Consider the following 57671-nt stretch of genomic DNA (forward strand, 5'->3'; position numbering starts at 1 on the left):
CGTGTTCCCAGCTTATCAGAGGTTTTCCGCTCCGTTTTCCGGAGTTTCATTTGATCCGATTCGCTTTCGCCTTTCGGCGCTCCCGAACTCTATCAGAGTTTCTCGACCCGTTTTCCCCGCCCCGATTCGAACGAATTCGAATCCGGAGCGAAGCCGCACGGCCGTGGGGCAACCCGGAGAACATTACGCACCGGGCTGCCCCAGGTCAAATCAGGTCGTGGCTCAGACCTCGACGACGACCGGGAGGATCATCGGGCGGCGGCGGTAGTTGTCCGCGACCCACTTGCCGACGGTCCGGCGGACCAGCTGCTGGATCTGGCGGACCTCCAGGACGCCCTCGCCGGCGGAGCGGGTCAGGGCCTCCTCCAGCTTGGAGGCGATCGAGGTGAACGCGTTGTCCTCGATGCCGGAGCCGCGGGCCTGGATGGTCGGGCCGCTGACGATCTTGCCGTTGGTGGAGTCGACCACCACGAAGACCGAGATGAAGCCCTCCTCGCCGAGGATGCGGCGGTCCTTGAGCGAGGCTTCGGTGATGTCGCCGACCGAGGAGCCGTCCACGTAGACGTAGCCGGCCCGGACCTTGCCGACGATCCGGGCGACGCCCTTCTCCAGGTCGACGCAGACGCCGTCCTCGGCGATGACCACGCGGTTGCGCGGGATGCCGGTGGCGATGCCCAGGTCGGCGGCGGCGCGCAGGTGGCGCCATTCGCCGTGGACGGGCATCAGGTTCTTGGGCTTGCAGATGTTGAAGAAGTACAGGAGCTCGCCGGCCGAGGCGTGGCCGGAGACGTGCACCTTGGCGTTGCCCTTGTGGACGACCTTGGCGCCCCAGCGGGTGAGGCCGTTGATGACGCGGTAGACGGCGTTCTCGTTGCCGGGGATCAGCGAGGAGGCGAGGACGACGGTGTCGCCCTCGACGATGCGGATCTGGTGGTCGCGGTTGGCCATCCGGGAGAGTGCGGCCATCGGCTCGCCCTGGGAGCCGGTGCAGATCAGCACCACCTCCTTGTCGGGGAGGTCGTCGAGTGTCTTGACGTCGACGAGCAGGTTGCCGGGGACCTTCAGGTAGCCGAGCTCGCGGGCGATGCCCATGTTGCGGACCATCGAGCGGCCGACGAAGGCGACCTTGCGCTTGTACTCGTGCGCGGCGTCCAGCACCTGCTGGATGCGGTGCACGTGGCTGGCGAAGGAGGCGACGATGATGCGCTTGTCCGCGTTGGCGAAGACGTTGCGCAGGGCCGCGGAGATGTCGCGCTCGTGCGGGATGAAGCCGGGGACCTCGGCGTTGGTGGAGTCCACCAGCAGCAGGTCCATGCCCTCCTCGGCCAGCTTGGCGAAGGCCGGGAGGTCGGTCAGCCGGCCGTCCAGCGGGAGCTGGTCCATCTTGAAGTCGCCGGTGGCGACCACCATGCCCGCGGGGGTGCGGACGGCGACGGCGAGGGCGTCCGGGATGGAGTGGTTGACCGCGATGAACTGGCAGTCGAAGGGGCCGATCCGCTCGCGGTCGCCCTCCACGACCTCCAGGACGTAGGGGTGGATGCGGTGTTCGGCGAGCTTGGCCTCGATCAGGGCGAGGGTGAGCTTCGAGCCGATCAGCGGGATGTCCGGGTTCTCCCGGAGCAGGTAGGGCACGGCGCCGATGTGGTCCTCGTGGCCGTGGGTCAGGATGATGCCGTCGACCTTGTCGAGGCGGTCCCGGATGTAGCTGAAGTCGGGGAGGATCAGGTCGACGCCGGGCTGCTCGTCCTCGGGGAAGAGGACGCCGCAGTCGACGATCAGGATGCGGTCGCCGTACTCCAGCACGGTCATGTTGCGGCCGATCTCGCCGAGACCGCCGAGCGGGGTGATGCGGAGGGCGCCTTCCTTGAGGGCGGGCGGCGCGCCGAGTTCGGGGTGCGGGTGGCTCAAAAGACTCTCCTCACGACGCACGCCACATGCCCGGGGGGTTCCTCCCCCGGTGGCATATGGCGTGCGTCCATCGTGGTTACCTGACTGCCGAGTGCCGCGCGCCTTCGGTCCCGGTCCAGCGGCGGACCCGGGTGGGTCCGGCGAGCCGGGGGCGCGCACGTCTGTTGTTGGTTACAGGTGTACCCCGCCGGCGGCGAGATCCTCCTTCAACCGGGCGGTCTCCGCGTCCGTGGCGGGGACCAGGGGCAGCCGGAGCGGGCCGGCCGGGTGTCCCTGCAGGTTCAACGCCGCCTTGGCGAGGATCACTCCCTGGGTGCGGAACATTCCGCTGAAGACCGGGAGCAGGGACTGGTGGACGGCGAGCGCCTTGGCGGTGTCGCCGGCCGTGAACGCCTCGATCATGGCACGCATCTCGGCGGCGACGACGTGGCCGACCACGCTGACCACGCCGACGGCTCCGACCGAGAGCAGCGGCAGGGTCAGGTTGTCGTCGCCGGAGTACCAGGCGAGGTCGGCGCGGGCGACGGCCCAGGAGGCCGCGGCGACGTCGCCCTTGGCGTCCTTGTTGGCGACGATCCGGGGGTGCTCGCCGAGCCGAACCAGGGTGTCGAGGTCGAGCGGGACGCCGGAGCGGCCGGGGATGTCGTACAGCATGACCGGCAGGTCGGTGGCGTCGGCGACGGCGACGGTGTGCCGGTACAGGCCCTCCTGCGGGGGCTTGCTGTAGTACGGGGTGACGGCGAGCAGGCCGTGCGCGCCGGCCTCCAGGGCCTGGCGGGCGAGCTCCACGCTGTGCCGGGTGTCGTTGGTGCCGACGCCGGTGATGACGTGGGCGCGGTCCCCGACCGCCTCGACCACGGCCCGCACCAGGCGGGACTTCTCCGCGTCGGTCGTGGTGGGCGACTCGCCGGTGGTGCCGTTGAGGACCAGGCCGTCGTTCCCGGAGTCCACCAGGTGGGCGGCGAGGCGCTGGGCGCCGTCGAGGTCGAGGTCCCCTTCGGGGGTGAACGGGGTGACCATCGCGGTCAGGACCCGGCCGAAGGGCGTCTGCGGTGTGGAGGTCGGAGCCATGGGTCCAAAGCTACTCGTAGGGCGGTGGTCGGTAGCCACGCAGGTCCAGGGTTCGGACAGTGCGGGGCGGTGGTCGGGGCGGTGGTCGGGGCGGCGGGACCCGGGCCGGACATGGGATTCCGGTGCTGCGCGCTCGGGGGTTCACGCAGCACCGGAATCCGTGTCCTGAGCGTATGGAGCGGCCGAGAAAGCCGCAATCCAGACATGCCGGACAGTCCGCCCATCTGCCCGTCGGCGCAGGTCAGCGGGCGGGGGGCCGCCGCCGGCCGCAGGCCGCACGGGTGAGGGCGGCCGGGCCGGTGCGCCGACGGCCCGTCAGACCTTGCGCCAGCCCGGCACCCAGGCGCCGTCCTCGACGGTGTAGTCGCCGAACAGCGACGGGGCCTCCTTGACCATCAGCTCGCCGATCTTGCCGAACAGCAGCCGGATCTCCTCCTCGGCGCCCGGCGCGGTGCGGTTCTCGATCACGTGCCGCAGGGTGCGGACGTTGGCCGTCCAGACCAGGCCGGTGGCCAGGCCCTCGGGGGCGAAGCGGCGCATGAAGGAGGTCTTCTCCTTCTTCTCGTGGAAGGGGACGCCCTCCTCGTCCAGCCCGAAGTGGTCGGCCATCCAGTGCTGGAACTCCTCGATCTGCTGCATCAGGCCGGTGGCCCGGTCCATCAGCTCCTGGTCCTTCTGCGCCCACTCGGGGAACCAGAACGGGATGTCGTCGAGGCGGACGAAGCGCAGCGACTCCTGGGAGACCGCGACGCCGGCCCGGTGGCGGACCAGTTCGTGGGTGACCACCCGGCTGACGTTGTGCAGGACGAAGGTGAAGGAGACGTGCTCCAGCACCGAGCCGTGCGCGCTGGCCAGGATGTTCTTGAGGTAGACGTCCTGGTCGGTGCGGACCTTGGTGACGTTCGGGTTGAGGCCCGGCTTCCACGAGCGGTAGCAGATCCGGCCGGCGAACTCGGCCAGGTTCTGGGCGTCGTCCAGGTCGCCGCGGTCGACCCGCTCCAGCCAGCTCTCGCCGCCGACGTCCTGGAGGTAGGCGGCGACCTCGTCGTAGTCGAGTTCGGGGCGGGCGATGAGGTGGACCTGGGGTTCGACTGCGCGCATGGGAGAACGTCCTGAGGGGTCTGGGGTGGCGTCCGGGTCAGTCTACGGCGGCGGGCGAGGCGTCCCGGTCGTACAGCTTGATGGCGTGCTGCATCGCCTTGCGGGCGCGCGGCACGTCGCCCGCGTCCGCGTAGGCGACGGCGAGGCGGAAGAAGTTGCGCCAGTCCGCCGGGTCGGCCTCGGCCTCGGCCTTGCGGCGGGTGAACACCGCGTCGGCGGAGGCCCGGTCGATCCGGCCGCCGCCGGTGCGCCGGAGTTCGTCGACCGGCAGGCCGCCCTCGGCCTCCAGCGCGCGGGCGAGCCGCTCGCTGGCCCGGCCGAAGCGGACGGTCTGGGCGAGGAACCAGATGCCGATCACCGGGATGACGAAGGCGCAGAGGCCGATGCCGATGCCCAGCGGCTTTCCGGTGGCGACCAGTTGGACGCCCTCGCCGATGCAGACCAGGCTGACCAGCAGCAGGACGCCGGAGAGGACGAAGAAGCCGGTGCGGGAGGTCATGTCACAGGTCCAGGAAGTGTTCCAGGCCGAAGGTGAGGCCCGGGTGGTCGGCGATCTTCCGGGCACCGAGCAGGATGCCGGGCATGAAGCTGCTGTGGTGCGTCGAGTCGTGCCGGACGGTCAGGGTCTCGCCCTCGCCGCCGAGCATCACCTGCTGGTGGGCCAGCAGGCCGCGCAGCCGCACCGCGTGCACCGGGACGCCGTCCACGTCGGCGCCGCGGGCGCCGGGCAGGCCGTGGGTGGTGGGGTCGTGCTGCGGGGGCAGGCCGGCCTCGGCGCGGGCGGCGGCGATCAGCTGAGCGGTGCGGGTGGCGGTGCCGGAGGGGGCGTCGGCCTTGTGGTCGTGGTGCAGTTCGAGCACCTCGACGGAGTCGAAGTACCGGGCGGCGGTCTGCGCGAACTTCATCCCGAGGATCGCGCCGATGGAGAAGTTGGGGGCGATCAGCAGGCCGACGGCCGGGTTCGCGGCGAGCCAGCCCTCGACCTCGGCGAGCCTGGCGTCGTTCCAGCCGGTGGTGCCGGTGACCACGTGGATGCCGTGGTGCAGGCAGTAGTCGAGGTTGCCCATCACCGCGTCGGGGTGGGTGAGTTCGACGGCGACGTCGGCCCGGGCCCCGGTGAGTTCGGTCAGGTCGGAGCCGCGGCCCAGCGCGGCCACCAGCTCCATGTCCTCGGCGGCCTCGACGGCCTTGACGGCCTCGGAGCCGATCCGGCCCCCGGCGCCGATCACGGCGACGCGCAGCGTCATGTCAGTCATCCTCTCAGGCCGGTCGGTCAGACCAGCAGGTCGGCGAGCTTGGCCGCCCGCCGGTCGTTGATCGGGCCGATCAGGGCGAGCGAGGGGCGGTGCGCCCCCAGCACATCACGGGCGGCGGCGTGCACGTCGTCCAGGGTCACCGCGGCGATCTTCGCCAGCATCTCGTCCACCGACAGGTGGTGGCCGTAGGAGAGTTCGGCCTTGCCGATCCGGTTCATCAGCGAGCCGGTGTCCTCCATGCCGAGCACGGTGGAGCCGGAGATCTGGCCGACGGCGCGGCGCAGCTCCTCCTCGGTGATGCCCTCGTCGACCACCCGGGCGAGTTCGGCGCGGCAGATCCTCAGCACCTCCTCGACCCGCTTGGGCTGGCAGCCGGCGTAGATGCCGAACAGGCCGGTGTCGGCGTACGAGGAGGAGTAGGAGTAGACGGAGTAGGCCAGGCCGCGCTTCTCCCGGACCTCCTGGAACAGCCGGGAGCTCATGCCGCCGCCGAGGGCCGCGTTGAGCACGCCGATCGCCCAGCGGCGCTCGTCGTGGCGCGGCACGCCGGGGACGCCGAGGACCAGGTGGGCCTGCTCGGTGGGGCGGTTGAGGACGGCGGCCCGGCCCGCGGTGCGGACGGCCTTGATGCCGCGGCGGACCTCGGCGGGGTGGCCCTTGGACTTGGCCAGGACGGGCGCGAAGGCCCGCTCGACCAGCTTGACCACCTCGGCGTGGTCGAGGTGGCCGGCCGCGGCGACCACCAGGTTCTCCGGCTTGTAGCGGCGCCGGTAGAAGCCGGCGATCTGGTCGCGGGTGAGTCCGGTGACGGTGTCCTGGGTGCCCAGGATGGGGCGGCCGAGCGGGGACTCGCCGAAGATCACCTTGGCGAACAGGTCGTGCACCACGTCGCCCGGGTCGTCCTCGGCCATCGCCATCTCCTCGAGGATGACGCCGCGCTCGGACTCCACGTCCTCGGGGCGGATCAGCGAGCCGGTCAGCATGTCGCAGACCACGTCGATGGCGAGCGGCAGGTCGGTGTCCAGGACCCGCGCGTAGTAGCAGGTGTTCTCCTTGGCGGTGAAGGCGTTCATCTCGCCGCCGACCGCGTCGAGCGCGGCGGAGATCTCCAGCGCGTCGCGCCGGGCGGTGCCCTTGAAGAGCAGGTGTTCGAGGTAGTGGGTGGCGCCGTTGAGGACCGGGGTCTCGTCGCGGGAGCCGACGCCGACCCAGATGCCGAAGGTGGCGCTGCGCACCGTCGGGAGGGTCTCGGTGACGACCCGCAGGCCGCCGGGGAGCACCGTACGGCGGACGGTGCCCGCGCCGTCGGTGCCCTTGAGCAGGGTCCGGGTGGTTCCGGGGCGCTGCTTCGCCGCCGAGGCCTGGGCCACGGGTGTTCCTTCCAACTGCTGCTGCACGAACAGGACTTCACGAACAGGGTGCGGCCCGCACGCGCCGGTGGGGGCGTGCGGGCCGCGGGGTGCTACCGGGAGGTCACTCGGAGGCGGCGGCCTCGCCGCCCTCCTCGCCCTCGATGACCGGGATCAGCGAGAGCTTGCCGCGCGGGTCGATCTCGGCGATCTCGACCTGCACCTTGGCACCGACGGCGAGCACGTCCTCGACGTTCTCGACGCGCTTGCCGCCGGCCAGCTTGCGGATCTGCGAGATGTGCAGCAGGCCGTCCTTGCCCGGCATGAGCGAGACGAAGGCGCCGAAGGTGGTGGTCTTCACCACGGTGCCCAGGTAGCGCTCGCCGACCTCCGGCATGGTCGGGTTGGCGATCTGGTTGATCGTCGAGCGGGCCGCCTCCGCCGAGGGGCCGTCGACCGCACCGATGTAGATGGTGCCGTCGTCCTCGATGGTGATGTCCGCGCCGGTGTCCTCCTGGATCTGGTTGATCATCTTGCCCTTGGGGCCGATGACCTCGCCGATCTTGTCCACCGGGATCTTGATGGTGATGATCCGCGGCGCGTTCGGGGACATCTCGTCGGGCGCGTCGATGGCCTCGTTCATGACGTCGAGGATGTGCAGGCGGGCGTCCTTGGCCTGCTTCAGCGCGGCGGCCAGCACGGAGGCCGGGATGCCGTCGAGCTTGGTGTCGAGCTGGAGGGCGGTGATGAAGTTGCGGGTGCCGGCGACCTTGAAGTCCATGTCGCCGTACGCGTCCTCGGCGCCGAGGATGTCGGTGAGGGTCACGTAGTGGGTCTCGCCCTCGATCTCCTGGGAGATCAGGCCCATCGCGATGCCGGCGACCGGGGCCTTGAGCGGCACACCGGCGTTCAGCAGCGACATGGTGGAGGCGCAGACCGAGCCCATCGAGGTGGAGCCGTTGGAGCCCAGCGCCTCGGAGACCTGGCGGATCGCGTAGGGGAACTCCTCGCGGGACGGCAGGACCGGGAGGATCGCGCGCTCGGCGAGGGCGCCGTGGCCGATCTCGCGGCGCTTGGGCGAGCCCACCCGGCCGGTCTCGCCGACCGAGTACGGCGGGAAGTTGTAGTTGTGCATGTAGCGGCGACGGGTCTCCGGGGAGAGCGTGTCGAGCTGCTGCTCCATGCGCAGCATGTTCAGCGTGGTGACGCCCAGGATCTGGGTCTCGCCGCGCTCGAACAGGGCCGAGCCGTGCACCCGCGGGATGGCCTCGACCTCGGCGGCCAGGGTGCGGATGTCGGTGACGCCGCGGCCGTCGATGCGGACCTTGTCCTTGATGACGCGCTCGCGGACGATCTTCTTGGTCAGCGCGTTGTAGGCGGCGCCGATCTCCTTCTCGCGGCCCTCGAACTCCGGGAGCAGCTTGTCGGCGGCGACGCCCTTGATCCGGTCCAGCTCGTTCTGGCGCTCCTGCTTGCCGGCGATGGTGAGCGCCTTGGCGAGCTCGTCCTTGACGGCGGAGGTCAGCGCGGCCAGCACGTCGTCCTGGTACTCCAGGAAGCGCGGGAACTCTCCGGTCGGCTTGGCGGCCTGCTTGGCGAGCTGGGACTGCGCGGCGCACAGCACCTTGATGAACGGCTTGGCGGCCTCCAGGCCGGCGGCGACGACCTCCTCGGTGGGGGCCTCGGCACCGCCCTCGACCAGCTTGATGGTCTTGTCGGTGGCCTCGGCCTCGACCATCATGATCGCGACGTCGCCGTCGGGCAGGGCGCGGCCGGCGACGACCATGTCGAAGACGGCCGACTCCAGCTCGGAATGGGTCGGGAAGGCCACCCACTGGCCGTTGATCAGCGCGACGCGGACGCCGCCGATCGGGCCGGAGAACGGCAGGCCGGCCAGCTGGGTGGAGGCGGAGGCCGCGTTGATGGCCACCACGTCGTACAGGTGGTCGGGGTTGAGCGCCATGACCGTCACGACGACCTGGATCTCGTTGCGCAGGCCCTTGGCGAAGGACGGGCGCAGCGGGCGGTCGATCAGGCGGCAGGTGAGGATCGCGTCCTCGGAGGGGCGGCCCTCGCGACGGAAGAACGAGCCGGGGATGCGCCCGGCGGCGTACATCCGCTCCTCGACGTCGACCGTCAGCGGGAAGAAGTCGAAGTGCTCCTTGGGCTGCTTCGAGGCGCTGGTGGCCGACAGCACCATGGTGTCGTCGTCCAGGTAGGCCACGGCGGAGCCGGCGGCCTGGCGGGCCAGGCGGCCGGTCTCGAAGCGGATGGTGCGGGTACCGAAGCTGCCGTTGTCGATGACGGCTTCGGCGTAGAAAACGTTCTCTTCCACCTGGAAGATCTCCTCTTTCGTACGTCTCCCCAGGAGCGCCCCTGCGCTTGCCTGCCGCGGCCCGGGCAACTGGGCCGGTCTTCGATCGAAGCCACCGGGTCGGACCCTCTCGCGGGGTTCCCGGCGGCCACTACCGAGGACCGGCGCCTCTCGGCGTGCGGCGGTCGGCGTGTGGACGCTCCTGCGGGGTGCGGGCGGCTTCCGTTTGAAGCCTTGTTCCGGCCCGCAAGGGCGGGCATGCCCTTTACCTTACAAATTCACACCCTACCGAGCGCGGCTTTACGCGGACGGGTTCGTCGCGGGGCGTGGTCGCGGGGTGGCGCGGAATGCGCCGAGGGGCGGCTCCCCCGGAGAGGGGAGCCGCCCCTGCGAGCGGTGTCAGCGGGCGCCGCCGGCGGCACCGCGGCGGATGCCGAGGCGGTCCACCAGGGTACGGAAGCGCTCGATGTCCTTCTTGGCCAGGTACTGCAGCAGGCGGCGACGCTGGCCGACCAGGATCAGCAGGCCGCGGCGCGAGTGGTGGTCGTGCTTGTGGAACTTGAGGTGCTCGGTCAGGTCCGAGATCCGGCGGGAGAGCATGGCCACCTGGACCTCGGGGGAGCCGGTGTCGCCCTCCTTCTGGCCGAACTCGGCGATGATCTGCTTCTTGACGTCAGCGGCGAGGGCCACGGGCATCTCCTTCGGTGTGTCCGAGCGGTCCTGGTAGGAAGCACAGGACCTGACAAGACCCGGTCCACTCAACCCTAGCAGTCCGGCTCAGCTGGTCGCGCCGCGCACCACGTTGTAGACGTCGAGCACGGCGAGGGCGAGCGGGACGAGCGAGAGCAGCATCAGGCTGTCGACCATGTCCAGGATGCGGCCCCAGAACGGGGACACCCCCGAGCGCGGGACGATCAGCGCGATGGCGGTCATCACCGCCGCGCCCGCCGCGATGGACGCGGCCAGCCAGACGGTGCGCAGGTCGGTGCCGCCGGTGGAGCCGGTGGTCAGCTGGGTGAGCAGCAGGTGCACCGGGGTGTGCAGGGCGAGGCCGAGGATCAGCAGGGAGAGCGCGGCCAGGCCGGAGACGGTGAGCGCGAAGACCTGCGCGGTGTAGCGGAACAGCCGGGCCCGCAGCATGGTGGAGACGCCGATGGCCAGGGCCAGCAGCTCGGCCCAGGTGCGGTCGCTGAAGCCGAGCACGGTGCAGGCGCCGACGATGGTGGCGGAGGCGCCGCCGACCAGGCCGACCAGCACCTCGTGGCCGCGGCGGGCCTGGGCGGCGATCCGCTCGTACTGGACGGTCTCGGCGCTGTTGGCCTCCTCGCCGTACGCGGTGCCGCGGGTGCGGGTCTGGCCGGGGGCGCTGAAGCCGACGGGCAGGCGGGCGAAGCGGGCGGAGAGCGCGGGCAGGAAGCCGATCACGGCGACCGCGGCGACGCCGGTGACGGCGGCGATGTCGGTGACCGCGGTGCCGGACATCAGGACCGCGGCGAAGGTGGACAGGGTGCCGGCGGTGGCCAGGAAGGCGGCGGCGACGAACACCGAGTCCTTCTCCGGGAGCAGGCCGACCAGCAGGACGGAGACCACCAGCACGGTGACGCAGCCGACCAGGAACTGGAGCCGGCCGGGGCCGTCGCCGGCGCCGGGGACGTCGATGACGCCGGAGCCGGCCAGCATGGCGTGCGGCAGCGCGCCGAGGCCGAGGGCCAGCGCGGCGGTGTGGTCGGCGTAGACCCGGGCGCGCACGCCGGCGAAGGTCACCAGGGCGATCGCGGTGACGCCGGACAGGATGCCGGGCAGGCCGAACATGTTGTGCCGCAGGTCGGAGAACCAGAGCGCGAAGGCCAGCAGCGCCAGCAGCACGGTGCCCGCGATCAGGCCGAAGGCCCGCATCAGGTCGGGGCTCCAGAACCGGCGGTCGGCCTCGACCGCGGAGGCGATGGCGTCCGCGACGTCGTCGTAGACGGCCGGCGGCAGTGATTCGGCGAACGGCCGCAGGCTCAGCAGGTCGCCGTCGCGGACCTGCTGGGCCGCGAGCGGCAGTCCGCTGTCCAGCACGGTGCCGTCCCGCCGGACCAGGTGGAAGCCGGTCGGCGTTCCGTCCACCTGGGTCTGTCCGGAGAGCCTGAGCACTTCCGGATAGATGTCCGCGAGCGGGACGTCCTCCGGCAGGGCGACGTCGATCCGGCTGTCGGGCGCCACTACGGTGACCCGGCAGAAACCGGTCGTTGCGTTGTTGCTCACCGGCCCTCTCCCCCTCGTTGGCTGTGTCGGCAAGGCTGCTGACCACTCGTCGCAACGGTTCCGGAACTGTCACGGTCCGAACGAGAGTTGGCGCGGCGACACCTTACCCTCCGCGGGAAGGGCGGTGTGCGCCGGGTGCGGCGCGGTTCCGCGCCGGTCGGGCCGGGCGGCGCGGCTGACGGGCGGTCAGGGCCGTGCGGGAGCCGGTGCGACCCCGTGGACGAACCGCTTGGCGTGCGCAGTAGGATCGGCCCCTGCGCACGGCGTACGGGGGCGGCGGTCGAAGACGCGGCAGCCCCGCGCGCCTGCGGTTCGGCGGAGCGGGGGCGGCGTCATCACACGGGGCGCCCTCACCGTACGTATCCAGATGCGTGAGGGCGGATTGTGAGCGAGCGATGGGGGTGCCCCCTGTCAAGTGCCCTGGGAGGGCGCGCCGTTGAGAACGGCGGGTCGCGCGCTGCGGCTGCCGCCCGGGACGGGGTGACGGTATGAACGAGCGGAGCGAGTTCCTCGCCGGGCGGGGCGCGCGGGCGAAGCGCGCGCCGGGCGCTTGCGGGGTGGGCGCATGAGTACGGTGACGGTGAAGCGCCCGCCGCGGGCGTTCCCGCCCGCGGTGTCGGAGGAGCCGGTCGAGCTGGTTCCGCCGCCCGAGCTGCCGCGCGGCGGCGGCGAGGACTGGTTGATGACGCTGATGCCGATGCTCGGCATGGGCGGCAGCGCGGCCTTCCTGTTCCAGGGCGGCCAGGGTCCGATGAAGATGATGGGCGTCCTGATGATCGCCTCCACCGCCGCGATGGCGGTGGCGCAGATCGTCCGGGCCCGCAAGGGCGGCAGCGCGGCCACCTCGGACGAGCGCCGCGACTACCTGAAGTACCTGCAGCAGAAGCGGCGCGAGGTGCGCCGCACGGCCGAGCGTCAGCGCGGCGCGCTGCTGTTCACCCACCCGGAGCCGGACCAGCTGTGGTCGGTGGTGGCCGAGGGCCGCCGGCTGTGGGAGCGCCGGCCGACGGACACCGACTTCGCGCAGATCCGGGTCGGCCTGGGTCCGCTCCAGCTGTCGACGCCGCTGGTGGCGCCGCAGACCGCGCCGATGGACGAGCTGGAGCCGCTCGCCGCGGAGGCGATGGGCACCTTCATCAAGACCCACGGCACCCTGCAGGACCTGCCGCTGGCGGTCTCGCTGCGGGCGTTCTACCACATCACGGTGTGCGGCGACCCGGACTCGGTGTACGGCAACGTGCGGGCGATGGTGGCCCAGCTGGCGACCCTGCACTCCCCCGAGGACCTGATGATCGGGGTGGCCGCCGCGCCCGGCGCGGTGGAGGAGTGGGAGTGGGCGAAGTGGCTGCCGCACACCCAGCACCGCAAGGAGAGCGACGGGGCCGGCTCGCGCCGCCTGATCGCCTCCGGGCTGGGCGAGCTGGAGGAGCTGCTGGCCAACGAGCTGGCCGGCCGCAAGGGCTTCTCCCGGGACAGCACGCCGTCCGCGGACCAGCCGCACCTGGTGGTCATCATGGACGGCGCCTCGGTGCCGGTCGACTCGGTGATCGCCGGTCCGGAGGGCGTCCAGGGCGTCACCGTGATCGAGGTCGTCCCGGGCGACCTGGACGAGCCGAACGGCCACCTGGTGATCACCGTCGGCAAGGACGAGCTGCTGCTGGAGGCGGCCTCCGGGGCGAGCTACCCGGGCACGCCGGACACCCTGTCGGCCTGGCAGTCGGAGGCGCTGGCGCGGCAGTTGGCGCCGTTCCGGGCCTCGGCGGGCGGCGACGACAGCGACCCGTCGCTGGTGTCGATGGACTTCACCGAGATGATGCACACCGGCGACCCGGGCTCCTTCGACCCGACCCGGCACTGGCGCCCCAAGCCGATGCGCGAGAAGCTGCGCGTCCCGCTGGGCGTCGGCAGCAACGGCGAGTACGTCTGGCTGGACATCAAGGAGGCCTCGCTGGAGGGCATGGGCCCGCACGGCATGTGCGTCGGCGCGACCGGTTCCGGCAAGTCCGAGGTGCTGCGCACCATCGTGCTGGCGCTGGCGGTCACCCACTCCTCCGAGGTGCTGAACCTGGTCCTCGCGGACTTCAAGGGCGGTGCGACCTTCGCCGGCATGGCGGAGATGCCGCACACCGCGGCCGTGATCACCAACCTGGAGGGCGAAGCGACCCTGATCGACCGCATGCGCGACGCGATCGAGGGCGAGATGAACCGCCGCCAGGAGCTGCTGCGCGCGGCGGGCAACTACGCGAACATCAACGAGTACGAGCGGGCCCGCGCGGCGGGCGCGCCGCTCGACCCGCTGCCCTCGCTGCTGATGATCATCGACGAGTTCTCCGAACTCCTCACCGCCAAGCCGGACTTCATCGAGCTGTTCATCCAGATCGGCCGGATCGGCCGCTCGCTCGGCATGCACATGCTGCTGGCCTCGCAGCGGCTGGAGGAGGGCAAGCTCCGCGGCCTGGACACCTTCCTCTCCTACCGGCTGGGCCTGCGCACCTTCTCGGCCGCCGAGTCGCGGGCCGCGATCGGCGTGCCGGACGCCTACCACCTGCCGCCGATCCCCGGCGTGGGCTACCTCAAGTTCGGCTCCGACGTGATGGAGCGCTTCCGCGCCGCGTACGTCTCCGGCAAGTACCGGGCGCCGGGCACCCAGCGCGCGGTCGGCGGGCAGGTGGTCACCGCCCAGCCGGTGCTGTTCACCGCCGCCGAGGTCGAGGTGGTCGAGCCCGAGGTGGAGGTGCTGCCCGAGCTCCCCGAGGAGGAGACCGACGAGGCGCTGCTGGACACCATGCTCGACGTGTTCGTGCAGCGGATGATCGGCCAGGGCCCGCCGGCCCACCAGGTGTGGCTGCCGCCGCTGGACGAGTCGCCGTCGGTGGACAGCCTGCTGGAGCCGCTCCAGGTCAGCCCGGACCGCGGCCTGACCCCGGCGGCCGTCCGCCAGGGCAACCTGGTCGTCCCGGTCGGCATCGTCGACAAGCCGCGCGACCAGCGCCGCGACGTGATGTACCTGGACTACTCCGGCGCCGCCGGCCACGGCATGGTCGTGGGCGGTCCGCGCTCGGGCAAGTCCACCATGGTGCGCACCATCGTGGCCGGCTTCTCGGTCACCCACACGCCGGTCGAGGCGCAGTTCTACCTGCTCGACTTCGGCGGCGGCGGCTTCGGCTCGCTGGCCGACCTGCCGCACGTCGGCGGCGTCGCGGGCCGGCTGGACGTCGAGAAGGTCCGCCGCATGATCAGCGAGGTGCACGGCGTGCTCAACCGCCGGGAGGAGCTGTTCCGCTCGACCGGCATCGACACCATCGCCACCTACCGGTCCCGCCGGGCCGCCGGGCAGCTGCCCGACGAGCAGTTCGGCGACGTGTTCCTGTTCATCGACGGCTGGCTGACCTTCAAGCAGGAGTTCGAGGTCCTGGAGCCGGTCATCGCCGACATCGTGCAGCGCGGTCTCGGCTACGGCGTGCACGTGGTGATCACCGCGGCCCGCTACGCCGAGGTCCGCCCGGCGCTGAAGGACCAGCTGCAGAACCGGGTCGAGCTCAAGCTCGGCGACTCGATGGAGTCCGAGATCGGCCGCAAGGTCGCCGCGAACGTCCCGGCCATCCCCGGCCGCGGCCTGACCGCCGACCAGCTGCACTTCCTCTCCGGCCTGCCGCGGATCGACGGCTCCAGCGAGGTCGCGAACCTGGTGGACGGCGTGGCCGACCTGGTCGCCCAGGTCAACGCGGCCTGGACCGGCCCGCGGGCCCCGCAGGTGCGCATGCTGCCGCCGGTGCTGGACGGGCACTCGCTGCCCAAGGGCTTCGAGCACCCGGAGCTGGGCGTCGCGTTCGGCGTCGACGAGGTCGAGCTGGCGCCGGTGTTCGTCAACTTCGAGACCGACCCGCTGTTCGTCGTCTTCGGCGAGAGCGAGTCCGGCAAGTCGGCGATGCTGCGGATGCTGATCAAGCAGATCACCGAGCGGTACACCCCGGACCAGGCGGGCATCGTGGTCGGCGACTTCCGCCGCTCGCTGCTCGGCGTGGTGCCGCCGGAGTACCTGGTGGAGTACGCGGCCGCCGCGCCCGCCATGTCGGCGATCGTGGAGATGCTGCGCGGGGCCTGCGGGCGCCGGCTGCCCGGCCCGGACGTCACGCCGGAGCAGCTGCGCAACCGCAGCTGGTACAGCGGCAAGGACATGTTCGTGATCGTGGACGACTACGAGCTGGTCGCCACCCAGTCGGGCAACCCGATGGCGCCGCTGGCGGAGTTCCTGCCGTTCGCGCGCGACATCGGCCTGCGCCTGATCATCGCCCGCAACGCGGGCGGCGCCGGCCGCTCGCTGTTCGAGCCGGTGATGCAGCGGATGCGCGAGCTGGGCGGCCAGGGCCTGCTGCTCTCCGGCGACAAGGGCGAGGGCGCGCTGCTGGGCACGGTCAAGCCGCAGCCGCAGCCGCCGGGCCGCGGTGTGTTCGTCTCCCGCCGGATCCAGGCGGGCCAGACGGTGCAGACCGGCTGGCTGCCGACGCAGATCTAGCCGGGACGCCGTTCACGCACGGTGACCGGAAGGGCCGGACCTCGGAAGGGGTCCGGCCCTTCCGGCACTCCCGCCCCGGAACGGTGTCATAACGTTATCTTCCGTTTTTCGCGGTTTTCCTTCGGTTCCCGTACCCCTCCGGGCCGGTCGGGGGCGGTTTTCGGCCCAGCAGCGCGGCACGGTGGAGCGCCTTGGAATCGGGCGTTACCCAGCTCACTTCACCTTCGATTCAAGCGTGGTTCACCGGAGTTGACACTACGGAAACATGTGTCCCACGCGCTCCGGAGCTGCGTTCCGCAGGCAGAACGGCCTTACGACAACGGAATCCGCAGCCGATCCCGCGTTGACTGGGCCAACGCGCCCAGGCAACCTGGCGAACCGGGAGCGAAGCAGAACCAGACCGCGAGACCGTGCTTCGGAGGCGATAGCGCTCCCGACCCCCACACCGCCGCTCAGTGGATCGGATGCCCCATGACCGACACGCTTCCCCCGCAGGTCGTCCCCCCCGTCGCGGAGGAGACCGCGGGCAGCCCCAAGAAGCTCGCCCGATCGCTCGGCGTCGTGGGCGGCACCCTGCTCACGCTCTCCTGCGTGACACCGGCATCCTCACTCTTCGTGATCGTCCCGGACCTCTTCGCGTCGCTGGGCACCTTCACCCTGATGTCGATCGTGATCGGCACGGTCATCTGCGTCGCGGTGGCGTTCTGCTACTCCGAGCTCGGCACCCTGGTGCCCTCCGCGGGCGGTGAGTACGCCATGGTCGGCACCCTGGCCGGCAAGTTCACCGGCTGGCTGGTGTTCGTCCAGTCACTGATCGTGGTGATGATCGTGCCCTCGATCATCGCCATGGGCACCGCCGACTACCTGGAACCGATCATCCACCTCGACCCCAAGTGGGCCGGCGCCGCGGTGATGCTGGCCGCCACCGTGGCCGGTCTGGTGGACCTGCGGGCCAACGCCTGGATCACCGGCGTCTTCCTGGTGCTGGAGGTCATCGCCTGCGCCGTGGTCGCCTTCCTCGGCTTCGGCCACTCCGAGCGCGGCGTGGGCAGCCTGCTGCACGGCTCCGTCGCCGACGCCACCACCGGCGCCACCAGCGGGGTGGGCTTCGCCGCGATCCTGGCCGCGATGGGCACCGCGCTCTTCGTCACCCAGGGCTTCTCCACCGCGATCTACCTCTCCGAGGAGTTGGAGAACCCGCGCAAGAACGTCGCCCGCACCGTGCTGTGGACGCTGGGCCTGTCGACCGCCGTCATCGTGATCCCGGTCGCCGCAATCACCATGGGCGCTCCCGACCTGAAGGCGCTCAGCGAGGGCGACGTCTCGTCCCTGGTGATCGGCTGGAGCAACAGCGGCGTCGGCACCTTCATCAGCCTGTGCATCGCGCTGGCGATCATCAACGCCGGTATCGTGATGGTCATCCAGAACTCCCGGGTGCTGTTCGCCTCCGGCCGCGACAAGGCCTGGCCGGAGCCGGTGAACCGGGCCTTCGGCAGCCTCAACAAGTTCAGCGCCCCGTGGATCTCCACCCTGGCGGTCGGCGTTCCCGGCGCCGCGCTCTGCTTCGTCGGCCAGGACCTGCTGACCAACATCACCGGCGTCGCGGTCGCCGCGCTCTACCTGCTGGTCGCCGTCGGCGCGCTGTTCTCCCGCCGCGCCCACCACAAGGACGCCGCGGCCTGGCGCCAGCCGCTGTGGCCCGCGCTGCCGGTCCTGGTGATCGTCGCCCTGGCGTACGTCCTGACCCAGCTCGACCACACCGCGCTGTGGTGGACGCTCGGCATCACCGCCGCGGCCGGCCTCTACTGGGCGCTCTACCTCCGCCCCCGCCCGGAGACCCGCTGGGTGATCACCCTCCCCGAGGACGAGCGCGTCTGACCCCCGCGGACCCGCTCCCGTCGGCCCCGCCCGGTCCCCCGAGACCGGACGGGGCCGGCCCCTTCTCCGGGACCGGCCCCCGGTGCGTCCCACCGCCTCGCACGTCCCGGTGGACCGGCTCCGGTGGATCAGCCGTGCCGCCCGCGGCGCCGGTTGAGGTCCCGGGTGACGATCGCGCCGCCGGCCAGGCCCGCCACTACCAGGGCGCCGATGCCCAGCACGAAGGTGCCGGTGCGGCGGTCCCGGTCGGCCTGGGTCTCCTCCAGCCCGAGCGGCTGCGGCTGGAGCGCGATGTTGTCGAGCTTGACCTTCGGGTCCATGCTGGGCGACGCGCTCGGGCCGGGCACCTTGGCGTACTCGACGGCCTTCACCGGGTCGACCACGCCCCAGCCGATGTACTTGTTGGGGCCCCGCTCGGTGCGCTGCGCGGTCTGCTCGATCACGGTGCGGATCTGCATCGGGTTCCAGTCGTGGTGCAGGCTCTTGAGGATGGCGGCCAGACCGGAGACGTACGGGGCGGAGAAGCTGGTGCCGTTGTCGGTGCACTGGCCGTGGCCGGGCACCGTGGAGAGCATGTCGACGCCGGGTGCGGCCACCTTGACGAAGTCGCCGTACTGGGAGAACGGGGCCCGCTCGTTGTTCCGGTCGGAGGCGCCCACGGACAGCACCGTCGGGTAGGCGGCCGGGAAGGTCGGGCCCTCGACGCCGTCGTTGCCCGAGGAGGCGACCACCACGATGCCGGCCTTGTCGGCCCGCTCCATGGCGGCCCTGAGCGCCTGGTCGTTGTCGAACCGGTCCTGGTTCTCGGACTTGTTCGGGTCGATCTGCACCCGGACGTCCTGGGAGATGTTGATGACGTCGACCTTCGCCGCGATCGCCTTGTCGACCGCGGAGATCAGGCTGAGGACGTCGCCGTTGCCCTCGGCGTCGTTCTGCCGGATCGCGTAGATCCGGGCGTCCTTGGCCAGGCCGACGAAGCCGATGCCCGGCACCGGGGCGGCCGCGATGATGCCGGCCACCTTGGTGCCGTGGCCGACGTTGTCCTCGGTGCTGGAGTTGGTGGCGGGGAGCTGCTTGCCCTTGCTCCGCAGCGTGTCGGTGAGCAGGTCGGGCCCCGCGTCGACCTTGCCCTTCAGCTGCGGGTTCCTGTCGTCCACCCCGGTGTCGATGACGGCGACCTTGATGCCGTTGCCGGTCTGGTTCGGGAAGACGTCCTGGCCGGACGGCGACGCGCTCGCCCGCGCCTTGTCCGTGCCCCACAGCTCGTCGAGGAACACCCGCTGCAGCGACCACGGCTTGGCCGCGACGTCGTCGTTGATCGGGAAGTCGCAGTCGCCGGACCCGGCGGGCCGCAGCTGTCCGCGGGTGCCACCGCCCGCCGGAGCCGGTCCGGCCCAGGCGGGGCCGATCGCCATCGGGCCGATCGCGCCCAGCACCAGCAGCACCGCACCCGTCCGGCGCAACGATCCTGACGACACCTCTGCTCCACCCCTCACTGCGTTCCACCCGTTCCGGTCGTGCCCCGCCCCGTGCGGCGCACGAAGGGCGGGCGCCCCTGAGGACGCCCGCCCGTGTCAAGCACTCGCCGTGCCGGTTCCCCCGTGCCGTCGGCAGACGGTCAGCCCCAGATGCCCGCGTTCGCGTTCTCGGTCTGCTGGTAGCTCTGCGCGGCGTTGTCCAGCGCGGCGGCGATCCGACCGAGGACCTCCTGCAGGTCGGCGGCCTTGGCGTCCCACTCGGCCTGGCGGGCCTGGTAGCCCTGCTGGGCGGCGCCTTCCCAGCTGGAGGCGATGCGCTGGACGCCCGACTTCAGGTCGTCCAGCTGGTTCTGGATGCGCGAAGCGGTCTGCCGGACCTCGGAGCTGGCGTTCTGAATGGTCTGGAAATTGACGAGAATGCCGGACATTGATCTCTCCCCTTCGATGGATTCACGGCGCGCCTCCGCGGAGACGCGGTGTGGTGGTGGTTACTGAGCTACCGGCGTCAGCCGATGCCACCGACCGCAGCGCGCTGCTCCTCTTCGGTCATCGAGTAGGCCTTGGTGGTCGCCTCGATGGCCTGACGGATCTCGTCGAGGATCCGGTTGAGCGCGTTGGCGTCCTCGTTGAACTGCGACTGCATCTGCTGGTAGGCGGACGCGGCCGCGCCCTTCCAGCCCGAGGCGATCTCGGAGACCAGGTTGTTGAGGCGACCGATCTCGCCCTGGACCTGCTGGTTGACCTCACCGATGCGGTTCGCGAAGGCGGTCATTTCCTCCGCGGTCGTCGTGAACTGACCTGCCATGATCCACCGTCCCCCATGAGACAGACTACGTCCGGACGCCCCTGTGGCGAACGCCCGTACGGGCACCACTTGTGTGGTGCTCTGAAGCACTGTAACGGCCAACTGCCCTCCGCCCAACACCGGGTAGCGGGTAGTTACCAGACCATGACACTGGATCGCGCTACCCGCGTTGACGCCCCGTCAGGCGTTCTGCGGCTGAACCGCGGCCATGGTGTCGAGCACCGGACCGGCCGGGACGAGCTTGGACCAGGCGGCCGGGACCTGGGGCGGCACGACGTCCTTGTAGTCGAGCCGGGCCTGGGCCTCGTTGGTGTCCGACTTGGCGGCCGGGGCGGCCGGCGCGGCGGAGGAGCCGTCGGCCGCGGGGGCGGCGGTGCTGGCGGGCAGCGAGTAGCGCAGGCCCGCGTCGGTGATCAGGAAGTAGCTGCCGGAGCTGGCCTGGCCGCTCGTGTCGAGCGTGTCGCCGTCCACCGCGCGGTACAGCAGGCCGTGCCCGGCCGTCACGTGGGCGCTGAGCAAGTCCGCGGTGACGTTCCCCGGGTACTGGACGTCCGCCCAGACCGTGCGCTTGATCCGGCCGTCCGCCTCGGCCCCGGCGTAGGTCGAGCAGACCACCGTGCGGGGCTTCTCCCCGGCGTTGACGGCCTTCACCTCGTGGGTGGGCATGTCCGGGCGCTCGGTCATCAGGTGGCTGTCGATCTTGGGCTGGAGCTTGTTGATGTCGCTCGCGTTGATCGGCTCGGCCTTGACCTCTTCGGTCCCGTCGCCGTACGCCATCGCCACGGCGGGGTCGCTCCGCATCAGCTGGTACTGGAACGGGGTGATCTGGTAGAGCTGGTCGGCGCCGACCACGTAGAAGGCGTCCTGGAAGGACAGCAGGTGGCCGATCCGCTTCTGCTTCGGGTCGGACATGTCGAGGCGGGAGGAGCCGGCCGCGCCCTTGTCGCCCATCCCGGGGATGACCGGGAACTGCACCGGGGAGCCGTTGCCCAGGGTGTCCAGCCAGGCCTGGGTGACCTGCTGCGGCAGGGGGATCTGGCCGAACAGGGCCAGCTTCAGGGACTTGACCTGTTCCGACGTCTGGTTGTACGTGCCGATCGCGTGCTTCATCCCGGTGGAGTCCACCAGGTAGAGCGAGCCGTCGGTCTTGGCGTCCACCGGCGGCTGCTGGACGAACAGCACCTGCTCCTCGTTGAGCACCAGGGCCGGCTCCTTGAGCTTCTTCTCCTCGTCGCCGGCGGCGACGAACACCGACTGGCCGACGCTCGACTGGGTCTTGTCCTTGCCCTGGGTGTCGCAGACCGACCAGAGCTTCTGCCTGCCCGCGTCGTCCTTGCTGGGCAGCTTGTCGGGCGCGTAGGGGATGCCGATGGTGGCACCGCGGCTCGGGTACTTGTCCAGCACGTCGTCGGCGACGGACAGCACGGTGGCGCCCGCGGGCAGCACCAGGCGGGCCGAGGACATGTTCAGCACCTGGTGCAGGGTGGGCTTCTTGTCCTTCCCGTCGTTCAGGATCACGTAGCGGGTGGTGGAGGACTTGCCCTGGAGGATGTACTTCCCGTTGTCCCAGTTCGGCGGCGCGGCGGGCTTGAGCACGCCCCACATGCCGAAGCCGGCGACGACCACCGCGGCGACCACGAAGCTCGGCAGCACCGCCCGGAGCGGGCGCGGCGCGTCCTCGTCGTTGCCGCCACCGCCCGGCTGCAGGAAGGCCCCCACCATCCGCTTCCGGGCGAAGGTGTAGGCGTTCAGCTCGTCCCGGCGTGATGCCATGCTCGTCCCCGTCTCCCCTGTGTGACCCGCCGCGCGGGTGTCAACGCGCTTGTGCTGCCAGTGAGTCTGCCACCCGGCGGGCGGCCCCCGGGGCCACTCCTCTACGATGCGGCAGCAGACGGTGAGTACGGTAACGGGTAGGCTCCGACGGTCCGCCATCCGGGCCGCCGACCCGGCCCCCGCCCGAGACTCGTCCGGGCCCGCAGGGGGATCTGACGGGACATCTGAAGCAGAGAGGGCAATTCGGGGGATGCCAAGCCAGTCCGCTCCAGCACGACGACGCTCCACTCCGCAGGACCGGCGGCCGGACGCCCCGGGCGGACGCCGGGCCCGCAACGCACCGCCCGCCCCGGCCGCGGTCGGCCCGGTGGGCCTGCGGCTGCTGCCCAGGCCCGGGCTGCTGGGCCGCCGGCTGGAACTCAAGCAGATCGTCCAACTGGAGGTCGCCGCCGCCCTGGTGGCGGTCGGCTGGTCGATCAGCACGATGATGGCCGGGGTCTTCGCGGTGCCCGCGCTGGTCCTGGTCGCGATCGCCCTGCTGCGGCTGCGCGGCCGGACCACCGGCGAGGCGGTGAGCGTCCGCTCGGCGTACAACGCCCGCCGCAAGGAGGCGAAGTACAACGTCCCGCCGCCCGGCACCGACCCGGCGATCGCCCCGGTGATGGAGCTCGACCCGGCGCTCAAGACCTGCACCCACGCGATCGAGACCGACCTCGGCGACGGCCGTCCGCTGCGCCGCGAGACCGGCATGGTCGGCGACGGCACGTTCTTCACCTCGGTGCTGCTGGTGCAGTCCAAGGACCAGCCGCTGCGCCCGGGCCGGGCCACCTCCTCGGTGCCGCTGGACCTGATCTGCTCGATCCTCCAGGTCGACGACATCGGCCTGGAGTCGGTGCAGCTGGTCCAGCACACCCAGCCCGCCCCCGCGCCGCACCTACCCGAGCACTCGCTGGCCGCCCGCGCCTACCAGCAGACCCCCGGCGGGGTCAGCACCCCGGCGCTGCGCCTGACCTGGGTCGCGCTCAAGCTCGACCCGGAGCGCGCGGCCACCGCCGTGCTGGCCCGCGGCGGCGGCGAGGAGGGCGCCCGCAAGACGCTGCAGCGCGTCACCGACCAGCTGGCCGGACGGCTGAACAGCGCCGGGTTCACCGCGACCGTGCTGGACGAGCGGGAGCTGATCGCCGCGCTGGCCATCTCGGTGTGCGCCAACCCGGTGGCGGTGGCGGGCCGGCAGGGCTCCGGCGGCGGCGGGGTCGGCGTGCGCCGGGCCCAGGAGTCGTCGAAGTACTGCCGGATCGACGACCGCTGGCACGCCACGTACTGGATCTCCAAGTGGCCGGTGCTGTCCCGCCCGGGCATCGGCGGCGGCCGGGTCACCGCCCCCGACCTGATCAACCAGCTGACCGGCACCCCCGCGTTCGCCTCGACCTTCTCGGTCACCGCGACCCGCGCGATGGGCGGTGCGGTGGCGCTCAGCGGCCACCTGCGGCTGACCGAGCACAACGAGGCCAGGCTCGACCAGATGGGCCGCCAGGCGGAGTCCCGGGCGCAGCACAACGGCGCCTCGCTGACCCGCCTCGACCTGGAGCACGCCCCCGGCCTGCTCGCCACGCTGCCCCTGGGAGGGACGTCCTGATGGCCTACCAGACCTACTCCGGCCAGGCCCCGCAGCCGGTCGAGCAGCGGCCGGTGCGGGTGCGCCCCGGTTACGGCCTGCGCGGCCCGCGCCGGGAGAAGCACGTGCTGACGGTCGAGGACCTGGCGGCGGTGTCCTTCCCGGTCGGTGACGACGGCGTGGTGATCGGCCTGGACCACCAGCAGCAGCCCGCGGTGATCGGGCTGTTCCGCCCGTCCGCGTTCGACGTGGTGCTGGTCGGCGGCATGTGGACGGCGCAGCTGATCGCGCTGCGCGCGGCCGCGACCGGGGCCCGGATCGCGGTGGAGACCGGCCGGCCGCAGGCGTGGGCGCCGATGGCGCAGGCGGCGGGCGGCGGGCAGCCGTGCGTGACGATCCACCAGGTGGGCCGGCTGGGCGCGCAGGGCGCGTCGGTGGCGTCCCCCGTTCTGGTGGTCCGCGACCTGGGTGCGCGGCCCAACCGCAGCCGGCTGTCGGCGACGCCCTGGCAGACCACGCTGACCGTGCTGCCGTACCTGGGCCCGAACGCGAGCCGGGTGCTGAACGCCGCCGACCTGGTCGGCCTGCAGCGGGTCTCGCCGCAGGAGGCCGACCTGCTCGGCCGGCTGCTGTCGCTGGCCCCCGGTGACGTCAGCGCGCTGCCGACGCTGCCGGACAACGTGACGCTGTGGGCGACCCGGATGCGGCGCCAGTACGTGATGACCAACCAGGGCGAGGCCGAGACCCAGGTGCTGGGCGGTCCCCGCCGCATGGACTGACCGCCCGCCGGCCGGTCGGCGCGCTCCGGGGCGGCTCCCGCGGCCCCGGAGCGGGCCGGCCGGCCGGGCCGGGCGGATCCGCCGTCAGGTCGGGCACCGCCTTCAAAGCGGCCCCGTGCACGGCCTAGTCTTGTTGCCCGACGGCAACCGCCGAAGCAGCTTCGGCGAGAACGAGGGAGCCCCAGTGAGCAGCGATCGGGACGGCGTCTACGTCGGCGACAACGCGGCCGAGGACGACGATGACTGGTCCGACGCCCCGGACTACACCGCTCCGTCCTGGTACACCCAGAGCGCCGCGCCGGGTGCTCCGACCGCGGCGCCGCAGCCGCAGCCCGCCCAGCAGCCACCCGTCCAGCAGCAGGTGCCGCCGGTGGCCCAGCCGCCGCTGGTCCAGCCACCACCGGTGCAGCAGCAGGACCCGCCGCCGCAGGTGCCCGGCCCGGCGCCGGTGCAGCCGCAGCCGGCCCAGCAGCCGCCCGTCCAGCAGCAGCAGGCCGTCCAGCCGCCGGTGGCGGTGCAGCCGGAGCAGCCGCAGCCGCCCGTCCAGGAGCAGGCCGCCCAGCCGGCCCCGCAGCCGGACCCGCAGGTGCAGGTCGCGGCGCAGCCGGAGGCCGGCCCGCACGCCCAGGCCGCGCCGGCGCCGGTGCCGGACGCGGCTCCGCCGGTGGCGGTGCAGCCGGCCCAGCAGCCGCCGGTGCAGCAGCAGCCGGCGCCGCAGCCGCCGCCCGTCCAGCAGCCGCCCGTCCAGCAGCAGCCGTACCCGCCGCAGGTGCAGCAGCCGCCGCAGCCCTACCCCCAGCAGGGCCAGCCGTGGCCCCAGCCGCAGGCGCAGCAGCCTCCGCAGGCGCAGCAGCCTCCGTACCCGCAGCAGGGCCAGCCGTGGCAGCAGCAGCCGCCGGTCGACCCGCGGGCGGGCGGCTGGCCGCAGGCCGGGCAGGGCGGGCCGCAGCCGTACCCGCAGCAGGGTCCGGGGGTCGCGCCGTCGGCTCCGGCGCAGTTCCAGCAGGGGGGCGGGCAGGCCGCGGCGCACGGTGCGGCGCTCGGGTACACGGCGGCGGTGGAGCTGTCCTCGGACCGGCTGCTGCGCGGCCAGCCGAAGGTGCAGAAGCAGTCCCGGTTCCAGTTCGGCGGCAAGTCGGCGCAGGCCGGCAAGCAGCAGAAGCTGGAGCTGATCCGGCACCCGGTGATGACCTGCTACCGGATCGCGGTGATCAGCCTCAAGGGCGGTGTCGGCAAGACCACGACCACCACCTCGCTGGGCGCGACCCTGGCCAGCGAGCGGCAGGACAAGGTCATCGCGATCGACGCCAACCCGGACGCGGGCACCCTGGGCCGCCGCATCAAGCGGCAGACCGGGGCGACCATCCGCGACCTGGTGACGGCGATCCCGAATATCCGCAGCTACATGGACATCCGCCAGTACACCTCGCAGGACCCGAACTCGGGCCTGGAGATCGTCGCCAACGACGTGGACCCGGCGGTCTCCACCACCTTCGACGACTCGGACTACCGCCAGGTGATCCAGGTGCTCGGGCAGCACTACCCGATCATCCTGACCGACTCCGGCACCGGCCTGCTGTACTCGGCGATGCGCGGCGTGCTGGACCTGGCGGACCAGCTGATCGTGGTGGCCACGCCCAGCGTGGACGGCGCCTCCAGCGCCTCGACCACGCTGGACTGGCTGTCCGCGCACGGCTACGCGGACCTGGTGCAGCGCTCGATCACGGTGGTCTCCGGGGTGCGCGAGACCAGCAAGATGATCAAGGTCGAGGACATCGTGGCGCACTTCCAGACCCGTTGCCGCGGCGTCGTGGTGGTGCCGTTCGACGAGAGCCTGGCGGCCGGCGCCGAGGTCAACCTGCAGATGATGCGGCCCAAGGTCCGGGACGCCTACTTCGAGCTGGCGGCGCTGGTCGGCGAGGACATCGCCCGCTCCCAGCAGCAGGCGGGCTGGCAGGGGCAGCAGCAGTACCCGCCGCAGGGCGGCTACCCGCAGCAGCAGCCCTACCCCCAGCCGTACCCGCAGCAGGGGGGCTACCCGCAGCAGGGCCAGCCGTGGCAGCAGCCGCCCGGCCAGCCCTACCCGCAGCAGGGCGGCTACCCGCAGCAGGGCCAGCCGCAGCAGCAGCCCCCGCAGCCCGGCTACGGCTACCCGCCGCCGCACGGGTACGGCTACCCGCCGCCCCACCAGGGCTGAGCCCGCACCCGGCCGCCCGGCCGGGCCCGCACGCGCCGGAGCCCCCGCGGACGACCCGTCCGCGGGGGCTCCCGACGTCCGCTCAGGGGCGCTCGGTGAGCTCGCGGGCCCGCTTGACGTCCTCGGCCATGCGCTCCAGCAGGGCGTCGACGGAGTCGAACTTCTCCATGCCGCGCAGCCAGGCCAGGAAGTCGACGGCCACGTGCTGCCCGTACAGGTCGAGGCCGACCCGGTCGATGGCGTACGCCTCGACGGTGCGGGCGGTGCCGTCGAAGGTCGGGTTGGTGCCGACCGAGATCGCGGCGGGCATGGTCTCGCCGTCGGCGGTCAGCCAGCCCGCGTACACGCCGTCGGCGGGGATCGCCGAGTGCGGGACGGTGTCCACGTTGGCGGTGGGGTAGCCGAGTTCGCGCCCGCGCTGGGCGCCGCGGACCACCTCGCCCTCGACCCGGTGCGGGCGGCCGAGGATCTCGGCGACGCCGGTCATGTCGCCGGCCGCGACCAGCCGGCGGCAGAGGCTGGACGAGAACGGCTCGCCGTCGCCCGCCGCGCCGCGCACCTGGAGGTCGACCACCTCGACGGTGAAGTCGTCGGCCCGGCCGAGCTCGGCCAGCAGCTCGACGTTCCCCGCCGCGCGGTGCCCGAAGCGGAAGTTGGGGCCCTCGACGACCGCCTTCGCGTGCAGCGCCTCGACCAGCACCGACCGCACGAAGTACTCCGGGGACTCCTGGGAGAACTCGGCGGTGAACGGCAGCACCAGGACGGCGTCCACGCCCAACTGCTCGACCAGCTCGGCCCGGCGCGGCTGCGGCGCCAGCAGCGGCGGGTGGGTCCCGGGGCGGACCACCTCGCTGGGGTGCGGATCGAAGGTGACCACGACCGACCGCGCGCCCAGCTCGCCGGCCAGCTCCACCACCCGGTTGATGATCAACTGGTGTCCGCGGTGGACCCCGTCGAACGATCCGATGGTGACGACGCTGCGCCCCCAGTCCCCGGGGATCTCCTCCAGGCCGTGCCAGCGCTGCACCTGACCGCTCCTTGTTCCTACGGGGTGCACGGGCCGTGCACGCGAAAGACCGAAACCGAACCCCTATAGCGTGCCATGCGCCCGGCCCTGCCCAGGTACCGGAACGCCCTTGGTGTGACCGGTCAGACGACCGCCGGGGCGGTCGACCTGCCGCTCGGCCTCGGCGGCGGCGTACTGCGGGTCCCGGCCGGACGCGGCGAGGGCCCGCAGCCGGGCCAGCCGGGGCCCCAGGGGCGGCGGCGGGGCGTCCTCGGGCCAGGACGCCAGCAGCCGCGCGAAACCCGCCCAGCGGCCCGCACAGCGCACCAGGGCGGCGTCCGCGCCCGGCCACCGCTCGGCGACCAGCAGCAGCAGCTCGCGCACCCGCCGCTCCGGGTGCCCGGCGTGCCGGGCCGCCAGCGCCTCCACCACCGCCGCCAGCACCCGTCCGTCCCGCTCGGCGGCCAGCAGGGCGTCCAGCAGCTCCTCCCGCCCGCCGCCGGGCGCCGCCAGCACCGGCGCGAACCGGGCCCGCACCGCCGGACCGGCCGCCAGCACCGCGTCCAGCAGCGGACGGCCGTCCCACCCGGCGTCCAGGGCCGCGTCCAGGTGCCGGGCGACCTCCTCGGCCCGCTCCGGGTCCTCCCGCAGCAGCTCGGCGGCCAGCAGCAGGCCGGAGCGCGCCACCGCCGGGTCGGCCGCCCCGGCCAGCACCCGCAGGCCCTCCCCCGCCCGGGCGCCCGGCACCCGCAGCCGCTCGCGCACCGCCGCCAGCACCGGCGCCGGGTGCTCCGCCAGCAGCCCGGCCAGCACCTCCGCGGTCAGGAACGGATCGCCCGCCCGGTACCCGGCCAGCACGGCCGGCAGGTGCTCGGCCCGGCCCGCCGGGTCGCGCACCAGCAGCGCCAACGCCGCGCCGTGCAGGGCGGGTTCGTCCTCCCGGGCGAGCAGCGTCCGGGCCGCCAGCCGCAGCAGCTGCGCGCCCGAGCCGCCCGCGTGCGGGGCGGTGCGCAGCGCGTGCACGGCCGCCGCGACGTGCCGCTCGGGGCGCGGGTCGTGGCTCCAGCGGTCGACCGCCCGGCACAGCGCGGACGGCTCCCGCTCGGCCAGCCGGCCCAGCAGCGCGTCTGCCCGCGGGTGCGCGGTGGCCACCAGGGCCTCGGTCAACTCGTCCAGCGCCAGCGCGCGGTGCTCGTACAGCAGCTCGTCGGCCAGCGCCGCGGCGCGCTCGGCGCGCTCGGCCTCCTTGGCGTTCCCGGTCTCCCCGGCGTTCCCGGTGCGCTCGGCGTTCCCGGTCTCCTCGGCGTTGCCGGTCTCCTCGGCGTTCCCGGCGCGCTCGGCGCCCCCGGAGGTCCGCCCGTACCAGGCGCACAGCAGCGGCAGCACGCCGCGCGGATCGGCCGTCAGCAGCTCGGCGGCGGCCGTCCGGGCCACCTCCGCCCGGCCCGGGTCCCCGGCCAGCCGGCCCAGCAGCGCGACCCGTTCGGCCACCGGCAGCGGCAGCCCGGTCCAGAACGCGGGGCCGAACCGCTCGTCCCGGCCGGCCCGTTCGGCCAGCAGCTCCAGCAACTCCCGGTGCGCGGACGGCTCCGGGCTCGCCGCGATCCCCGCCACCAGCAGCCGGGCCGCCCACCAGTCCGCCTCCCCGCCCCGCTCCGCCCGCTCCAGCGCCGCCCGCACCCGCCGCAGCCACCCGTCCAGCACCGCCGCGCCCCGCACCCGCCCCACCCGCCGCAGCGCCCCCGCCACCACCCCGACCCGGCCCCGGCCCACCCCGCCCCGGACCTCACCGACGGCCCGGGGGACGGCGGACGCGAGGACGGCCGAGGCAGGGTCGGCGGAGGCAGGAGCGGCCGAGGCAGGGGCGGCGGCCGTGGGCACGGCGTCCGCCCGGGTCCACCGCTCGGCGCCGCCGGAGGCCCCGGCGGCGGGCGTGCGAAGCGTCCCGCCGCTCCCCGGCGCCCGCCCCGCGCCGCCCCCGGCGCCGACAGCGCCCCCGACAGCACCCGCGCCGTCGGGGTCGGCACCGTCCGCCCCGACCCCGGCCGCGCCCCCTTCCTCCGGCCCGTCCGGCACCTCCGGCACCTCCGGCATGCCCGGCTCCTCCAGCAGCAGCCGCAGCGCCGCGTCCAGGTCCAGGTGCAGGCTCTGGAGCCACTCCCCCCACTCCTCGTGGCCCGCCCGGTAGCCCGCGCCGGCGGGCACCAGCAGCCGCTCCTCGCGGACGGCCCGGGCCCATCCGCCAGCGTCCGGGAACAGCCGGGCGAAGTCCGCGGCGGGCAGCGCCCCGTCCCCCGCGCCGAGCATCAGGCGGGCGGCCTCGTGCAGCCGTCCGGCCGCGACGGCCGCGAGCCGCCGGACCTGCCGGGCGTCCTCGCCTGCTGCGGCCGGGCCGCCGCGCCGGTGGCGGCGCGGGCCGCCGGGGGTGCGGGCGACCCGGCGGGCGACGGTGAGGCAGGCCAGGTCGAGCCAGCCGTCGAAGAGTTCGGCCCGGCTGCCGACCGGGCCGTGGACGCCCGCGCCGCGCAGTTCGCCGGCCAGCCGCAGGGCCAGCGGGTGGCCGCGCTCGGCCGGGGCGAGGAACGTCCCGGGCAGGCCGTAGCGGCGGCCGGCCCGGGCCGCGGCGTCGTCGGTGAGCGGGCCGAGCCACAGCGCCCGGGCGGTGGAGCGCCAGGGGCCGAGCTGCTCCCAGCCGTCGGGCCGGCAGGCGACCAGGGCCCGGGCGCGGTGCGCGCGCAGCCACTCCAGCCCGGCCGTCAGCCAGCGCGCGGAGAGGGCGAGCGGTGCCTCCTCAAGGCCGTCGAGCACCACCAGCAGCGGCCGTCCGGCGTTGGCGCACAGCGCGGCCAGCTCCCCCGGGTCGACCTCCGGTACGCCGAACTCCCTTGCGGCCAGGGCGAGTCGGCGGCGCAGCGGGTCGCCGAGGGTGCGGTCCCCGGCGGCCAGGTCGGCGCCGCGCAGCCAGAGCGTGGGGAGCGGCTGCGCGGCGCCGGCCCGGCGCACCGCCAGGGCCGCCAGTTCGGTGCTCCGGCCGCTGCCGCTCTCGCCGAGCAGCACGGTGAGGACGTCCTGCGGCTCCTCGCCGCTGAGGCCGTCGGGGCGGTCGACCCGGTCGGCGGCGAGTGCGGCGATCCGGCCGGGCCCGGCGGCGGCGGCCTCCAGCTGGGCCCCGGTCAGGCGCAGCGCCCCGCCCAGGTTGAGCGCCCGGCCGAAGGCGGGGGCGTCGGCTCCGTTGCGGGCCAGCAGCCGGCCGAGCGGGGAGTCCTCGGGGCCGGGGACGGCCGCCAGCGGGACGGCCGCCACGCCGGGCCCGGCGACGGCGCGCACCCGGGGGGCGACCACGGCGAGCACCGCGCCGGTCTCCGGGTCGAGCACCGGCGACCCGGCGGGCGGGGTGACCGGGAGGTCGAGCACCAGCACGCCGGGGACGGTGCGCACCAGCGCGCCGTCGCCGCAGCGTCCGCGCTCCCGGCCGATCGGGCCGCCGCGGGCCAGCGCGGGCGCGCCGTCCTCCCAGCGCTGGTGCGGCACCGCGACGGGGCCGGTGACGGCGGTGCGGCCGATCGGCAGCGCGGGGCCGGGCAGGCCGCCGACCGCGGCGGTGCGCAGCAGGGCCAGGCCGTGGCCGGGCAGCAGGTCGACGCTCTCCGGGCCGAGCACCCGGGACTGCCCGCCGGGGGTGTGCAGCACCAGCCGGGGCACTCCGGCCACCGCCTCGTGCGCGGTGACCACGGTGCCGTGCCGGTCGGCGACGAAGCCGAGGCCGCACAGCCGGCCCTGCTGGTCCCTGATCCGCAGCAGCGCCCGTGCCGGATCCCCCGCGAAGCCGGCGCCCGCACCCTCGCCCATCCCGCCAGTCCTCCCGCCGGTCCTCCGTGCCGGGCCGCGCCCGGCCCCGCACGGAGCCGGGGCCCGGCCGCCGTGCACACCGCGGGTGAGCCTGCCCCCCACCAGCCCCACGGCACCCCGTACGCCCCTCTCACCACACCGCTTCACTCCGCGCGCCCCCCACCGCCCCGCCCGGCGCGCACCCCGCGCCGAACCACCCGGGCCGCCCCTGTCCGCCCCAACTGCCGCCCGGACTGACGCACTTGGCCGCCCGGGCCCGTCCGGCGCACACCCGCCCCGCGCGCCCGCCCGTCGGCGGGCCCGCCCGCACGCCCGCACTCCCGCGCGCCCGCCCGCCCCCGCCGGAAAACCGCTGGCGCCCCGCCCGCCCGCCGGGCCACCCTGCCGGTCATGGACGTCCGCCTGGAACCCTGGTCCGACTCCCGCCTCGGCCTGCTGGAGCGCATCAACACCCCGTTGATGCGCCGCCACGTCGGCGGCCCGGAGACCCCCGGGCAGCTGCTCCTGCGCCACCGCCGCTACCTCGGACTGCCCTCCCTGGGCGGTGTGGTGTACGCGGTGCTGGTGGACGGCGAGGAGGCCGGGTCGATCGCCCGCCACCGGCGCGAGTGGCGGGGCGCCGAGGTGCACGAGAGCGGCTGGAACGTGCTGCCCGCCTTCCAGGGCCGCGGCGTCGCGCTCGCGGCGGGCCGGGCGATGCTCACCGCCCTGCGCGCCCTGGTGGCCGCCGACCCGGCCGCCCCCGGCGTGCTGCACGCCTTCCCGGCCGTCGACAACGCGCCCTCGAACGCGCTCTGCGCCCGCCTGGGCTTCACCGACGGCGGCCCGTGCGACTTCGAGTACCCGCAGCGCTCGGGCCGCTTCCTGCGCAGCACCGACTGGCACCTGGCCCTGCGCTGAAACCCCTGCGCCGGAACCCCCGAGCGGCCTCCTCAGCCGACGAACACCGCCACCGGCTTGGCCTTGCCGCCGCTCTCCTCGATCAGCGCCAGGAACCGCCCGTCCGGGTCGAAGACCGCGACCGGCCCGGCCGCGCCCAGGCCGGGGGCGTCCAGCCGCACGCCGTTGGCGAGCAGCCGGGCCTGCTCGGCGTCCACGTCCCAGCGCGGGAAGGCGGCGGCCGCGGCCTCGGCGATCGGCAGCACCTCCAGCTTCTCCTCCAGCTGCTCCAGGGTGCGCGCCGACTCGACCGCGTACGGCCCGACCCTGGTGCGTCGCAGCGCGGTCAGGTGCCCGCCGACGCCGAGCGCCGCGCCCAGGTCCCGGGCCAGCGCCCGGATGTACGTCCCGGAGGAGCACTCGACCGTGACGTCGAGGTCGAGCACCGGCGTGCCGTCCTCGGCGACGTCGGCGCGCGTCCCGTGCACCGTGAAGGCGTGCACCGTGGTGGGGCGGGCGGCGAGCTCGAAGTCCTCGCCCTCGCGGACCCGGGCGTACGAGCGCTTCCCGTCGATCTTGATCGCGCTGACCTTGGACGGCACCTGCATGATCTCGCCGGTGAGCTTCGCGACCTCGGCGTCGACCGCCGCGCGGGTGACGCCGTCCGCCGCGACGGAGGCGGTGACCTCGCCCTCCCGGTCGTCGGTGATCGTGGTCTGCCCGAGCCGGACCGTCGCCTCGTAGGTCTTGGCGGTGAGCATCAGGTGCCCCAGCAGCCGGGTGGCCCGCTCCACGCCGATCACCAGCACACCGGTGGCCATCGGGTCGAGGGTGCCGGCGTGCCCGACCTTGCGGGTCCCGGCCAGCCACCGCAGCTTGGCGACCACGCCGTGCGAGGTGATGCCCTCCGGCTTGTCGACGATCACCAGCCCGTCGGGGCCCGTGCCTTTACGCTTCATCGCTCCATCATCATTTCGAAATCCGGCCCGCATCCCTGCGCGCGTTCCGGCGCGACCGCTCCCGCGGCCCGCCCGGCCCGAGCACCGAACCGCACGAGCCTAGCGCGCGCCGGAGCCCCCGGACGCCGCCCCCGGACGCCGCCCACGGGCCGAGCATCCGGGTCCGGACACCCGGGCGGGGCACCCGGGTCAGGACGCCCGGAGGAGAGCGTCCCGGCTACGGCGCCGCGGCCGGCCCCGGCTCCGCCGCCACCTCGGCCAGCGCCGCCCGGAACCGCTCCACGACGGCCTCCACGGCCTCCCGCGCGCTGAACCCGGCCGCGTACACGTGCCCGCCGCCGCCCAGCCGGGCGCAGACCGCCGCCACGTCGACCGCGCCCCGGGAGCGGCAGGAGCCGCGCAGCGTGCCGTCCGGGTCCTGCTTGAGCACCAGCGCGACGTCCGCCTCGGCGGGCTTGCGCAGCACGTCGATCAGGCCCTCGATCTCCTCCACGGTGACGCCGAACAGCGCCAGGTCCTGGTACGGCACCCAGGTCCACACCAGCCCGTGCCCGCCGGCCTCCCCGGGCTCGAACGCGGCCCGCTCCAGCGCCCCGGCGAGCACCTTGAGGTACCCGAAGGAGGTGGTGTCCCACAGCTGGCGGGAGATCAGGTCCTGCCGGATGCCGGTGGCCAGCATCCGCCCGGCCATCTCGTGGGTGGCGGGCGTGGTGGCCCGGTACTTGAACGAGCCGGTGTCGGTGGCGATGCCGGTGTACAGGCAGGTCGCGATGGACTGGTCGAGCGGCACCCGCAGCCGCCGCAGCAGCTCGTCCACCAGGACGGCGGTGGCGGCCGCGGCCGGGTCGATCAGCCGGACGGTGCCGAAGCCGGGGTTGGAGGCGTGGTGGTCGAACACCACCAGCGCGCCCGCCGCGAACGCCTTCCCGCGCAGCAGGCCGAGCCGCTCCTCGGAGGCGGCGTCGAAGGCCAGCACCAGCGCGGGCGCGGCGGGCACCGCGGCGGCGGGGACGATCAGCTCCTGCCCGGGCAGGAAGGACAGCGACTCCGGGATGACCTGCGGGTCGTCGCCGAACGACACCCGCACCCGCTTGCCCAGGCCGCGCAGCGCCAGCGCGGCGGCCAGCGCCGAGCCCAGCGCGTCGCCGTCCGGGCAGATGTGGCAGACCAGGTCGATCTCGTCGCTGTCCGCGATCAGTTCCAGGACCCGCTGCCACTGCGCCTCGAACCGGCCGTCGGCGGCCGCCGGGGCCGTCTCCGCCGCGGATTCGGACGACGACTCGCTGCGAGGGCCCGGAAGCACCGCGAGGGCGGTCTCCACCTGTGTGGTGGAGACCGCCCTCGCGGTGCCGGACTCGGCCGGCTTCCCGGCCATGGTCACTCGTCCTCGTCGTCGTCGCGGGCCGACTTGTAGGGGTCGGCCTCGCCCGCGTACACGGCTCCGGCGGCGGCGGTGCGGACGGCGGCGTCGGAGAGCCGGGCCTTGTCCAGCAGGTCGTCGATGTTGCGCGCGTTGTCGGGCAGGGCGTCGGCGACGAAGGTCAGGGTCGGGGTGAACCGCACCCCGGTCTGCTTGCCGACCTCGGAGCGCAGGATGCCCTTGGCGCTCTCCAGCGCGGCCGCGCTGGACTCCCGCTCGGCCTCGTCACCGTAGACGGTGTAGAAGACGGTGGCCTCGCGCAGGTCCCCGGTGACCCGGGCGTCGGTGATGGTGACGTACCCCAGGCGGGGGTCCTTGATCCGGCGCTGCAGGGTCTCCGCCACGACCACCTGGATGCGGTCGGCGAGCTTGCGCGCCCTAGCGGTGTCGGTCACGTTGCCTCCTCGTGCAGTAGGCGCGTACCCCGGGTCATGACCTCACCCGGTGGGGCCCTCTCCCCAACGTACCCGCCCGCGCCCAGCCTTGTGGGCGCTCTCGGTCCTGTGCGGGTGTGACGGTGGTGACGCCCGCAGGTCATTCGTCGTCGTCGTGGTGGTGGCGCCTCCGCGCGGAGAGCAGCACCACCTCGGGGCGGCCGGCGACGAGCCGCTCACAGCTGTCCAGGACCTCGCTGACGTACCCGGCGTCGCCGGACACCACCGCACAGCCGATCTCGGCCCTGCGGTGCAGGTCCTGGTTCCCTACCTCCGCGGCGCACACGCCGTACTTGCGCTGCAGTTCGGCCACGATGGGCCGCACGATCGACCGCTTCTCCTTGAGCGAGTGCACGTCGCCGAGGAGCAGGTCGAAGGTGAGTGTTCCTACGAACATGGGGGACAGGCCTGGGCCGGCCTGGGAGCCTCGAAGGAGTTCCGACAGCCCGACCCTAACAAGCACGGCCGGGGCCGGTCGACGGGTTAACGCACCCGCCGGCCGACCCCGGCCCGGTACCCGTTACGAGCGCGGCTTCTCCCGCATCTCGTAGGTCTCGATGACATCCTCGATCTTGATGTCGTTGAACGAGCCCAGGGTGACACCGGCCTCGAAGCCCTCGCGGACCTCGGTCGCGTCGTCCTTGAAGCGGCGCAGGCCCTCGATGTTGAGGTTCTCCGCCACGACCTTGCCGTCGCGCAGCAGGCGCGCCTTGGTGTTGCGGCGGATGATGCCCTCGCGGACGAGGACACCGGCGATGTTGCCGAACTTGGAGGAGCGGAACACCTCGCGGATCTCCGCGGAGCCGAGGCGCACCTCCTCGTACTCGGGCTTGAGCAGGCCCTTGAGCGCGGCCTCGATCTCCTCGATCGCCTGGTAGATGACCGAGTAGTACCGGATGTCGACGCCCTCGCGCTCGGCCGCGGTACGGGCACGCCCCTCGGCGCGCACGTTGAAGCCGATGATGATGGCGTCCGAGCCCATCGCCAGGTCCACGTCGGACTCGGTGATGGCACCCACACCGCGGTGCAGGATGCGCAGCTCGACCTCCTCGCCCACGTCCAGCTTGACGAGGGCGTCCTCGAGGGCTTCGACGGAACCGGAGACGTCACCCTTGATGATGAGGTTGAGCTTCTCGATGTTGCCGGCGGCCAGCGCGGCCTCGAAGCCCTCCAGCGAGACGCGGACGCGGCGCTGGGCCATCGAGGCGTTGCGGTCGCGGGCGGAGCGCTTCTCGGCGATCTGGCGGGCGGTGCGGTCCTCGTCGACGACGATGAAGCTGTCGCCGGCGCGGGGCACCGAGGTCAGACCGAGCAGCATGACCGGACGGGACGGGCCGGCCTCGGAGAGGCTGTTGCCGTTCTCGTCCAGCATCGCGCGGACGCGGCCGTAGGAGTCGCCGACCACGATCGAGTCGCCGACCCGCAGGGTGCCGCGCTGGATGAGCAGCGTCGCCATGGCGCCGCGGCCCTTGTCCAGGTGGGCCTCGATCGCGATGCCCTGGGCGTCCTGCTCCGGGTTGGCGCGCAGGTCGAGGGAGGCGTCCGCGGTCAGGACCACGGCCTCCAGCAGCTCCTCGATGTTGAGGCCCTGGCGGGCGGAGATGTCGACGAACATGGTGTCGCCGCCGTACTCCTCAGCCACCAGGCCGAACTCGGTGAGCTGGCCGCGGACCTTGGTCGGGTCCGCGCCCTCGACGTCGATCTTGTTGACCGCGACCACGATCGGCACGCCGGCGGCCTTGGCGTGGTTCAACGCCTCGACCGTCTGCGGCATGACGCCGTCGTTGGCCGCGACCACCAGGATCGCGATGTCGGTGGACTTGGCACCACGGGCACGCATGGCGGAGAACGCCTCGTGACCCGGGGTGTCGAGGAAGGTGATCCGGCGCTCCTCGCCGTTCACCTCGGTCGCCACCTGGTAGGCACCGATGTGCTGGGTGATGCCGCCGGCCTCGCCCGCGACCACGTTGGTCTTGCGGATCGCGTCGAGCAGGCGGGTCTTGCCGTGGTCGACGTGACCCATGACGGTGACCACCGGCGGACGCGGAGCCAGCTGCTCCTCGTCGCCCTCGTCGACGCCGAAGTCGATGTCGAACGACTCCAGCAGCTCGCGGTCCTCGTCGTCCCGGCTGACGATCTCCAGCACGAAGCCCATCTCGTCGGCCAGCAGCTGCAGCGTGGCGTCGGAGACCGACTGGGTAGCGGTGACCATCTCACCGAGGTTGAACATCACCGAGACGAGCGCCGCCGGGTTGGCGTTGATCTTCTCCGCGAAGTCCGTCAGCGAGGCGCCGCGCGAGAGGCGGACGGTCGAGCCGTTGCCGCGCGGCAGCATCACGCCGCCGACGGACGGGGCCTGCATGGCCTCGTACTCCTGGCGCTTCGCGCGCTTCGACTTCCGGCCGCGGGCCGGACGGCCACCGGGGCCGCGACCGAACGCGCCCTGCGTGCCACCGCGGGCACCCGGGCCGCCGGGACGACCGCCGAAGCCGCCGGGACGGGCACCGCCGCCACCGAAGCCGCCACCGCCACCGGCGCCGCCACCCGGGCGGGGGCCGCCGAAGCCGCCACCGGCCGGACGCGAGCCCGGACCGGCCGGACGGCCCTGGAAGCCGGGACGGGCACCGCCCGGAGCACCCGGACGCGCACCGGGGCCACCCGGACGCGCACCGGCACCCGGACCCGGGCGCGGGCCCGGACGCTGCGGCATCATGCCGGGGTTCGGACGGGGCATCCCGGACGGGCTGGGCGCACCGCCCGGACGCGGAGCGGCCGGACGCGGCATGCCGTCGGGACGGGGGGCACCGGCACCCGGGCCGCCGGGGCGCGGAGCGCCACCGGGACGGGGACCGCGCTCACCGGACGGCGCACCGCCCGGACGCGGAGCGCCGGCACCCGGGGCACCGCCCGGACGGGGACCGCGCTCGCCACCGGGACGGGGACCGCGCTCGCCACCCGGCGCACCGGCCGGACGGGGACCGCGCTCGCCACCGGGACGGGGACCGCGCTCACCGGACGGCGCACCGCCCGGACGCGGAGCGGCCGGACGGGCCATGCCCGACGCGCCGCCCGAGGTGAAGGGGTTGTTGCCCGGCCGCGGGCCGGACGGCCGCGGACCCGGACGGGCCGCGGGGTTCGCCGGGGCCGGCCGCGGGGCGGCCGGACGCGCCGGAGCCTCGCCGGCCGGGGCCGGGGAGGAGAACTCCGCCGCCGGCGCCGGAGCGGCCGGGGCGGGCGTCGCCGGGCGCGGACCCGGGGCGGGGGCCCCGGCCGGCTTCGGCGCGGACGGACCCGCCGCGGGCGCGGGGGTCGCGGGGGTGGGACGGGGGCCCGGCGTCACGGTGGGACGCGGGCCGGGGGTGGGGGCGCCACCCGGCTTGGGTGCCGCGGAACCGGCGCCGCCGGTCGGTTGGGGCGCCGCGGGCTTCCGCGGGCCAGGCTTCGCGGAGGACGCGCCGCCGGACGGCGGGGTCGCTCCCAAAGCGTCAGTCAGCTTGCGCACGACCGGCGCCTCGATCGTCGAGGACGCCGAACGCACGAACTCGCCCAGCTCGGTGAGCTTGGCCATGACGGCCTTGCTCTCCAAGCCAAGCTCCTTGGCGAGTTCGTATACCCGGACCTTAGCCACTTCGCTCCTGTCTATGCGTCCGGGGTATTCGTCCGCCGGACTGCTGTTACTTCATGGGCGTACTCATCGCGTACTCATCGAGTGCTCATCGCAATCTCGACCTACTTCCATCTCGCGAGGTACCTGACTGGGGTGCACGGCGACGTGCCACGTGCCGTGCGCTGGTGCGTGTTGCCGGGCGCGGGGCCCGTCAGTGGGCCGACTGCCGATCGGCCGGACTGGCTCCCGCCCCGACGTGCTCCCGCAGGGCGCCGGGGTCGAGCGCGCCCTGGACCCGGAGGGCCCTGGGGAACGCCCGGCGGCGGACCGCGAGGTCGAGGCAGTCCGGGTCGGGGTGCAGATACGCACCCCGGCCCGGCAGTGTGCCGCGGGGATCGGGGACGCAGTCGCCCTCGCCCGCCACGACACGCAGCAGCTCGTGCTTGGCCGCGCGCTTGCGGCAGCCCACGCAGGTGCGCTCAGGGCATGCCCGGACATGCGTCCGGCCAGACACGTTCAAGTCTACCCCTCCGAAGGGACTCACCGCCGCCGAGTAGATCTCCGGAGGCACCTGACAACGTTGTTAGCGGGCTGCCGATTCCCCGGCGGGGGCCTCGGTGTCCGGGCGGATGTCGATCCGCCAGCCGGTGAGACGGGCGGCCAGCCGGGCGTTCTGCCCCTCCTTGCCGATCGCCAGCGACAGCTGGTAGTCCGGCACGATCACCCGGGCGGAGCGCTGGGCCAGGTCGACGATCTCCACCTTCGTCACCCGCGCGGGCGACAGCGCGGCGGCGACCATCTCCGCCGGGTCCTCCGACCAGTCGACGATGTCGATCTTCTCGCCGTGCAGCTCGGACATCACGGTGCGCACCCGCATGCCGTTCGGGCCGATGCAGGCGCCCTTGGCGTTCAGGCCCTGCCGGCGCGACCAGACCGCGATCTTGGTGCGGTGGCCGGCCTCGCGGGCGATCGCGGCGATCTCCACCGAGCCGTCCGCGATCTCCGGGACCTCCAGCGCGAACAGCCGCTTCACCAGGTTCGGGTGGGTGCGCGAGAGCGTCACCGACGGGCCGCGGACACCGCGCCGCACGCCCACCACGTAGCACTTCAGCCGGGTCCCGTGCCGGTAGTCCTCGCCCGGGACCTGCTCCTGCGGCGGCAGGATGGCCTCCAGCTTGCCGATGTCGACCAGCACGCTCTTCGGGTCGTTGCCCTGCTGGACGACACCGGTGACGATGTCGCCCTCCTTGCCCGCGTACTCGCCGAAGGTCTGGTCGTCGGCGGCGTCCCGCAGCCGCTGCAGGATGACCTGCTTGGCGGTGGACGCGGCGATCCGGCCGAAGCCCGACGGGGTGTCGTCGAACTCCTTCGGCTCGACGCCCTCCTCCAGCTCGGACGCGTCCTCCAGCGCCCAGACCGTCACATGGCCGGTCTTGCGGTTCAGCTCCACCCGCGCCCGGCGGCGCGAGCCCTCGGTGCGGTGGTACGCGATGAGGAGGGCCGACTCGATCGACTCGACCAGCAGGTCGAACGGCACGCCCTTCTCGGTGACCAGCCCGCGCAGGGCACTCATGTCGATGTCCACGACTACGCCTCCTCTTCCTCTTCGTCCACGTCCGCGATGTCGGCGGCGGCGTCGAGCAGTTCCTCGTCCTTGCGGTTGAACTCGACCTGCACCCGGGCCCGCGCGATCTCCGCGAACTCCAGTCGGCGCTCCTTGGGGCGGCCGCGCCCCTTGACCGGCTGCACCTCGACCAGCACGCCGTCCTCGTCGCTCTCCAGCACCCGCGCGGTCAGCTCCGCGCCGTCCACCAGCTTGACCGCGGCCAGCCGGCCGGTCGCCCGGCGCCAGTGCCGCGGCGCGTCCAGCGGGCGCTCGGCGCCCGGCGAACCGACCTCCAGCAGGTACGGGGCCTCGCCCATCAGGTCGGAGGCGTCCAGCGCCTGGCTCACCAGGCGGGAGAACTCGGCGATCGCGTCGAGGTCGACGCCGCCGTCGGCGTCCACGTCGACCTGCACCTGGCGGCGGCTGCCGGCCTGGGTCACCCTGACCTCTTCCAGGTCCAACCCGGCCTCGGCCGCCAGCGGCTCCAACAACGCGCGCAGCCGGTCAGTGGGGGTGGTGCTCATCCGGGTGACTCCTCGGCCGCGTCTGCTGTTGTCGAAGGTGCTAACTCACCGCGAAGCCTATCGGGTCAACCCCCGAACCGCCGATTCCGACCCGGATGGCCCGCACCCCCTGCGAGCAAGCTCACAGCGGTCGGATACCGTCCAAGCTCCGTACGGGGCCGGTGCGGCTCCGGTAAAGATTCTCCCGACGGGGGGCACAGGGCCCCCACCGACCCGGCTGGAGCACCGATGCCCGCACCCACACGGCGGACCCTGCTGGCCCTCGGGGCGCTCGGCGGGCTCCAGTTGCTCTGCGGGTGCACCGGCGACCGCCCGGCCCCGCCGAAGCCCACCGCCGCCGACCCGGACCGGCCGCTGCGGCTGCGCCAACTCGCCGCCACCGACGCCCTGCTGGCCGGCTACGACGCCGTCCTCGCCACCGGCCCGGCCGACGCCGACCGGCTCGCCGACCTGCGCGAGGACCTCACCCGGCACCGCGAGGCGCTGGCCGGACCGCTGCCCTCGGCCTCCGCCTCCCCTGCGCCTTCGCCTTCGCCTTCGCCCTCCGGCCCGGTCTCCCCCGCCGCCCCGTCCGCCGGTTCCGCCGCCGCGAGCGCGAGCGCGACCGCGACCGCCCGGACCTCCGCCGACCTGGCCGCCGCCGAGCAGCGGACCGCCGCGCTGCGCCTGGCCGACCTGGCCGCCGCCTCCCCGGAGCTGGCCCGGACCCTCGCCTCGGTCGCCGCCTCCGACGCGGCCCACGCGGCCGCCCTCGGCGGCCCCACCGCCCCCGCCCCCGCCGCCGCCCCCGCGCCCTCCGACTCCCCGGCCGCCTCCGCCTCCGCTTCCCCCGCCGCGCTCCCGGCCGCCGACACCGCCGCCCTGCAGGCGGCCCTGGCCGCCGAGCACGCCGCCGTCTACGGCTACGGCGTGGTCGGCGCGTTCCTCCCGGCCGGGCCCCAGCGCGAGGACGCCCGCGCCACGTACGGCGCGCACCAGGCCCGCCGCGACGCCTGGCAGCGCGTCCTCACCGCCGGCGGCGCCTCCCCCACCGCCGCCGCCCCCGGCTACCGCCTGCCCTTCCAGGTCAAGGACGCCGCCACCGCCGCCCGGTTGGCCGCCTACCTGGAGACCCAGCTGACCGCCGCCTACGCCGACCTCGCCGCCGCCGCCGCGCTGCGCGAGCGGGCCGCCGCCGCCCTGCGCGAGTCCGCCCTGCGCGCCGCCCACTGGGGCGCCGACCTCCCCGCCCTCCCGGGCCTGGCGGAGACGGCCTGACCCCGGACACCGGCCCCGCCCCGGATAATCGCTCCCATGGCACGAGCTGCGCGGTTCAGCGTCCCCGAGCGTCTGGTCGAGTCGGTGCGGGCGGAGGGGAGCCCCGCGGCGCTGGCGTGGCTGGCGGAGCTGCCCGCGCTGGTCGCACGGCGGCTGGCGGACTGGGACCTGGTGCCCGAGCGGGTGGTGGAGCCCGGCGGCCGGGGCAGCGTGGTGCTGTACGCGCACCGGGCCGGCGACCTGGCGCCGGTGGCGGTGAAGGTCTCCCGGTCGCCCGGCGAGGCCGCCGCGCTGCGGGCGTGGGCCGGGCGGGGCGCGGCGCTGCTGCTGGCCGAGGCGGACGGCGCCCTGCTGCTGGAGCGGCTGCACGGGGAGATCCCGCTGCGCTCGCTCGCCGAGGCCCAGGCGATGCTGGAGGCCACCAGCCTGCTGCGCCGCCTGTGGGTGCCGGCCCCGGCCGGCCACGGCTTCCCGACCCTGGCGGAGCACGCGCGAGGGCTCGCCGAGCGCGTCACCGTCCGGCGCGCGCTGCCGCTCGCGGCGGACGCCGGACCGCTGCTGGACGAGGCCCTGGAGGCGGTCGCGCTGGCGGCGGACGCCGAAGGGTGGCTGCTGCACGGGGAGTTCCAGCACGGCCGGGTGCTGGCCGCGGACCGCGCCCCGTGGCTGGCGGTGGCCCCGCGCCCCCTGGTCGGCGACCGGGCCTACGACCTGGCGGCCCTGGTGCTGGAGCGGCTGGACACCCTGGCCGCCTCCCCGGGGCCGCGCGGCGCGGCCCGCCGCCGGCTGGCCCGGCTCGCGGAGGCGGTGGAGCTCCCCGCCGACCGGGTCCGGGCCTGGACCCTGCTGCGGGCGGCGGACACCGCCCTGGCGGCGCTGGCCGCGGACGACACCGCGGCGGCCGAACTCCATCTGGAGTTCGCGTCCTGGCTCTGAGGCCGGGGCGGGGCGCCGCCCGGGACGGCAGGTAGTAACGTCCCGCTCCATGGAGCAGCTCACCGGGGTGACGATCGAGGCCATCGACCTGGCGGCGTGGGCGCCTGCCGTGCTGGAGGTCCAGGCGGTCGCGTTCGGGCTCGGGCCGTACGAGGTCGCGGTCCGGCTGCCGATCGTGGGGCGGCACGCGCTGCAGCCGGGGGTGGTGGCGCTGGGGGCGATGGCGCGGGGGCGGCTGGTCGGGTTCGGGTACGGGATGCCGAACCGGCGCGAGCACTGGTGGTCGACGGTGATCGAGCCGTACCTGGCGGCGCGCGGCCACGAGGACTGGCTGGACGGGGTGTTCGCGGTGACGGAGCTGCACGTGCTGCCGGAGTTCCAGGGGCTGGGCCTGGGCACCCGGCTGATCCGCGCGCTGTGCGGGCGCTCGGGGCTGGACCGGTCGATCCTGTCGGCGATCGACGCGGAGACCCCGGCGCGCCGGCTCTACCGCTCGCTGGGCTACCGGGACCTGGCGCCGGCGGTGCGCTTCCCGAACACCGTCCGCCCGTACGCGGTGATGGGCGCGCACCTGCCGCTGCGCGACCCGGCGCGCCCCTGACCGCGGGCCGGCCGGCCCGGCCGGGTCAGAACAGCACGCTCATGAAGGCGCCGACCTCGCGGAAGCCGACCCGGCGGTAGGCGGCGCGGGCGCGGATGTTGAAGTCGTTGACGTACAGCGAGACGACGGGGGCGACCTCGGCGAGGGCGGTGTTGACGACGGCGGCCATGCCGGTCTCGGAGAGCCGTCTGCCGCGGTGCTCGGGGGCCACCCAGACGCCCTGGATCTGGCAGGCGCCGAGGGTGACGGCGCCGATCTCGGCCTTGAAGACCACCCTGCCGTCCTGGTCGAACCGGGCGAACGAGCGTCCGGTGGAGACCAGTTCGGCGACCCGGGCCTGGTAGAGCAGCCCGCCGTCGCCGGCCAGCGGGGAGATGCCGACCTCCTCGGTGAACATGGCCACGCAGGCGGGCATCAGCGCCTCGATCTCGGCGCGCTCGACCCGGCGCACCAGCGGGTCGGGTTCGACCTCGGTGACGGGCGTGGAGGTGGCCATCAGCGGCTGGTGGGCGCGGACGTCGCGGGCCGGGCCCCAGGAGCGCTCCAGCAGCGCCCAGAGGGTCGCGGTGGCCTCGGCGGGGCCGACGATGGAGGAGCAGCGGCGGCCCTGCCGGCGGGCGCGCTCGGCGAAGGCCCGGACGGCCTCGGGCCCGGCGCCGACCGGGACGAGGTTGGCGCCCGCGTAGCAGAGCGCGTCGAGCCGGCCGTCGGCGTCGTGCCAGCCCCACATCTCGCCGCCGAGCCGCCAGGGGTCGAGGCCGACGGCCTCCACCCGGGTGGCGACGAAGGCGTTGGCGACGGGGTCGCGGTGCAGGATCTCCAGCGCCTCGTCGAGGTCGGGGGCCTCCAGCACGCGGGTGGCGGCGAGCGCCCGGGCGGCCTGGAACGGGCCGGGCAGCATCACACCTCGGTCGAGCACGGGTGGCACCTCTCGAACGGGCGGGACCGCCCCTGCCGGGCGGCCCCGCCGGGGGGCTTCAGACCGTCACTCGGCGGCCACGACGACGGGGGCGCCGGATTCCACGCCCTCCTCCTGCATCTGCTCGGCCAGCTTCATGGCCTCCTCGATCAGGGTCTCGACGATCTTCGACTCGGGGACGGTCTTGATCACCTCGCCCTTGACGAAGATCTGGCCCTTGCCGTTGCCGGAGGCGACGCCGAGGTCGGCCTCGCGGGCCTCGCCGGGGCCGTTGACGACGCAGCCCATGACGGCGACCCGCAGCGGCACCTCCATGCCCTCCAGGCCGGCGGTGACCTCCTCGGCGAGCTTGTAGACGTCGACCTGGGCCCGGCCGCAGGACGGGCAGGAGACGATCTCCAGGCCGCGCTGACGGAGGTTCAGCGACTCCAGGATCTGGATGCCGACCTTGATCTCCTCGGCCGGCGGGGCGGAGAGCGAGACCCGGATGGTGTCGCCGATGCCCTCGGCCAGCAGCGCGCCGAACGCCACCGCGGACTTGATGGTGCCCTGGAAGGCGGGGCCGGCCTCGGTGACGCCCAGGTGCAGCGGGTAGTCGCAGGCGGCGGCGAGCTGCCGGTAGGCGTTGATCATCACGACCGGGTCGTTGTGCTTGACCGAGATCTTGATGTCGCGGAAGTCGTGCTCCTCGAACAGCGAGCACTCCCAGAGCGCGGACTCCACCAGCGCCTCGGGGGTGGCCCGGCCGTACTTCTCCAGCAGGCGCTTGTCGAGCGAACCGGCGTTGACGCCGATCCGGATCGGCACGCCGGCGTCCTTGGCGGCCTTGGCGATCTCGCCGACCTTGTCGTCGAACGCCTTGATGTTGCCGGGGTTGACGCGGACGGCGGCGCAGCCGGCGTCGATCGCGGCGAACACGTACTTCGGCTGGAAGTGGATGTCGGCGATCACCGGGATCTGCGACTTCCGCGCGATGATCGGCAGCGCGTCGGCGTCGTCCTGCGAGGGGACGGCGACCCGGACGATCTGGCAGCCCGAGGCGGTCAGCTGGGCGATCTGCTGGAGGGTCGCGTTGACGTCGGAGGTGAGCGTGGTGGTCATCGACTGCACCGAGACCGGCGCGTCGCCGCCGACCGGCACGTTGCCGACCATGATCTGACGCGAGTGGCGGCGCTGGGCCAGCGGCTTGAGCGGCAGGGAGGGGATACCGAGCGAGATCGCGGTCATGTGCGCAGTTTTTCCTCTGGAGAGGTCGGTGAGCCGGGGCGCACCGCGGTGGCGGGGGCGCCCGGCGTCCAACGGTACGGCACGGCCGGGTGGCGGGGCACACCCGGCCGTGGGTGGCGCGCGGCGCTAGTTGATGCGCACCGGGTTGACGATGTCGGCGGCCATCACGAGGCCGGTGAAGCAGATGAAGACGCCGGCGACCACGTAGGCCAGCGGCATCAGCCGGGCCACGTCGAACGGGCCGGGGTCGGGGCGGCGCAGCAGCTTGGCGAGGTTGCGGCGCAGCGACTCCCAGAGCGCGCCGGCGATGTGGCCGCCGTCCAGCGGCAGCAGCGGGAGCATGTTGAACAGGAACAGCATCAGGTTGATGCCGGCCAGCAGCTGCACCGAGAAGGCGAGCCGCTGGGTGGCGGGCAGGTCCATCGAGAACACGTCGCCGCCGAGCCGGGCGGCGCCGACCATGCCGATCGGCGAGTCGGCGTCGCGCGGGGTGCCGTCGACCACGGCGTGCCACAGGCCGGGGATCTTGCCGGGCAGCTGGGTGAGCGACTCGACGCTGTGCCGGGCCATCGTCGTCATCTGCTCGGTGCTCTCGCCGAGCGACATGTGGTGCACGCCGGTGGCGGGGGTGATGCCGAGGAAGCCGGCGGTGACGGTCTGGCCCTTGACCGGGTTGTTGTCCGCGTCGTACGCCTGCAGGGTGTTGGTCTTGATCGCGGCGGAGAGCGTCTGCTCGGTGCCGTCGCGGTGCCGGACCAGGATGTCGACCTGCCGGCCCGCGGAGTCCCGGATCAGGTTCTGCAGCTGCGGGTAGTCGTGGATCGGGACGCCGCCGAAGCCGAGCACGGTGTCACCGGCCCGCAGGCCCGCCAGGTTGGCCGGGGACTTCTCGGCGCCCTGCCCGCAGTCGTCGGTCTTGGCGCTGACCGGGACGACGCACTCGCTGACCTCCTGCACGGTCGGCACGGCCTGCTGCACGCCGATGCCCATGAAGAGCGCGAGGAACAGGCCGAGCGACAGGATCAGGTTCATGCCCGGGCCGGCGAACATCACGATGACGCGCTTCCACGGCGCGCGGGTGTAGAACAGCCGGGTCTCGTCGCCGGGCTGGAGCTCCTCGTAGGAGGCCTCCCGGGCGTCCTCGATCATGCTCCGCCAGGGCGAGGAGGAGCGTTTCGCTATCCGGCCGTCCGCGCCGGGCGGGAACATGCCGATCATCCGGATGTAGCCGCCGAACGGGATCGCCTTGAGGCCGTACTCCGTCTCACCGCGCCTGGTCGACCAGATGGTCCGGCCGAAGCCGACCATGTACTGCGGCACCCGGATGCCGAACAGCTTCGCGGTGGACAGGTGGCCGAGCTCGTGCCAGGCGATCGAGAAGAGCAGCCCGACCACGAAGATCAGGACGCCCAGCACCCACATCAGCTTGTCCACCGCGTCGCCTCCGTCGTACCTAACCTGCCGCCAGTTCCCGGGCCCGGGCGCGGGCCCAGTGCTCAGCCTGGAGTACGTCCTCCACCGTGAGCGAAGTTCCCGCCGCCGGGGTGCCGTGTTCGGCGACCACCTTCGCCACAGTGTCCACGATTCCGGTGAAGGGCAGCGCGCCGTTCAGAAAAGCGTCCACACATTCCTCGTTCGCGGCGTTGAAGACCGCGGGGGCCGTCCCGCCGAGCGTACCCACCTCGCGGGCCAGCTCGACCGCGGGGAAGGCCGCGTCGTCCAGCGGGAAGAACTCCCAGGTCGCGGCCTTGGTCCAGTCGCAGCCGGGCGCGGCGTCGGGCACCCGGTCGGGCCAGCCGAGGCCCAGCGCGATCGGCATCCGCATGTCCGGCGGGCTGGCCTGGGCGAGCGTGGAGCCGTCGGTGAACTCCACCATCGAATGAACGACCGACTGCGGATGGACCACCACCTCGATCCGGTCGAAGGGCACGTCGTACAGCAGGTGGGCCTCGATCACCTCCAGGCCCTTGTTCACCAGGGTCGCCGAGTTGATCGTCACCACCGGGCCCATCGCCCAGGTCGGGTGGGCCAGCGCCTCGGCCGGGGTGACGCCGGCCAGCTGCTCGCGGGTGCGGTCGCGGAACGGGCCGCCGCTGGCGGTCACCACCAGCTTGCGGACCTCGGCGCGGGTGCCGCCGGCCAGCGCCTGGAACAGCGCGGCGTGCTCGGAGTCCACCGGCACGATCTGGCCGGGCCTGGCGACCGCCTTCACCAGCGGGCCGCCGACGATCAGCGACTCCTTGTTGGCCAGCACCAGCACCCGGCCGGCCCGCAGCGCGGCCAGCGTCGGCGCCAGGCCGATCGAGCCGGTGATGCCGTTCAGCACCGAGTGGCACTCCGTCGCGGCCAGTTCGGTCGCCGCGTCCGGGCCCGCCAGCACCTCGGGCAGCGAGGCCCCGCCGGCCCGCGCGGCCAGCGCGGCGCGCAGCGGCCCGGCGGCGGCCGGGTCGGCCACCGCCACGGTGCGCACGCCCAGCGCGACGGCCTGCTCGGCGAGCAGCTCGACCCGGCCGCCGGCCGCCGACAGGGCCACCACCCGGAACCGGTCGGGGTTGCGGAGCACCACGTCGATGGCCTGGGTGCCGATCGAACCGGTCGAGCCCAGGATGACCAACTCCCGGGGGCCGTCCGGGTCCTGCACGGCCGGAGTGAAGCGCGACTGCGGATGGGCGAGCGAGTTCATGCCCCCCATTGTGTCCTGCCGCCGGCCCTGCCCCGGCCAGGGACGGGGCCGGGACGGGTCGTGGTCGGGACGGGTCGGCAGCCGGACGGACGGGGGCGGGACGGGGGCCGGACGGCCGGACGCCCCGCCGGGCCGCGGGGAAGCGGCGGGGCGGGGCGTCGGGACGCCCGGGGAGGGCGCGGGAGCGCTCGGCGGGCTCGCGGGGGCCGCTCAGAGGTCGAGGCCGGTGAGGACCAGCACCTTCTCGAAGGTGAAGTCGTCCATCGCGTAGCGCACGCCCTCGCGGCCCACGCCGGAGTCCTTCACGCCGCCGTACGGCATCTGGTCGGCCCGGTAGGACGGCGCGTCGCCGATGACCACGCCGCCGACCTCCAGCTCCCGGTGGGCCCGGAACGCGGTCTGCACGTCGTGCGTGAACACGCCCGCCTGGAGGCCGAACGCCGAGTCGTTGACCGCGGCGAACGCCTCCTCGGTGCCCTCCACCCGGTGCAGCGACAGGACCGGGCCGAACACCTCGGCGGTGGCCAGGATCGCGTCCGCGGGCAGCTCCGCCAGCACGGTCGGCGCGTACGCCGCGCCGTCCCGGCTGCCGCCGGTGAGCACCTTGGCGCCCTTGGCGACCGCGTCCTCCACCCAGGACTCGACGCGCTCGGCGGCCTTGCGGTCCACCAGCGGGCCGACGTCGGTGGCCTCGTCGGACGGGTCGCCGGTGACCTGGGCGCCCACCTTGGCGACGACCTTCTCCACCAGGCGGTCGTAGACGCTCGCGTCGGCGATCACCCGCTGCACCGAGATGCAGGACTGGCCGCCCTGGTAGTTGGCGAACAGCGCGATCCGGCCGGCCGCCCAGTCGAGGTCCGCCTCGGAGTTCCAGTCGGCCAGCACCACGGCCGCGGCGTTGCCGCCGAGCTCCAGGGTGACGTGCTTGCGCGGCACCGAGTCCATGATCTGGTAGCCGACCTTGTCCGAGCCGGTGAACGAGATCACCGGCAGGCGGGTGTCCTGCACCAGGGCCGGCATCTTGGCGTTCTCCACCGGCAGCACGCTCCAGGAGCCGGCCGGCAGGTCGGTCTCGGCCAGGATCTCGCCCAGCACCAGGGCGGAGAGCGGGGTGGCCGGCGCGGGCTTGAGGATGATCGGGGCGCCCACCGCGATCGCCGGGGCGACCTTGTGCGCCACCAGGTTCAGCGGGAAGTTGAACGGGGCGATGCCGAGCACCGCGCCGCGCGGGAAGCGCCGCACGATCGCGTACCGGCCGGTGCCGCCCGGGTCGGTGTCCAGCCGCAGGGTCTCGCCGTTGGTCCGGCGGGCCTCCTCGGCGGCCCAGCGGAACACCGACACCGCGCGGCCGACCTCGCCGCGCGCCCACTTGATCGGCTTGCCGTTCTCGGCGGTGATCAGCCGGGCGATCTCCTCGGTGCGCTCGGCCAGCCGCCTGGCGACGTGGTCCAGCGCGCCCGCCCGCTGGTGCGCCGGGGTCGCGGCGAACACCGGCACCGCGGCGGCGGCGGCCGCGACGGCCTCCTCCACCTGCGCGTCGGTCGGCACGCTGACCTTCGCCACCAGGCTGTCGTCGTGCGGGTGGCGGACCTCGAACGCCGCCTCGCCGCTCGCCCGCCGCCCGGCCAGCCAGAACTCATGAGTGGTGGTCACGGTCGCACCGGCCCCTTCCCTCGAAGACTTGTCGCCTTCACGGTAGGGGGAGGGAAGCGGGTTTCCGATTGGACGGACGGGACGAAAAGTCCGGTCCGATTAGTACGCCGCGGACACGGCCGTCCGGGTCCGCGCCCGCACCCCGCCCGCGCTCCGCCCGACCCTCGCCCGCCCCCGGTCAGTCCTCGCCGGAGCGCAGCGCCAGCCACAGCTCCATCCGGACGTCGGTGTCGTCCAGCGAGCGCCCGAGCAGCTCCTCGACCCGCCGCATCCGGTAGCGCAGCGTGTGCCGGTGCACGCCCAGGTCGGCCGCGGCGGCGTCCCACTGGCCGTGCCGGGAGAGCCAGGCGCGCAGCGAGGCGACCAGGTCCCCGCGGGCGGTGCGGTCGTGCTCGCGCAGCGGGCGCAGCAGGCCCTCGGCGAAGGCGGTGACGGCCTCCTCGCCGAGCAGCGGCAGCAGCGAGCCGGCGCCGACCTCCTCGTGGTCGACGGTGCGGCGGCCGCCGCGCTGGGCGACCGCCAGGGCCCGTTCGGCCTGGGCGTGCGCGGTGCCGGCGTCCTCCAGCGCGGCGGGCGCGGAGACGCCCAGCGCCAGGCCCTCGTGCTCCTCGACGGCGCCCAGGCAGGCCCGGTGCGCCGAGCCGTTGTCCAGCGCGAGCACCGTCAGCCGCGGCCCGTGCGCACCGTCCTCGCGGGCCACCAGCAGTTTCTCGCCGACCTTGCCGCCGGCGTTCTCGGCCCGGTCGCCCAGCTCGCCGAGCGCCTCCGCCGCCTCCGGGCCGGGCCCGGCGGCGGCCACCAGCACCCGGACGGTGCCCTCGGGCAGGCCGCCGAACAGCCCGGCGGCGACCTGCCGGGCGGTGCCGACCTCCCCGGCCAGCACCATCCGCAGCAGCGCGGCGCCCATCTTCTCCTCGGCCTGCCGCAGCTCGCGCGAGCGCTCCAGGGTGAGGGTGAGCAGCGCGACGGCGGCGTTCAGCACGTACCGCTCGGTCGGGGTGATCCGGTCCTCGGTGCCGACCGCGAGGAAGCCGCGCGGGCGGCGGTCGGCGCCCAGCGACTGGACCACCACGTAGTCCTCGTCGGCGGTGTCGATCGTCCCGGCCCGGCCCTGGAGGGCGGCGCTGGACGGGGCGGGGCGGCGGCGCAGCCGGTCCACCTCGGCGGCCAGCCGCCCGGCCCGGCGGGCGGCCCAGTCCGGGGCGACCGCGGACAGCGCGCCGGAGCCGTCGTACAGCGCCGCCCAGCCGCCCAGCCGGGCCGCCAGCCGGCGCACGATCGCGGTGGTGCCGTCCTTGCCGAGCGCGGCCCGGGTCAGCTCCTCCTGCGCCTCGAAGCTGGTGGTGACGGCCTCGTACTGCTCGGCGGCCAGCGCGGCCGAGACGGTCTTGGAGATCGCGATGAACGGCGTCGCCTCGGGCACCCGCAGCAGCGGCAGCCCGCGCTGGGCGGCGGCCTCCACCAGGGCCTGCGGCACCTCGCTGTGCGAGAGGCCCACGCCCAGCCCGAGGCCGACCACGCCCGCGTCGGCCAGCCGGTGCACGTACGCCTGCAGCTTGGCGGCGCTCCTGCCCAGCTTGATGCCGGTGGTGAGGAGCAGCTCGCCGCCCTCCAGGAAGGGGGTGGGGTCGTCCAGTTCGCTGGTGTGGACCCAGCGGACGGGTCGCTCCAGGTGGTCCGCGCCGGCCAGCACCGTCAGGTGGAGCGCGGAGGTCCGGACGACGGAGGCGAGAGTGGGGGGCATGGCACCTTCGGTGGTTCGACCTGGCCGCGCCGTTGCGGCCGGGCGAGTGAGGGTTCTCCTCCCATTATGGACGCTCCGGACAAGCCGGGGTGCCGGAATCCGCCGGTCCGTAGCTTTCGTGACCCAAATGCTCGCGAGGCCGGTCGGCCGGGCGGGGGCCGATCGGTCGGCCCCCGCCCGGCCGGGCTCAGTGCCGCAGGTCGACCAGCAGCGGCGGCACCTGCTCCCCCGTCACCGAGGTCAGCGAGATCACCGCGTGCCCGGACGGCAGCGCGTGCGCCAGGTCGGACGGCGACCAGCGGTGCCGCTCGACGTCCCGGGTGGTGACCGACTCGGTCTGCGCGGTGGTGCCGGACAGCGCCTTGCGCAGCAGCCGGCCGGCCCGGCGAACCGTTCCTCCCGAGGTGTCCGGGACGTGCGTGACGGCGGTCTCCCGGACCAGGTGGGTGCCCCACGCCTCGGAGAACAGCCGGCCGTCCCAGGGCGCGATGCCGGGGAACGCCATCCGGTTGCCGACCGCGCCGAACAGCGGCGCGCGCAGCGCCTCTGGCAGGTCGGACAGCGTGCGCAGCAGCAGCAGCACCCCCGCGTTGGCCCCGCGCAGCCGCTGGACACCGCGGATCGCCTGCGCGTCCACGGCGGCGGTGGCGTCGTCCAGCACCATCCCGGCGAACAGCTCGCGGTCCCGGCGGTCGGCGGCGGCCTGGGTGAACTGGCCCAGCAGCAGCCGCGACAGGATCCGGGCGGCCTCCGGGTGGCTGCGCTCGGGCAGCTTCACCCGCACCCGCAGCGGGTGCTCCAGGGCGCGCATCGCGAACGCCGGCTTGGCGTCCGGGCCGCCGGAGAACCCGGCCGCCAGCGCAGGCCGGTCCAGCAGCGCGAGCCGGTCGGCGAGCAGCGCGCCCGGGTCGTCGGCCCGGCCGTGCATCCGCTCGCGCTGCTGCAGGTCCGCCTCGAACTCCGGCCACCGCCCCGACTTCCGCAGCCGCTCGCCCAACTCCGCCCAGCCCTCCGCGTCCCCCGCCAGCAGCGCCCGCAGCGCCCGCACCCCCGGGTAGCCGCCGTACGCCGCCCGATACGGCCCGACCACCTGCTGCATCGCGGCCCGGGCGCTCTCCGCGCGCGGCGCCAGCTCATCCGGCAGCAGCGCGTCGGCCAGCCGGGCCGCCGCCTCGTCCGAGTGCGGCGCCGCACCGTACAGGTCCAGGCCGTACGGGGCGTCCGGGTCGCCGGGGGCGATCACCACGTCGTACCAGTCGTCCGGCCCGAGGTCCGCGTCGGCAGCGCCGACCACCACCGCGCAGGCCGCGCCCGCCAGCGCCTGCAGGCACAGCGCCTCGGCGACCGGGCGGGCCAGCGAGGCGGTCTTGCCGGTGCCGGCCGGGCCGACCGCCAGCAGCGAGGTGCCCAGCACCCGCGGGTCCAGCGCGAAGCCGGCGTTCCGGTGCGTCACCGGGTTCTTCGGCACGTCCTGCGCCGTGCCCAGCCGCACCTGGCGCACCAGCAGGTCGTGCCGCGCCGTCCGCCCGCCCGGCAGGTCCCGCTGCTCGGACGGGTGCGCGCACGCCGCCGCGCCCCGGGCCGCCACCTGCGCGGCGAACTCCCGCCACGCGACCGGGTCGCCGCCCACCGTCCGCCACGCCTGGTGCAGCCGCACGTAGTCCACGTCCCCGACCGGCTCCCCCTCCAGCCGGCGCACCGCGTCCCCGGCCGGCCGCAGCTCGGCCCAGACGTCGACGGCGGGGGCCTGCTCGGGCTCGGTGGGGACCTCGGTGACGGTGCGGGAGAGCACCGGGGCGATCCAGCGGCGCCACACCTCGCCCCAGCGGCCCATCCGGCCGAAGACCATCAGCACCAGGATGATCAGCGCGGCGTTGACGGCGGCGGCGATCAGCAGGGAGATCACGAAGGAGTTGGGGGCGGTGAGCCCGAGGGTGGTCAGCAGTCCCTGCAGCAGGGAGACGCCTTCGAGGTAGACGAAGGCCCCGACCGCCAGGTTCAGCGCCGCCCGCAGCAGCAGCGGCCCCGCCGGGGTGCCCGCCTGTTCGGCGGCCTTCGGGTCGTGCGGGGTGTGGTGCTGCCGGTAGATGCCGGGGGCGGCCTCGGGGCGGGGGGCGGTGGCCCAGGTGGGGAGGTGGAAGGGGGCGCGGGGCGGGGGGAGATGGGGGTGGGTGTGTTGGGTTCTCGCGTCGTTCAGTTCCACTTCGGGCCCCTCCTACGTTGCCGGCGGTGCCATACCCGCATCGCCGTCCCACCGACACACCCGGGGGCCAATGTAGTGGAGTGCGCGGGCGCGCAGCCGATCTTCGGCCACTGGCCGCGTCGGACAATTCGGGCGGCCCAGCAGTACCGAGTGGCGCATGCCCGGGCCGCGGGGCCGGTCGTAGCCTGCGGGTACCGCGTCAAGAACTTGGAGAAGACAGATGAGCGCTGCAACTCCGCTCCCGCAGGAGCGCCGCCTGGTCACCGCGATCCCCGGCCCGAAGTCGCAGGAGCTGCAGTCGCGCAAGCTCGGCGCGGTGCCGGCGGGCGTGGGCACCACGCTGCCGGTGTACGTGTCGCGGGCCGGCGGCGGCGTGCTGGAGGACGTGGACGGCAACCGCCTGATCGACTTCGGTTCGGGCATCGCCGTGACGAACGTGGGCAACAGCGCCGCCGCGGTGGTGGCGCGGGCGACCGAGCAGCTGGCCGCGTTCACGCACACCTGTTTCATGGTGACCCCGTACGAGGGCTACGTGGCGGTGGCGGAGCAGCTGAACGAGCTGACCCCGGGCGACCACGACAAGCGCACCGCGCTGTTCAACTCGGGTGCCGAGGCGGTGGAGAACGCGGTGAAGATCGCCCGCGCCTACACCAAGCGGACCGCCGTGGTGGTGTTCGACCACGGCTACCACGGCCGGACCAACCTGACCATGGGCCTGACCGCGAAGAACATGCCGTACAAGCAGGGCTTCGGCCCGTTCGCGCCGGAGATCCACCGCGTCCCGGTGGCGTACCCGTACCGCTGGCTGACCGGCGCGGAGAACTGCGCCGCCGAGGCCGCCGCGCAGGCGATCGAGGTCATCACCAAGCAGATCGGCGCGGAGAACGTCGCGGCGATCATCATCGAGCCGATCCAGGGCGAGGGCGGCTTCATCGAGCCGGCCAAGGGCTTCCTGCCGGCGATCGTGGAGTTCGCGAAGGCGAACGGGATCGTGTTCGTGGCGGACGAGATCCAGACCGGTTTCTGCCGCACCGGCGAGTGGTTCGCGTGCGAGGACGAGGGCATCGTCCCGGACCTGATCACCACCGCGAAGGGCATCGCCGGCGGCCTGCCGCTGGCGGCGGTGACCGGCCGGGCCGAGATCATGGACGCGGCGCACTCGGGCGGCCTGGGCGGCACCTACGGCGGCAACCCGGTGGCCTGCGCGGCCGCGCTGGGCGCGATCGAGACCATGAAGTCCGAGGACCTGAACGGCAAGGCGCGCCGGATCGGCGAGGTCATGCTGGGCCGGCTGCGGGCCATGCAGGAGAAGTACGACGTGATCGGCGAGGTCCGCGGCCGCGGCGCGATGGTCGCGGTGGAGCTGGTGAAGCCGGGCGGCAAGGAGCCGAACCCGGAGGTGACCGCGGCGATCGCGAAGGCGTGCCACGCGGAGGGCCTGGTGGTGCTGACCGCCGGCACCTACGGCAACGTGCTGCGCTTCCTGCCGCCGCTGGTGATCCCGGAGCACCTGCTGGCCGAGGGCCTGGACATCCTGGAGTCGGCCTTCGCCGACGCCTGATCCCGGCCGGTCGCGGAACCTGCCGGGGCCGGCCCCGGCGGGTTCCGCCGCACGGGTGGAGGTTGCTCCACCGGTGGTGAAGATGCTGTGGATGCTGGCCGGTCCGCCCTTCCGGGACCCGGCTTTGACGTACTGTCATCACAGATGGACAGCGAACCGCACGCACTGCCCACAACCCCGTCCGCCGCCGAGGCGGACGCACATGAACGATCGACCGGCCGTCCCGCCCACACCCCCCGGGCCGCACGGCGCGGCGATCACCTTGGCCGCCCCGGAGCTCTCCCCCCTGCTCCGGGGCGGCCGATTTTCGCCGTCCTGGCGGCGGCGCTGGCGGTGCTGCTGGCCGCGATCTCCTGGCAGGTCGCGGTGGACGGGCCGCTGCTGGGGGTCGACACGGCGGTGCGCGACGGGGTGCGGCACGTCCGCCGGGCGATCGGCTGGCCGCTGCTGAACCACCTGGGCGTGGCGCTGTCCGACCTGGGCGGCGGGGCGGTCGCGGTCCCGGTGCTGCTGGGGTGCGCGGGCCTGGCGGCCTGGCTGGCCCGGCGCGGCGGGCGTCCGCGCTGGTGGGTGCCGGTGCCGGTGGCGGTGGCGGCCGCGGTGCTGATCCCGCTGCTGGTGGTGCCCGCGAAGGTCTGGTTCGCCCGCCCGGGCCCGTACGGGGTGCCGCTGGCCGGGTCCCAGTGGGGCTGGTACCCGTCGGGGCACACCGCGACCTCGTCGATCGCGTACGGGACGGCGGCGCTGCTGCTGGCCCGGGTGCTGTCGGTGGCGGCCGGGCGGCGGGTGGGGGCGCTGGCCTCGCTGGTCTGCCTGGGCGTGGGGGCGGGCCTGGTGTGGAGCGACTTCCACTGGCTGCTGGACGTGCTGGCCAGCTGGTGCCTGGCCGGTCTGCTGCTGCTCGGGCTGCACCTGCTGCTGCCGCGCCTGCTGCCCGGACGTCCCCGCAGCTGACGTCCTCGCACCCGACGTCTCCGCACCCGACGCCCCACCGGGACTTCCCGTCAGGACTCCCACCGGGCGGGGCCGGTCAGCCCTCCTCGGCGGTGAGGCGCTGGACGGTGCCGGCCGCGCCGCTCTCGCGCTGCCAGGCGACGACCAGCTCGTCGCGGGTGCCGAAGCGGACCAGGTGGCGGCCGACCACGTCCTCCAGCTGGTCGAGGCTCTCCTCGGCGCCCTCGACGGCGAGCAGCAGCGCGCCGTCCTCGGCGGTGAGCTCGGCCCGACCGGCGCCGAAGGCGAGCGAGCCGCGGCCGGTCTCCTCCGACCACTCGGCGGGGACCTTGCGGCCCATGTGGGCAGCGAGCTGCTTGGCGTAGCGGGCGGGGCGGTCGGTGCTGACGCGGGCGGTGGAGCGGGCCATGACGGACTCCTTGCGAACTGCGGACACGGACGGGTCGGACCGGTCGGACCGGTTGGACCGGTCGGACGACTTAGGCTGCCCTAAGCTACTCGATTGCTGAGCCAAGCTCAACATGTTATCGAGGCGAGATCGGTCACCCTCCGTACCGGCCCCGACCCGCCCGCTACCCTGTGCCCATGACCTCCCCCGGCCCCGCCGACACCGCAGCGGAACTCGCCGACGCGCTCACCCGGGCGATGAAGCGGATCCGCCGGCGGACCATGCAGCGGCTGGAGCCGTACGGCATCACCCCCGCCCAGGGCCGGGCCCTGCGCACCCTCGCCCACGCCCCCGGCTGCGAGAGCACCGAGACCATGCGGCTGAGCGAACTCGCCGAGCGGCTGCACATCGCCCCGCGCTCCGCCACCACCGTGGTCGACGCCCTGGAGGAGGCCGGCCTGGTCGCCCGCACCCCCGACCCGGCCGACCGCCGCGCGGTGCGGCTGGTGCTCACCGAGGACGGGCACGGCGCGCTGGAGCGGATCTCCCGGGTCCGGCACGAGGTCGCCCAGGAGTACTTCGGCCCGGTCAGCCCTGCCGAGCAGGACGCCCTGCTGCGGGCGCTGCGGCACGCCGAGGAAGCCTACGAAGCCGGTCCCACCCCGTAGCGGGCACCGCCCCCAGCCCGATCCCGACGATCACCAGCACCGCCGCCGCCCCGGCCGACAGACCGAACCGCTCGCCGAGCAGCAGCGCCGCCGAGGACATCCCGAACACCGGCACCAGCAGCGAGTACGGGGCCACCACCGAGGCGTCGTAGCGGCGCAGCAGGTGGCTCCAGGCGACGAACGCGAACAGCGTGGACACCAGCCCGACGTACAGCACCACCCCGACGCCCGACCAGCTGATCCCGCGCAGCGCGGCCAGGTCCGCGTCCGGGCCCTCGACCAGCAGTGACAACCCCAGCAGCGGCA

The 57671-nt window shown here is 74.0% G+C and carries 44 protein-coding genes (1 of these 44 running past the window's edge); 12 read left to right on the plus strand and 32 right to left on the minus strand.

From position 1 onward, the window contains the following. Positions 1-222: 222 nt before the first annotated feature. The 9 genes from K353_RS29395 to eccD form a co-directional block, all read right to left on the minus strand. The gene (locus K353_RS29395; RefSeq protein WP_111556550.1) at positions 223-1908 is read right to left on the minus strand and encodes a ribonuclease J; all 1686 of its coding nucleotides are present in this window, start codon (positions 1906-1908) and stop codon (positions 223-225) included. Between the two features lie 171 nt (positions 1909-2079). Next, complete coding sequence (gene dapA, locus K353_RS29400; RefSeq protein WP_111556551.1) at positions 2080-2979, minus strand: 4-hydroxy-tetrahydrodipicolinate synthase; 900 nt, start codon at positions 2977-2979, stop codon at positions 2080-2082. A gap of 315 nt (positions 2980-3294) precedes the next feature. Further along, on the minus strand, positions 3295-4080 hold the full coding sequence (gene thyX / locus K353_RS29405; protein ID WP_111556552.1) for an FAD-dependent thymidylate synthase: 786 nt from the start codon (positions 4078-4080) through the stop codon (positions 3295-3297). 37 nt (positions 4081-4117) lie between these two features. After that, positions 4118-4579: a hypothetical protein gene (locus tag K353_RS29410; protein WP_111556553.1), complete on the minus strand. Its 462-nt coding sequence runs from the start codon at positions 4577-4579 to the stop codon at positions 4118-4120. 1 nt (position 4580) lies between these two features. Continuing rightward, positions 4581-5327: a 4-hydroxy-tetrahydrodipicolinate reductase gene (gene dapB / locus K353_RS29415; RefSeq protein ID WP_370447679.1), complete on the minus strand. Its 747-nt coding sequence runs from the start codon at positions 5325-5327 to the stop codon at positions 4581-4583. A 26-nt stretch (positions 5328-5353) separates the two neighbouring features. Then, entirely contained in the window at positions 5354-6706 is a 1353-nt protein-coding gene (locus tag K353_RS29420; protein WP_233533908.1) for a pitrilysin family protein, read from the minus strand. 103 nt (positions 6707-6809) lie between these two features. After that, positions 6810-9020 carry a polyribonucleotide nucleotidyltransferase gene (locus K353_RS29425; protein WP_111556556.1) on the minus strand — a complete coding sequence of 737 codons (2211 nt, stop codon included), beginning with the start codon at positions 9018-9020 and terminating at the stop codon, positions 6810-6812. Positions 9021-9398: 378 nt separating this feature from the next. After that, complete coding sequence (rpsO, locus tag K353_RS29430; protein ID WP_030462697.1) at positions 9399-9689, minus strand: 30S ribosomal protein S15; 291 nt, start codon at positions 9687-9689, stop codon at positions 9399-9401. 87 nt (positions 9690-9776) lie between these two features. Next, entirely contained in the window at positions 9777-11246 is a 1470-nt protein-coding gene (gene eccD, locus K353_RS29435) for a type VII secretion integral membrane protein EccD (RefSeq protein WP_111556557.1), read from the minus strand. Positions 11247-11811: 565 nt separating this feature from the next. Here eccD and eccCa point away from each other — a divergent pair. Together eccCa and K353_RS29445 are read left to right on the plus strand one after the other, a co-directional pair. Further along, the gene (gene eccCa, locus K353_RS29440) at positions 11812-15762 is read left to right on the plus strand and encodes a type VII secretion protein EccCa (protein ID WP_111556558.1); all 3951 of its coding nucleotides are present in this window, start codon (positions 11812-11814) and stop codon (positions 15760-15762) included. A 471-nt stretch (positions 15763-16233) separates the two neighbouring features. Further along, positions 16234-17640, plus strand: a complete 1407-nt coding sequence (locus tag K353_RS29445; protein ID WP_111556559.1) for an APC family permease — start codon at positions 16234-16236, stop codon at positions 17638-17640. Between the two features lie 128 nt (positions 17641-17768). Here K353_RS29445 and mycP read toward each other — a convergent pair whose 3' ends face one another. The 4 genes from mycP to eccB all read right to left on the minus strand — a co-directional run bounded on the left by mycP (position 17769) and on the right by eccB (position 21696). Beyond that, positions 17769-19118 (minus strand): type VII secretion-associated serine protease mycosin, encoded by a 1350-nt coding sequence (gene mycP / locus K353_RS29450; RefSeq protein WP_233533909.1) that lies wholly within the window; start codon positions 19116-19118, stop codon positions 17769-17771. Positions 19119-19258: 140 nt separating this feature from the next. Then, the gene (locus K353_RS29455; RefSeq protein WP_100840445.1) at positions 19259-19546 is read right to left on the minus strand and encodes a WXG100 family type VII secretion target; all 288 of its coding nucleotides are present in this window, start codon (positions 19544-19546) and stop codon (positions 19259-19261) included. A 77-nt stretch (positions 19547-19623) separates the two neighbouring features. Further along, a complete protein-coding gene (locus tag K353_RS29460; RefSeq protein WP_030462703.1) occupies positions 19624-19923 on the minus strand; it encodes a WXG100 family type VII secretion target in 300 nt (99 codons plus the stop codon). A gap of 180 nt (positions 19924-20103) precedes the next feature. Beyond that, positions 20104-21696, minus strand: coding sequence for a type VII secretion protein EccB (gene eccB / locus K353_RS29465; RefSeq protein ID WP_158585512.1), 1593 nt, complete (start codon positions 21694-21696; stop codon positions 20104-20106). A gap of 250 nt (positions 21697-21946) precedes the next feature. On the opposite strand from eccB, the gene eccE reads away from it, so the two are divergent. From eccE to K353_RS29480, 3 genes are all read left to right on the plus strand, one after another. After that, positions 21947-23332, plus strand: a complete 1386-nt coding sequence (gene eccE / locus K353_RS29470; protein ID WP_111556561.1) for a type VII secretion protein EccE — start codon at positions 21947-21949, stop codon at positions 23330-23332. Beyond that, on the plus strand, positions 23332-24090 hold the full coding sequence (locus tag K353_RS29475; RefSeq protein WP_111556562.1) for a hypothetical protein: 759 nt from the start codon (positions 23332-23334) through the stop codon (positions 24088-24090). The genes eccE and K353_RS29475 overlap by 1 nt, the downstream gene beginning before the upstream one ends. Positions 24091-24274: 184 nt before the next feature. Further along, on the plus strand, positions 24275-26287 hold the full coding sequence (locus K353_RS29480; protein WP_111556563.1) for a MinD/ParA family protein: 2013 nt from the start codon (positions 24275-24277) through the stop codon (positions 26285-26287). Between the two features lie 82 nt (positions 26288-26369). Here the strand turns inward: K353_RS29480 and K353_RS29485 are convergent, their stop codons facing one another. Then, positions 26370-27314, minus strand: coding sequence for a bifunctional riboflavin kinase/FAD synthetase (locus K353_RS29485; RefSeq protein ID WP_100840450.1), 945 nt, complete (start codon positions 27312-27314; stop codon positions 26370-26372). Between the two features lie 63 nt (positions 27315-27377). After that, complete coding sequence (locus tag K353_RS37000) at positions 27378-31142, minus strand: serine protease (RefSeq protein ID WP_111556564.1); 3765 nt, start codon at positions 31140-31142, stop codon at positions 27378-27380. Between the two features lie 390 nt (positions 31143-31532). On the opposite strand from K353_RS37000, the gene K353_RS29495 reads away from it, so the two are divergent. Then, on the plus strand, positions 31533-32042 hold the full coding sequence (locus tag K353_RS29495; protein WP_111556565.1) for a GNAT family N-acetyltransferase: 510 nt from the start codon (positions 31533-31535) through the stop codon (positions 32040-32042). 32 nt (positions 32043-32074) lie between these two features. On the opposite strand, the gene truB is transcribed toward K353_RS29495, so the two are convergent. The 8 genes from truB to rimP form a co-directional block, all read right to left on the minus strand. Beyond that, on the minus strand, positions 32075-32980 hold the full coding sequence (gene truB / locus K353_RS29500; protein ID WP_111556566.1) for a tRNA pseudouridine(55) synthase TruB: 906 nt from the start codon (positions 32978-32980) through the stop codon (positions 32075-32077). A 217-nt stretch (positions 32981-33197) separates the two neighbouring features. Next, positions 33198-34355 (minus strand): bifunctional oligoribonuclease/PAP phosphatase NrnA, encoded by a 1158-nt coding sequence (locus tag K353_RS29505; protein ID WP_233533910.1) that lies wholly within the window; start codon positions 34353-34355, stop codon positions 33198-33200. Positions 34356-34357: 2 nt separating this feature from the next. After that, positions 34358-34795: a 30S ribosome-binding factor RbfA gene (gene rbfA, locus K353_RS29510; RefSeq protein ID WP_100840455.1), complete on the minus strand. Its 438-nt coding sequence runs from the start codon at positions 34793-34795 to the stop codon at positions 34358-34360. Between the two features lie 139 nt (positions 34796-34934). Beyond that, positions 34935-35231, minus strand: a complete 297-nt coding sequence (locus K353_RS29515) for a DUF503 domain-containing protein (protein ID WP_111556568.1) — start codon at positions 35229-35231, stop codon at positions 34935-34937. A 123-nt stretch (positions 35232-35354) separates the two neighbouring features. Continuing rightward, positions 35355-38462 (minus strand): translation initiation factor IF-2, encoded by a 3108-nt coding sequence (gene infB / locus K353_RS29520; protein WP_111556569.1) that lies wholly within the window; start codon positions 38460-38462, stop codon positions 35355-35357. A gap of 190 nt (positions 38463-38652) precedes the next feature. Further along, complete coding sequence (locus tag K353_RS29525; protein WP_111556590.1) at positions 38653-38955, minus strand: YlxR family protein; 303 nt, start codon at positions 38953-38955, stop codon at positions 38653-38655. 69 nt (positions 38956-39024) lie between these two features. Continuing rightward, on the minus strand, positions 39025-40026 hold the full coding sequence (gene nusA, locus K353_RS29530) for a transcription termination factor NusA (protein WP_100840458.1): 1002 nt from the start codon (positions 40024-40026) through the stop codon (positions 39025-39027). 2 nt (positions 40027-40028) lie between these two features. Next, positions 40029-40571 (minus strand): ribosome maturation factor RimP, encoded by a 543-nt coding sequence (gene rimP, locus K353_RS29535; RefSeq protein WP_111556570.1) that lies wholly within the window; start codon positions 40569-40571, stop codon positions 40029-40031. Positions 40572-40799: 228 nt separating this feature from the next. Here rimP and K353_RS37330 point away from each other — a divergent pair, with 228 nt between their 5' ends. The 3 genes from K353_RS37330 to K353_RS29550 are packed head-to-tail and all read left to right on the plus strand — an operon-like array spanning position 40800 to position 43365. After that, positions 40800-41828 (plus strand): DUF4439 domain-containing protein, encoded by a 1029-nt coding sequence (locus tag K353_RS37330; protein ID WP_199528285.1) that lies wholly within the window; start codon positions 40800-40802, stop codon positions 41826-41828. Between the two features lie 36 nt (positions 41829-41864). Then, positions 41865-42764: an aminoglycoside phosphotransferase family protein gene (locus K353_RS29545; RefSeq protein WP_111556571.1), complete on the plus strand. Its 900-nt coding sequence runs from the start codon at positions 41865-41867 to the stop codon at positions 42762-42764. Between the two features lie 49 nt (positions 42765-42813). After that, positions 42814-43365: a GNAT family N-acetyltransferase gene (locus K353_RS29550; RefSeq protein WP_111556572.1), complete on the plus strand. Its 552-nt coding sequence runs from the start codon at positions 42814-42816 to the stop codon at positions 43363-43365. Positions 43366-43390: 25 nt separating this feature from the next. Here the strand turns inward: K353_RS29550 and K353_RS29555 are convergent, their stop codons facing one another. The 7 genes from K353_RS29555 to K353_RS29585 all read right to left on the minus strand — a co-directional run bounded on the left by K353_RS29555 (position 43391) and on the right by K353_RS29585 (position 53794). Beyond that, positions 43391-44266, minus strand: coding sequence for a GNAT family N-acetyltransferase (locus tag K353_RS29555; RefSeq protein ID WP_111556573.1), 876 nt, complete (start codon positions 44264-44266; stop codon positions 43391-43393). 84 nt (positions 44267-44350) lie between these two features. Continuing rightward, positions 44351-45511, minus strand: a complete 1161-nt coding sequence (gene ispG, locus K353_RS29560) for a flavodoxin-dependent (E)-4-hydroxy-3-methylbut-2-enyl-diphosphate synthase (protein WP_033253947.1) — start codon at positions 45509-45511, stop codon at positions 44351-44353. Between the two features lie 126 nt (positions 45512-45637). After that, positions 45638-46945 (minus strand): RIP metalloprotease, encoded by a 1308-nt coding sequence (locus tag K353_RS29565; RefSeq protein WP_111556574.1) that lies wholly within the window; start codon positions 46943-46945, stop codon positions 45638-45640. 19 nt (positions 46946-46964) lie between these two features. Further along, positions 46965-48203 (minus strand): 1-deoxy-D-xylulose-5-phosphate reductoisomerase, encoded by a 1239-nt coding sequence (gene dxr, locus K353_RS29570; RefSeq protein ID WP_370447680.1) that lies wholly within the window; start codon positions 48201-48203, stop codon positions 46965-46967. A gap of 201 nt (positions 48204-48404) precedes the next feature. Next, a complete protein-coding gene (locus tag K353_RS29575) occupies positions 48405-49847 on the minus strand; it encodes an aldehyde dehydrogenase family protein (protein WP_111556576.1) in 1443 nt (480 codons plus the stop codon). A 178-nt stretch (positions 49848-50025) separates the two neighbouring features. Then, positions 50026-51591 carry a PucR family transcriptional regulator gene (locus tag K353_RS29580; RefSeq protein WP_100840466.1) on the minus strand — a complete coding sequence of 522 codons (1566 nt, stop codon included), beginning with the start codon at positions 51589-51591 and terminating at the stop codon, positions 50026-50028. Positions 51592-51778: 187 nt separating this feature from the next. Then, the gene (locus K353_RS29585; RefSeq protein ID WP_111556577.1) at positions 51779-53794 is read right to left on the minus strand and encodes an ATP-binding protein; all 2016 of its coding nucleotides are present in this window, start codon (positions 53792-53794) and stop codon (positions 51779-51781) included. Between the two features lie 220 nt (positions 53795-54014). Here K353_RS29585 and gabT point away from each other — a divergent pair, with 220 nt between their 5' ends. Next, entirely contained in the window at positions 54015-55355 is a 1341-nt protein-coding gene (gene gabT, locus K353_RS29590; RefSeq protein ID WP_111556578.1) for a 4-aminobutyrate--2-oxoglutarate transaminase, read from the plus strand. Positions 55356-55499: 144 nt separating this feature from the next. Continuing rightward, positions 55500-56309 (plus strand): phosphatase PAP2 family protein, encoded by an 810-nt coding sequence (locus K353_RS29595; RefSeq protein WP_111556579.1) that lies wholly within the window; start codon positions 55500-55502, stop codon positions 56307-56309. A 76-nt stretch (positions 56310-56385) separates the two neighbouring features. On the opposite strand, the gene K353_RS29600 is transcribed toward K353_RS29595, so the two are convergent. Continuing rightward, positions 56386-56718: a DUF2218 domain-containing protein gene (locus K353_RS29600; RefSeq protein ID WP_111556580.1), complete on the minus strand. Its 333-nt coding sequence runs from the start codon at positions 56716-56718 to the stop codon at positions 56386-56388. A gap of 176 nt (positions 56719-56894) precedes the next feature. Between K353_RS29600 and K353_RS29605 the strand changes: the two genes are divergently transcribed. Further along, positions 56895-57365 carry a MarR family winged helix-turn-helix transcriptional regulator gene (locus K353_RS29605; protein WP_111556581.1) on the plus strand — a complete coding sequence of 157 codons (471 nt, stop codon included), beginning with the start codon at positions 56895-56897 and terminating at the stop codon, positions 57363-57365. Here K353_RS29605 and K353_RS29610 read toward each other — a convergent pair. Then, positions 57286-57671, minus strand: partial view of an EamA family transporter gene (locus K353_RS29610; RefSeq protein WP_111556592.1) — the final stretch only. It continues 541 nt past the right edge of the window; 386 of the gene's 927 nt are visible here — the last part of the coding sequence; its start codon lies off the right edge, out of view; its stop codon occupies positions 57286-57288. The two genes, K353_RS29605 and K353_RS29610, sit on opposite strands and share 80 nt — an antisense overlap.

The sequence above is a fragment of the Kitasatospora sp. SolWspMP-SS2h genome (assembly GCF_003259315.1).
GTDB lineage: Bacteria > Actinomycetota > Actinomycetes > Streptomycetales > Streptomycetaceae > Kitasatospora > Kitasatospora fiedleri.

What these genes read in the sequence shown, in the direction of transcription:
- K353_RS29410 (WP_111556553.1), bottom strand. Translation starts at nt 4,579, where the DNA reads ATGACCTCCCGCACCGGCTTCTTCGTCCTCTCCGGCGTCCTGCTGCTG.
- K353_RS29545 (WP_111556571.1), top strand. Translation starts at nt 41,865, where the DNA reads ATGGCACGAGCTGCGCGGTTCAGCGTCCCCGAGCGTCTGGTCGAGTCG.
- ispG (WP_033253947.1), bottom strand. Translation starts at nt 45,511, where the DNA reads ATGACCGCGATCTCGCTCGGTATCCCCTCCCTGCCGCTCAAGCCGCTG.
- rimP (WP_111556570.1), bottom strand. Translation starts at nt 40,571, where the DNA reads ATGAGCACCACCCCCACTGACCGGCTGCGCGCGTTGTTGGAGCCGCTG.
- K353_RS29515 (WP_111556568.1), bottom strand. Translation starts at nt 35,231, where the DNA reads ATGTTCGTAGGAACACTCACCTTCGACCTGCTCCTCGGCGACGTGCAC.
- eccE (WP_111556561.1), top strand. Translation starts at nt 21,947, where the DNA reads ATGCCAAGCCAGTCCGCTCCAGCACGACGACGCTCCACTCCGCAGGAC.
- dxr (WP_370447680.1), bottom strand. Translation starts at nt 48,203, where the DNA reads ATGGGGGGCATGAACTCGCTCGCCCATCCGCAGTCGCGCTTCACTCCG.
- K353_RS29555 (WP_111556573.1), bottom strand. Translation starts at nt 44,266, where the DNA reads ATGCTGCCCGGCCCGTTCCAGGCCGCCCGGGCGCTCGCCGCCACCCGC.
- gabT (WP_111556578.1), top strand. Translation starts at nt 54,015, where the DNA reads ATGAGCGCTGCAACTCCGCTCCCGCAGGAGCGCCGCCTGGTCACCGCG.
- K353_RS29580 (WP_100840466.1), bottom strand. Translation starts at nt 51,591, where the DNA reads ATGCCCCCCACTCTCGCCTCCGTCGTCCGGACCTCCGCGCTCCACCTG.
- K353_RS29455 (WP_100840445.1), bottom strand. Translation starts at nt 19,546, where the DNA reads ATGTCCGGCATTCTCGTCAATTTCCAGACCATTCAGAACGCCAGCTCC.
- K353_RS29505 (WP_233533910.1), bottom strand. Translation starts at nt 34,355, where the DNA reads ATGGCCGGGAAGCCGGCCGAGTCCGGCACCGCGAGGGCGGTCTCCACC.
- dapB (WP_370447679.1), bottom strand. Translation starts at nt 5,327, where the DNA reads ATGACGCTGCGCGTCGCCGTGATCGGCGCCGGGGGCCGGATCGGCTCC.
- K353_RS29605 (WP_111556581.1), top strand. Translation starts at nt 56,895, where the DNA reads ATGACCTCCCCCGGCCCCGCCGACACCGCAGCGGAACTCGCCGACGCG.
- thyX (WP_111556552.1), bottom strand. Translation starts at nt 4,080, where the DNA reads ATGCGCGCAGTCGAACCCCAGGTCCACCTCATCGCCCGCCCCGAACTC.
- K353_RS29495 (WP_111556565.1), top strand. Translation starts at nt 31,533, where the DNA reads ATGGACGTCCGCCTGGAACCCTGGTCCGACTCCCGCCTCGGCCTGCTG.
- K353_RS29445 (WP_111556559.1), top strand. Translation starts at nt 16,234, where the DNA reads ATGACCGACACGCTTCCCCCGCAGGTCGTCCCCCCCGTCGCGGAGGAG.
- K353_RS29550 (WP_111556572.1), top strand. Translation starts at nt 42,814, where the DNA reads ATGGAGCAGCTCACCGGGGTGACGATCGAGGCCATCGACCTGGCGGCG.
- K353_RS37330 (WP_199528285.1), top strand. Translation starts at nt 40,800, where the DNA reads ATGCCCGCACCCACACGGCGGACCCTGCTGGCCCTCGGGGCGCTCGGC.
- K353_RS29600 (WP_111556580.1), bottom strand. Translation starts at nt 56,718, where the DNA reads ATGGCCCGCTCCACCGCCCGCGTCAGCACCGACCGCCCCGCCCGCTAC.
- K353_RS29595 (WP_111556579.1), top strand. Translation starts at nt 55,500, where the DNA reads ATGGACAGCGAACCGCACGCACTGCCCACAACCCCGTCCGCCGCCGAG.
- K353_RS29475 (WP_111556562.1), top strand. Translation starts at nt 23,332, where the DNA reads ATGGCCTACCAGACCTACTCCGGCCAGGCCCCGCAGCCGGTCGAGCAG.
- K353_RS37000 (WP_111556564.1), bottom strand. Translation starts at nt 31,142, where the DNA reads ATGGGCGAGGGTGCGGGCGCCGGCTTCGCGGGGGATCCGGCACGGGCG.
- eccB (WP_158585512.1), bottom strand. Translation starts at nt 21,696, where the DNA reads ATGGCATCACGCCGGGACGAGCTGAACGCCTACACCTTCGCCCGGAAG.
- truB (WP_111556566.1), bottom strand. Translation starts at nt 32,980, where the DNA reads ATGAAGCGTAAAGGCACGGGCCCCGACGGGCTGGTGATCGTCGACAAG.
- eccCa (WP_111556558.1), top strand. Translation starts at nt 11,812, where the DNA reads ATGAGTACGGTGACGGTGAAGCGCCCGCCGCGGGCGTTCCCGCCCGCG.
- K353_RS29460 (WP_030462703.1), bottom strand. Translation starts at nt 19,923, where the DNA reads ATGGCAGGTCAGTTCACGACGACCGCGGAGGAAATGACCGCCTTCGCG.
- dapA (WP_111556551.1), bottom strand. Translation starts at nt 2,979, where the DNA reads ATGGCTCCGACCTCCACACCGCAGACGCCCTTCGGCCGGGTCCTGACC.